General features: G+C 65.0%; 60 protein-coding genes, 1 tRNA gene, 1 other RNA gene and 2 pseudogenes (2 of these 64 running past the window's edge). 33 read left to right on the top strand and 31 right to left on the bottom strand.

Going from position 1 to position 54,414, the window contains the following annotated elements:
• Window positions 1-1,116, bottom strand: partial view of an amidase gene (locus AR323_RS12785; protein WP_057884368.1) — the 5' portion only. It extends 438 nt beyond the left edge of the window; the window shows 1,116 of its 1,554 coding nt (coding positions 1-1,116); its start codon is at window positions 1,114-1,116; its stop codon lies off the left edge, out of view.
• A gap of 143 nt (window positions 1,117-1,259) precedes the next feature.
• Between AR323_RS12785 and AR323_RS12790 the strand changes: the two genes are divergently transcribed.
• The 3 genes and pseudogenes from AR323_RS12790 to AR323_RS12800 all read left to right on the top strand — a co-directional run bounded on the left by AR323_RS12790 (window position 1,260) and on the right by AR323_RS12800 (window position 3,877).
• Window positions 1,260-1,964: an ATP-dependent Clp protease proteolytic subunit gene (locus AR323_RS12790; protein ID WP_057884369.1), complete on the top strand. Its 705-nt coding sequence runs from the start codon at window positions 1,260-1,262 to the stop codon at window positions 1,962-1,964.
• A 182-nt stretch (window positions 1,965-2,146) separates the two neighbouring features.
• Complete coding sequence (gene clpX, locus AR323_RS12795; protein WP_057884370.1) at window positions 2,147-3,412, top strand: ATP-dependent Clp protease ATP-binding subunit ClpX; 1,266 nt, start codon at window positions 2,147-2,149, stop codon at window positions 3,410-3,412.
• 10 nt (window positions 3,413-3,422) lie between these two features.
• Window positions 3,423-3,877: pseudogene (locus tag AR323_RS12800) on the top strand (AAC(3)-I family aminoglycoside N-acetyltransferase).
• Window positions 3,878-3,990: 113 nt separating this feature from the next.
• Here the strand turns inward: AR323_RS12800 and AR323_RS12805 are convergent.
• The 9 genes from AR323_RS12805 to AR323_RS12845 form a co-directional block, all read right to left on the bottom strand.
• Entirely contained in the window at window positions 3,991-4,560 is a 570-nt protein-coding gene (locus AR323_RS12805; RefSeq protein ID WP_057884371.1) for a fasciclin domain-containing protein, read from the bottom strand.
• A gap of 107 nt (window positions 4,561-4,667) precedes the next feature.
• Window positions 4,668-5,381 (bottom strand): anti-sigma factor, encoded by a 714-nt coding sequence (locus AR323_RS12810; RefSeq protein ID WP_057884372.1) that lies wholly within the window; start codon window positions 5,379-5,381, stop codon window positions 4,668-4,670.
• Window positions 5,378-5,941: a sigma-70 family RNA polymerase sigma factor gene (locus tag AR323_RS12815; protein WP_057884373.1), complete on the bottom strand. Its 564-nt coding sequence runs from the start codon at window positions 5,939-5,941 to the stop codon at window positions 5,378-5,380. Before AR323_RS12815 ends, AR323_RS12810 begins: the two co-directional genes overlap by 4 nt.
• A gap of 61 nt (window positions 5,942-6,002) precedes the next feature.
• Window positions 6,003-6,596 (bottom strand): tetratricopeptide repeat protein, encoded by a 594-nt coding sequence (locus AR323_RS12820; RefSeq protein WP_057884374.1) that lies wholly within the window; start codon window positions 6,594-6,596, stop codon window positions 6,003-6,005.
• The gene (locus AR323_RS12825; RefSeq protein WP_057884375.1) at window positions 6,593-7,513 is read right to left on the bottom strand and encodes a cation diffusion facilitator family transporter; all 921 of its coding nucleotides are present in this window, start codon (window positions 7,511-7,513) and stop codon (window positions 6,593-6,595) included. The genes AR323_RS12820 and AR323_RS12825 overlap by 4 nt, the downstream gene beginning before the upstream one ends.
• 4 nt (window positions 7,514-7,517) lie before the next feature.
• The gene (gene mtgA / locus AR323_RS12830) at window positions 7,518-8,186 is read right to left on the bottom strand and encodes a monofunctional biosynthetic peptidoglycan transglycosylase (RefSeq protein WP_057884376.1); all 669 of its coding nucleotides are present in this window, start codon (window positions 8,184-8,186) and stop codon (window positions 7,518-7,520) included.
• 52 nt (window positions 8,187-8,238) lie between these two features.
• On the bottom strand, window positions 8,239-9,756 hold the full coding sequence (locus tag AR323_RS12835; protein WP_057884377.1) for a M28 family peptidase: 1,518 nt from the start codon (window positions 9,754-9,756) through the stop codon (window positions 8,239-8,241).
• Window positions 9,757-9,811: 55 nt separating this feature from the next.
• Complete coding sequence (rpoH, locus tag AR323_RS12840) at window positions 9,812-10,699, bottom strand: RNA polymerase sigma factor RpoH (RefSeq protein WP_057884465.1); 888 nt, start codon at window positions 10,697-10,699, stop codon at window positions 9,812-9,814.
• Between the two features lie 142 nt (window positions 10,700-10,841).
• Window positions 10,842-11,786: an RluA family pseudouridine synthase gene (locus AR323_RS12845; protein WP_057884378.1), complete on the bottom strand. Its 945-nt coding sequence runs from the start codon at window positions 11,784-11,786 to the stop codon at window positions 10,842-10,844.
• 17 nt (window positions 11,787-11,803) lie between these two features.
• On the opposite strand from AR323_RS12845, the gene AR323_RS12850 reads away from it, so the two are divergent.
• The 5 genes from AR323_RS12850 (at window position 11,804) to AR323_RS12865 (ending at window position 16,199) form a co-directional block, all read left to right on the top strand.
• On the top strand, window positions 11,804-12,199 hold the full coding sequence (locus AR323_RS12850) for a Mov34/MPN/PAD-1 family protein (RefSeq protein ID WP_057884379.1): 396 nt from the start codon (window positions 11,804-11,806) through the stop codon (window positions 12,197-12,199).
• Between the two features lie 133 nt (window positions 12,200-12,332).
• Window positions 12,333-12,977: a histidine phosphotransferase family protein gene (locus tag AR323_RS12855; RefSeq protein ID WP_057884380.1), complete on the top strand. Its 645-nt coding sequence runs from the start codon at window positions 12,333-12,335 to the stop codon at window positions 12,975-12,977.
• Between the two features lie 69 nt (window positions 12,978-13,046).
• Window positions 13,047-13,685, top strand: a complete 639-nt coding sequence (locus tag AR323_RS12860) for an N-acetylmuramoyl-L-alanine amidase (RefSeq protein WP_083495443.1) — start codon at window positions 13,047-13,049, stop codon at window positions 13,683-13,685.
• Between the two features lie 7 nt (window positions 13,686-13,692).
• An RNA gene (rnpB, locus tag AR323_RS13305) (RNase P RNA component class A) lies at window positions 13,693-14,081 on the top strand.
• 75 nt (window positions 14,082-14,156) lie between these two features.
• A complete protein-coding gene (locus AR323_RS12865; RefSeq protein WP_057884382.1) occupies window positions 14,157-16,199 on the top strand; it encodes a S46 family peptidase in 2,043 nt (680 codons plus the stop codon).
• 49 nt (window positions 16,200-16,248) lie between these two features.
• Here AR323_RS12865 and AR323_RS12870 read toward each other — a convergent pair whose 3' ends face one another.
• Window positions 16,249-17,559, bottom strand: a complete 1,311-nt coding sequence (locus AR323_RS12870; protein WP_057884383.1) for a UDP-glucose dehydrogenase family protein — start codon at window positions 17,557-17,559, stop codon at window positions 16,249-16,251.
• The gene (locus tag AR323_RS12875; protein ID WP_057884384.1) at window positions 17,556-18,359 is read right to left on the bottom strand and encodes a metallophosphoesterase family protein; all 804 of its coding nucleotides are present in this window, start codon (window positions 18,357-18,359) and stop codon (window positions 17,556-17,558) included. Before AR323_RS12875 ends, AR323_RS12870 begins: the two co-directional genes overlap by 4 nt.
• Before the next feature lie 271 nt (window positions 18,360-18,630).
• Between AR323_RS12875 and AR323_RS12880 the strand changes: the two genes are divergently transcribed.
• Entirely contained in the window at window positions 18,631-19,386 is a 756-nt protein-coding gene (locus AR323_RS12880) for a TorF family putative porin (protein WP_057884466.1), read from the top strand.
• Between the two features lie 168 nt (window positions 19,387-19,554).
• Window positions 19,555-19,992, top strand: coding sequence for a VOC family protein (locus AR323_RS12885; protein ID WP_057884385.1), 438 nt, complete (start codon window positions 19,555-19,557; stop codon window positions 19,990-19,992).
• Between the two features lie 18 nt (window positions 19,993-20,010).
• On the opposite strand, the gene nhaA is transcribed toward AR323_RS12885, so the two are convergent.
• Window positions 20,011-21,240 carry a Na+/H+ antiporter NhaA gene (gene nhaA / locus AR323_RS12890; protein ID WP_057884467.1) on the bottom strand — a complete coding sequence of 410 codons (1,230 nt, stop codon included), beginning with the start codon at window positions 21,238-21,240 and terminating at the stop codon, window positions 20,011-20,013.
• A gap of 191 nt (window positions 21,241-21,431) precedes the next feature.
• Here nhaA and AR323_RS12895 point away from each other — a divergent pair, with 191 nt between their 5' ends.
• The 6 genes from AR323_RS12895 (at window position 21,432) to AR323_RS12920 (ending at window position 24,647) form a co-directional block, all read left to right on the top strand.
• Window positions 21,432-21,752: an AtpZ/AtpI family protein gene (locus tag AR323_RS12895; protein WP_057884386.1), complete on the top strand. Its 321-nt coding sequence runs from the start codon at window positions 21,432-21,434 to the stop codon at window positions 21,750-21,752.
• 54 nt (window positions 21,753-21,806) lie between these two features.
• A complete protein-coding gene (locus AR323_RS12900) occupies window positions 21,807-22,592 on the top strand; it encodes a F0F1 ATP synthase subunit A (RefSeq protein WP_057884387.1) in 786 nt (261 codons plus the stop codon).
• A gap of 39 nt (window positions 22,593-22,631) precedes the next feature.
• Complete coding sequence (locus tag AR323_RS12905; protein ID WP_057884388.1) at window positions 22,632-22,859, top strand: F0F1 ATP synthase subunit C; 228 nt, start codon at window positions 22,632-22,634, stop codon at window positions 22,857-22,859.
• Window positions 22,860-22,923: 64 nt separating this feature from the next.
• The gene (locus AR323_RS12910) at window positions 22,924-23,418 is read left to right on the top strand and encodes a F0F1 ATP synthase subunit B family protein (RefSeq protein WP_057884389.1); all 495 of its coding nucleotides are present in this window, start codon (window positions 22,924-22,926) and stop codon (window positions 23,416-23,418) included.
• A complete protein-coding gene (locus tag AR323_RS12915; protein ID WP_083495436.1) occupies window positions 23,411-23,980 on the top strand; it encodes a F0F1 ATP synthase subunit B family protein in 570 nt (189 codons plus the stop codon). The genes AR323_RS12910 and AR323_RS12915 overlap by 8 nt, the downstream gene beginning before the upstream one ends.
• 58 nt (window positions 23,981-24,038) lie before the next feature.
• Entirely contained in the window at window positions 24,039-24,647 is a 609-nt protein-coding gene (locus AR323_RS12920) for a flavodoxin family protein (protein ID WP_057884390.1), read from the top strand.
• On the opposite strand, the gene AR323_RS12925 is transcribed toward AR323_RS12920, so the two are convergent.
• From AR323_RS12925 to aroA, 7 genes are all read right to left on the bottom strand, one after another.
• Window positions 24,644-25,618 carry an NADPH:quinone oxidoreductase family protein gene (locus tag AR323_RS12925; protein ID WP_057884391.1) on the bottom strand — a complete coding sequence of 325 codons (975 nt, stop codon included), beginning with the start codon at window positions 25,616-25,618 and terminating at the stop codon, window positions 24,644-24,646. The two genes, AR323_RS12920 and AR323_RS12925, sit on opposite strands and share 4 nt — an antisense overlap.
• A gap of 1 nt (window position 25,619) precedes the next feature.
• Window positions 25,620-25,946, bottom strand: coding sequence for a DOPA 4,5-dioxygenase family protein (locus tag AR323_RS12930; RefSeq protein WP_057884392.1), 327 nt, complete (start codon window positions 25,944-25,946; stop codon window positions 25,620-25,622).
• A 2-nt stretch (window positions 25,947-25,948) separates the two neighbouring features.
• A complete protein-coding gene (gloB, locus tag AR323_RS12935) occupies window positions 25,949-26,704 on the bottom strand; it encodes a hydroxyacylglutathione hydrolase (protein WP_057884393.1) in 756 nt (251 codons plus the stop codon).
• 156 nt (window positions 26,705-26,860) lie between these two features.
• The gene (gene rpsA / locus AR323_RS12940; protein WP_057884394.1) at window positions 26,861-28,582 is read right to left on the bottom strand and encodes a 30S ribosomal protein S1; all 1,722 of its coding nucleotides are present in this window, start codon (window positions 28,580-28,582) and stop codon (window positions 26,861-26,863) included.
• A 420-nt stretch (window positions 28,583-29,002) separates the two neighbouring features.
• Window positions 29,003-29,626, bottom strand: a complete 624-nt coding sequence (locus AR323_RS12945; protein WP_057884395.1) for a (d)CMP kinase — start codon at window positions 29,624-29,626, stop codon at window positions 29,003-29,005.
• Entirely contained in the window at window positions 29,623-29,886 is a 264-nt protein-coding gene (locus AR323_RS12950; RefSeq protein WP_083495437.1) for a CBU_0592 family membrane protein, read from the bottom strand. The genes AR323_RS12945 and AR323_RS12950 overlap by 4 nt, the downstream gene beginning before the upstream one ends.
• A complete protein-coding gene (gene aroA, locus AR323_RS12955) occupies window positions 29,886-31,220 on the bottom strand; it encodes a 3-phosphoshikimate 1-carboxyvinyltransferase (protein ID WP_057884396.1) in 1,335 nt (444 codons plus the stop codon). The genes AR323_RS12950 and aroA overlap by 1 nt, the downstream gene beginning before the upstream one ends.
• A gap of 147 nt (window positions 31,221-31,367) precedes the next feature.
• Between aroA and AR323_RS12960 the strand changes: the two genes are divergently transcribed.
• The 5 genes and pseudogenes from AR323_RS12960 (at window position 31,368) to rimM (ending at window position 34,597) form a co-directional block, all read left to right on the top strand.
• The gene (locus AR323_RS12960) at window positions 31,368-31,694 is read left to right on the top strand and encodes a TIGR02300 family protein (RefSeq protein WP_057884397.1); all 327 of its coding nucleotides are present in this window, start codon (window positions 31,368-31,370) and stop codon (window positions 31,692-31,694) included.
• Window positions 31,695-31,802: 108 nt separating this feature from the next.
• Window positions 31,803-31,878 (top strand) — tRNA-Ala (locus tag AR323_RS12965).
• Window positions 31,879-31,991: 113 nt separating this feature from the next.
• Entirely contained in the window at window positions 31,992-33,455 is a 1,464-nt protein-coding gene (gene ffh / locus AR323_RS12970) for a signal recognition particle protein (protein WP_057884398.1), read from the top strand.
• Between the two features lie 33 nt (window positions 33,456-33,488).
• Window positions 33,489-33,956: pseudogene (gene rpsP, locus AR323_RS15300) on the top strand (30S ribosomal protein S16); the annotation flags it as partial.
• A gap of 158 nt (window positions 33,957-34,114) precedes the next feature.
• Window positions 34,115-34,597: a ribosome maturation factor RimM gene (gene rimM, locus AR323_RS12980; protein WP_057884400.1), complete on the top strand. Its 483-nt coding sequence runs from the start codon at window positions 34,115-34,117 to the stop codon at window positions 34,595-34,597.
• On the opposite strand, the gene AR323_RS12985 is transcribed toward rimM, so the two are convergent.
• Complete coding sequence (locus AR323_RS12985; protein ID WP_057884401.1) at window positions 34,587-35,519, bottom strand: NAD(P)/FAD-dependent oxidoreductase; 933 nt, start codon at window positions 35,517-35,519, stop codon at window positions 34,587-34,589. The genes rimM and AR323_RS12985 overlap by 11 nt on opposite strands.
• 38 nt (window positions 35,520-35,557) lie before the next feature.
• On the opposite strand from AR323_RS12985, the gene trmD reads away from it, so the two are divergent.
• The 5 genes from trmD to AR323_RS13010 all read left to right on the top strand — a co-directional run bounded on the left by trmD (window position 35,558) and on the right by AR323_RS13010 (window position 39,109).
• Window positions 35,558-36,298 (top strand): tRNA (guanosine(37)-N1)-methyltransferase TrmD, encoded by a 741-nt coding sequence (gene trmD / locus AR323_RS12990; protein ID WP_057884470.1) that lies wholly within the window; start codon window positions 35,558-35,560, stop codon window positions 36,296-36,298.
• Entirely contained in the window at window positions 36,295-36,660 is a 366-nt protein-coding gene (rplS, locus tag AR323_RS12995; protein ID WP_057884402.1) for a 50S ribosomal protein L19, read from the top strand. The genes trmD and rplS overlap by 4 nt, the downstream gene beginning before the upstream one ends.
• Window positions 36,661-36,831: 171 nt before the next feature.
• Window positions 36,832-37,857 (top strand): aspartate-semialdehyde dehydrogenase, encoded by a 1,026-nt coding sequence (locus AR323_RS13000; protein ID WP_057884403.1) that lies wholly within the window; start codon window positions 36,832-36,834, stop codon window positions 37,855-37,857.
• A 5-nt stretch (window positions 37,858-37,862) separates the two neighbouring features.
• Window positions 37,863-38,450: an aspartate-semialdehyde dehydrogenase gene (locus tag AR323_RS13005; protein WP_161808760.1), complete on the top strand. Its 588-nt coding sequence runs from the start codon at window positions 37,863-37,865 to the stop codon at window positions 38,448-38,450.
• Between the two features lie 14 nt (window positions 38,451-38,464).
• A complete protein-coding gene (locus tag AR323_RS13010; protein WP_057884405.1) occupies window positions 38,465-39,109 on the top strand; it encodes a 2-hydroxychromene-2-carboxylate isomerase in 645 nt (214 codons plus the stop codon).
• Here the strand turns inward: AR323_RS13010 and AR323_RS13015 are convergent.
• From AR323_RS13015 to AR323_RS13025, 3 genes are read right to left on the bottom strand one after another with little or no spacing between them, the layout of a single operon-like run.
• Window positions 39,106-40,674, bottom strand: a complete 1,569-nt coding sequence (locus tag AR323_RS13015) for a DHA2 family efflux MFS transporter permease subunit (RefSeq protein ID WP_057884406.1) — start codon at window positions 40,672-40,674, stop codon at window positions 39,106-39,108. The two genes, AR323_RS13010 and AR323_RS13015, sit on opposite strands and share 4 nt — an antisense overlap.
• Entirely contained in the window at window positions 40,674-41,741 is a 1,068-nt protein-coding gene (locus AR323_RS13020; protein ID WP_057884407.1) for an HlyD family secretion protein, read from the bottom strand. The genes AR323_RS13015 and AR323_RS13020 overlap by 1 nt, the downstream gene beginning before the upstream one ends.
• A complete protein-coding gene (locus AR323_RS13025; RefSeq protein WP_057884408.1) occupies window positions 41,734-42,177 on the bottom strand; it encodes a MarR family winged helix-turn-helix transcriptional regulator in 444 nt (147 codons plus the stop codon). The genes AR323_RS13020 and AR323_RS13025 overlap by 8 nt, the downstream gene beginning before the upstream one ends.
• A 77-nt stretch (window positions 42,178-42,254) precedes the next feature.
• Here AR323_RS13025 and AR323_RS13030 point away from each other — a divergent pair, with 77 nt between their 5' ends.
• From AR323_RS13030 to AR323_RS13040, 3 genes are all read left to right on the top strand, one after another.
• Window positions 42,255-42,701, top strand: coding sequence for a GFA family protein (locus AR323_RS13030; RefSeq protein ID WP_057884471.1), 447 nt, complete (start codon window positions 42,255-42,257; stop codon window positions 42,699-42,701).
• The gene (locus AR323_RS13035; RefSeq protein ID WP_057884409.1) at window positions 42,698-43,453 is read left to right on the top strand and encodes an alpha/beta fold hydrolase; all 756 of its coding nucleotides are present in this window, start codon (window positions 42,698-42,700) and stop codon (window positions 43,451-43,453) included. The genes AR323_RS13030 and AR323_RS13035 overlap by 4 nt, the downstream gene beginning before the upstream one ends.
• 74 nt (window positions 43,454-43,527) lie before the next feature.
• Complete coding sequence (locus AR323_RS13040; RefSeq protein ID WP_057884410.1) at window positions 43,528-45,381, top strand: M2 family metallopeptidase; 1,854 nt, start codon at window positions 43,528-43,530, stop codon at window positions 45,379-45,381.
• A gap of 45 nt (window positions 45,382-45,426) precedes the next feature.
• Here AR323_RS13040 and AR323_RS13045 read toward each other — a convergent pair whose 3' ends face one another.
• Both AR323_RS13045 and AR323_RS13050 read right to left on the bottom strand, forming a co-directional pair.
• Window positions 45,427-45,852 carry a hypothetical protein gene (locus AR323_RS13045; protein WP_057884411.1) on the bottom strand — a complete coding sequence of 142 codons (426 nt, stop codon included), beginning with the start codon at window positions 45,850-45,852 and terminating at the stop codon, window positions 45,427-45,429.
• 27 nt (window positions 45,853-45,879) lie between these two features.
• The gene (locus tag AR323_RS13050) at window positions 45,880-47,319 is read right to left on the bottom strand and encodes an AMP nucleosidase (RefSeq protein WP_057884412.1); all 1,440 of its coding nucleotides are present in this window, start codon (window positions 47,317-47,319) and stop codon (window positions 45,880-45,882) included.
• A gap of 78 nt (window positions 47,320-47,397) precedes the next feature.
• On the opposite strand from AR323_RS13050, the gene AR323_RS13055 reads away from it, so the two are divergent.
• Complete coding sequence (locus AR323_RS13055; protein ID WP_057884413.1) at window positions 47,398-48,018, top strand: DedA family protein; 621 nt, start codon at window positions 47,398-47,400, stop codon at window positions 48,016-48,018.
• On the opposite strand, the gene AR323_RS13060 is transcribed toward AR323_RS13055, so the two are convergent.
• Together AR323_RS13060 and hemW are read right to left on the bottom strand one after the other, a co-directional pair.
• A complete protein-coding gene (locus AR323_RS13060; protein WP_057884414.1) occupies window positions 48,015-48,905 on the bottom strand; it encodes a tyrosine recombinase XerC in 891 nt (296 codons plus the stop codon). The two genes, AR323_RS13055 and AR323_RS13060, sit on opposite strands and share 4 nt — an antisense overlap.
• A complete protein-coding gene (gene hemW / locus AR323_RS13065; RefSeq protein ID WP_057884415.1) occupies window positions 48,902-50,053 on the bottom strand; it encodes a radical SAM family heme chaperone HemW in 1,152 nt (383 codons plus the stop codon). Before hemW ends, AR323_RS13060 begins: the two co-directional genes overlap by 4 nt.
• Before the next feature lie 53 nt (window positions 50,054-50,106).
• On the opposite strand from hemW, the gene AR323_RS13070 reads away from it, so the two are divergent.
• On the top strand, window positions 50,107-50,637 hold the full coding sequence (locus AR323_RS13070) for a CAP domain-containing protein (RefSeq protein ID WP_235510631.1): 531 nt from the start codon (window positions 50,107-50,109) through the stop codon (window positions 50,635-50,637).
• Here the strand turns inward: AR323_RS13070 and rdgB are convergent, their stop codons facing one another.
• Together rdgB and rph are read right to left on the bottom strand one after the other, a co-directional pair.
• A complete protein-coding gene (rdgB, locus tag AR323_RS13075) occupies window positions 50,638-51,279 on the bottom strand; it encodes an RdgB/HAM1 family non-canonical purine NTP pyrophosphatase (protein WP_057884416.1) in 642 nt (213 codons plus the stop codon).
• Window positions 51,276-51,992, bottom strand: coding sequence for a ribonuclease PH (gene rph / locus AR323_RS13080; protein ID WP_057884417.1), 717 nt, complete (start codon window positions 51,990-51,992; stop codon window positions 51,276-51,278). Before rph ends, rdgB begins: the two co-directional genes overlap by 4 nt.
• 80 nt (window positions 51,993-52,072) lie before the next feature.
• Here rph and hrcA point away from each other — a divergent pair, with 80 nt between their 5' ends.
• Together hrcA and AR323_RS13090 are read left to right on the top strand one after the other, a co-directional pair.
• A complete protein-coding gene (gene hrcA, locus AR323_RS13085; protein ID WP_057884418.1) occupies window positions 52,073-53,149 on the top strand; it encodes a heat-inducible transcriptional repressor HrcA in 1,077 nt (358 codons plus the stop codon).
• Window positions 53,150-53,163: 14 nt separating this feature from the next.
• The gene (locus AR323_RS13090; RefSeq protein ID WP_057884419.1) at window positions 53,164-53,739 is read left to right on the top strand and encodes a nucleotide exchange factor GrpE; all 576 of its coding nucleotides are present in this window, start codon (window positions 53,164-53,166) and stop codon (window positions 53,737-53,739) included.
• A 527-nt stretch (window positions 53,740-54,266) separates the two neighbouring features.
• On the opposite strand, the gene AR323_RS13095 is transcribed toward AR323_RS13090, so the two are convergent.
• On the bottom strand, window positions 54,267-54,414 hold the 3' portion of the coding sequence (locus AR323_RS13095) for a PrnB family protein (protein ID WP_057884420.1). 1,016 nt of this gene lie beyond the right edge of the window; only the last 148 of its 1,164 coding nucleotides appear in the window; its start codon lies beyond the right edge, outside the window; its stop codon occupies window positions 54,267-54,269.

Below are 54,414 nucleotides of genomic sequence, written 5' to 3' on the forward strand. Positions count from 1 at the left end.
CGCGCGATTGAAAGCGACCACCTCGGCGAGCAAATCCGGCATTGCGGGATCGCTCAGGGTGGCGAGGTACGCATCGAGATCACGGCGCAGCTCGAACAGAAGCACCGCGAGTGAGCGGCCCCAGAAGCCTTCGGGCCAGTCATGCTCGACATCGACGAGCACCGCGCCTGCATTCTCGAGGTCGCGCAGGGACTGATCGAACAATGCCGTCACGCGCGCGTCCGAGCCGACCTGCTCGCGCAACACGCCGATCCGGATGCCTTGCAAGCTCGCCTTGTCGAGGTCCTTGGCAAAGTCGGTGCGGTACCTGTCTGCATCGGCGGTAGCTGGATCGGCGGGGTCGCTTCCGGCGATCGCGGTCAGGAGCATCGCGGCGTCGGCGACCGTCCTCGCCATTGGTCCGGCGGTATCCTGCGTCGCGCTGATCGGGACCACGTGTGTCCGGCTGACTAGCCCGACGGTCGGCTTGAACCCGACGATCCCGTTGACGCTGGCCGGGCAGGTGATTGATCCATTGGTCTCGGTGCCGATTGCCGCCCAGGCGAACCCCGCCGCGACCGCAGCGCCGCTGCCCGACGACGAGCCGCAGGTGTTGCGATCGGTGGCATGCGGGTTCCGCGTCAGTCCGCCGACCGCGCTCCACCCGCTGGTCGAATCGTTCGAACGGATATTCGCCCACTCGCTGAGGTTGGTCTTGCCGAGCACGACCCCGCCGGATGATCGCAGGCGCGCGATCAGGGGTGCGTCCCGTCCGGGACTGTTCGATGAAAGGGCAAGGCTGCCGGCGGTCGTCGGCAATTCGCGCGTTTCGATGTTGTCCTTGACCAGCACCGTGCGCCCCCCGAGCGGGAGATTGCCGTCAAGCGCAGTGCGGATCTGCGCGGTTATGTCGGGCGCCAGCGCGATCACGGCGTTGATGCCGTCCTCGCCGCGATCGAATTGCACGATGCGGTAGAGGGCGCCGGCTGCCCATCCTTCCGGCACAGTCGTGCCCGGCTCGAAACCCGGCGGGAATGTTATCTTCGGGGGTTGGATGATCGCAACAGGCGGCTTGTCCTGGGCGGCCAGGATGGAAAGCGGCGCGGCGACGAGCGTCAGCGTGATCAGCGATTTCATGCCGATAATCTGGCATCATCCGCGCGCGAAGCAATGCGGCTCTTTAGCGCGGACAAATCGACCGATGAGGGTTAACCCCCTTGAACAAGCGGTCGCTACTCGCGACATAGGCCGCCGATACGAGACGGAAGGATGATTACCCCATGATCGATGTGTTCGGCGGCTACGGCGACACTTATGGCTCGCAGGGCCTGTTCCGGCGCGATGCCGCCACTGGCGCGCTCGTGCCGGTGGTGGTCGAGCAGACCAGCCGCGGCGAGCGCAGCTTCGATATCTTCAGCCGCCTGTTGCGCGAACGCATTGTCTTCGTGACCGACCAGATTGAGGACAACATGGCCTCGCTGATCGTGGCGCAGCTGCTGTTCCTCGAAAGCGAGAACCCGTCGAAGCCGATCAGCATGTATATCAACTCGCCCGGCGGCGTCGTGACTGCCGGCATGGCGATCCACGATACCATGCAGTACATCAAGCCGCGCGTTTCGACGGTCTGCATCGGCCAGGCCGCTTCGATGGGCAGCTTCCTGCTCGCCGCTGGCGAACCCGGCATGCGGATCGCGCTCCCCAATGCGCGGATCATGGTGCACCAGCCGTCGGGCGGTGCGCGCGGCATGGCATCGGACATCGAAATCCAGGCGCGCGAGATTCTGCGCATCCGCCAGAGGATGAACGAGCTTTACGTGAAGTACACCGGCCGCTCGCTCACCGAGATCGAGAAGGCGCTCGACCGCGACACTTTCCTCGAGGCGGAGGAAGCGATGAAGTTCGGCATCGTCGACAAGGTGTTCGAAACCCGTCCCGAGGGCGAGGCGAATACCGAAGCTGAAGGTTCGGGTGGCGCGCCGGAGTAATCGGCGCACACCGCCTTTTCGCGCCATCGGCGCCAGGCGTAGTATTTCGGCAACCGTGCCCTTTCAGCTTGCCGCAAGGCAGTTGTGCTAAGGCGCTATGAGTTGATTATCGCAAATCCGGCCTTAGGGTCGTCGAATCCCCATGGTCCATCTTCACCGGTGGCGGGTTCGGAAGCCAGGATATGACCAAGTTGAGCGGAACTGATAGCAAGAGCACCCTGTACTGCAGCTTCTGCGGCAAGTCGCAGCACGAGGTGCGCAAGCTCATAGCTGGGCCGACTGTGTTCATCTGCGATGAGTGCGTCGAGCTGTGCAACGACATCATCCGCGAAGAGACAAAGGCGGGCATCGCCGGGCGCAAGGAAGGCGACGTTCCGACCCCGCTCGATATCTTCACGACGCTGAACGACTATGTGATCGGGCAGGACCGCGCCAAGCGCGTGCTCTCCGTCGCGGTGCACAACCACTACAAGCGGTTGAAGCATTCCGGAAAGTCTGGCGAGGTCGAACTCGCCAAGTCGAACATCCTGCTCGTCGGTCCGACCGGTTCGGGCAAGACCCTGCTCGCGCAGACGCTGGCGCGGACGTTCGACGTTCCGTTCACGATGGCCGACGCGACCACGCTGACCGAAGCGGGCTATGTAGGCGAGGACGTCGAGAACATCATCCTCAAGCTGCTCCAGGCCAGCGACTACAATGTCGAGAAGGCCCAGCACGGCATCGTCTACATCGACGAGATCGACAAGATCACGCGGAAGGCGGAAAATCCCTCGATCACCCGCGACGTGTCGGGCGAGGGCGTGCAGCAGGCGCTGCTCAAGCTGATGGAGGGCACGACCGCCTCCGTTCCGCCGCAGGGCGGGCGCAAGCATCCTCAGCAGGAATTCCTGCAGGTCGACACGACGAACATCCTGTTCATCTGTGGCGGCGCGTTCGCGGGTCTCGACAAGATCATCGCCGACCGACTGCAGAAGCGTTCGATCGGTTTCGGCGCGCACGTTGCTGATCCCGACAAGCGCCGGGTGGGCGAACTTTTGCAGAAGTGCGAGCCGGAGGACCTCCTCAAGTTCGGGCTGATCCCTGAATTCGTCGGGCGCTTGCCGGTTATCGCCACGCTCAACGACCTCGACGTCGAGGCGCTGGTGCAAATCCTCAGCGAGCCGAAGAACGCCCTGGTCAAGCAGTATCAGAAGCTCTTCGAGCTCGAGGACGTCGACCTTACCTTCACCGACGACGCACTCGTGGCGGTCGCCGAACGGGCCATTCAGCGCAAGACCGGCGCGCGCGGCTTGCGCTCCATCGTCGAAGGCATACTGCTCGACACGATGTTCGACCTGCCCGACATGGAAGGCGTGACCGAGATCGTCGTCGACAAGGACGTGGTCGATGGCCGCAAGGATCCGGTACGCGTGATGGAGGGCAAGAAGGGCAAGGAAGCAGCCGCCTGATCGCGGGTCCATGCCTGGCGATGCCGCCATCGTCCGACTGACATCGAAGGACCTCGCGCCGATGCGCGGGGTCCTTTCGCTTTATGCGGCGGCTTTCGACGACCGCGAAACCTATCTGTCCGCTCAGCCCGACGATGCGTATCTGGAAAGCCTGCTAAGCCGCGACGACTTCATCCAACTGGCGGCTGCCGACGGAGCTGAAGTGGTAGGCGCTCTCAGCGCCTACGTGCTGCCCAAGTTCGAGCAGGCTCGCAGCGAAATCTACATTTACGACCTGGCGGTCGACCAGGCCCACCGCCGCCGCGGCATCGCCGAAGCGATGATTGGTTGTTTGCAGGAGATCGCGCGCGAAATGGGAGCGTGGGTCATCTACGTCCAGGCGATCACGAAGACGATCCGGCGATCGCGCTCTACACCAAGCTCGGCACGCGCGAAGACGTGATGCACTTCGACATCGCGCCTTAGGCTGCGACACCCATGCGATGCGGGTCACAAAAAGCCCCGTCCGGTCGGGTTGGACTTACCGGACGGGGCCCGAGTGGGCGCTACCCTGGCCAGGGTAGCGCCGGGGAAGGTCTTCAGGAGGGAAGGAAGACCCCGTCGGTCACGTGAATAACCCCGTTGGTCGCCTTCACGTCGGTCTGCGTGACCCGCGAAGTCCGACCGGCGGCGTCGGTGATCGCAACCGTGTTCCCATCGAGGCGGGCGGTCAGCGTCTGGCCCGCAACCGTCTTGATCTCATAGGAGCCACCGCCCTGACGGATCGCCTGGACAAGCTGCGCTGCCGGCACGCGGCCCGCGACGACATGATAGGTCAGCACCTTTGTCAGCGTGGGCTTCTGGGCAGGCTGCAGGAGGTTTTCCACCGTACCGCTCGGCAGTGCGGAGAACGCCGAATCGACAGGCGCGAAAACGGTGAATGGGCCGGGGCCGGAGAGAGTGTCGACCAAGTCAGCAGCCTTGACCGCCGCCACGAGCGTGGTGTGGACGCCGGTACCGACCGCGGTATCGACGATGGTCTTCTGCGCCATAGGCGCCGACTTGCTGCCGTGATTGTGCGCTGCCAGCGGTGCGCCCGCGGTGATGGCGAAAGCGCCCATCGCGGCGAGTGCGGCGAAAGACGCGGCTTTCAGCTTGGGGGAATGCATAGGTAGGTAACTCCTTGGCTCGGCAAGCCCCGTCCTGCTTGCGGTTGGAGTTACGCAGCGCCCAACGCTGCGGATGCAGCGCAGGGCATTTTTTTCAGGCTGAATTGTCAGACGCTGTCGAAAGCGCCTTCGGCAACGACCGGTCCGGCAGAGGCTTCGGGCGGCTTCCCGCCGAGCGGCTCCCGGGTAAGAACCATTCCGATGCCGTCGTGGATCAATGCTGCGGTGTCGGCGTCGAGAGGTACGCGCTTTTCCGCCCCTGCCTGAACGACGCCCAGCGAACGCAGCGTGCCTCCATCGTCCGGAACCAGCCACAATTCGTGGTCGTGTACACCGTCCGCAGTCAGGCCGCTTGCCGAAACCAGAAGTTCCTTCCGATCGGGAAGGTAGGTGACGCCGAGACGCAACGGGGTGTCGCCGATCGGGATCGACGCGACGAGCGGCGCTGCGGCGAGTTGCGGCGTCGAGCTTGGAGAAGTCCCCGTTTGCGGCACGAGAACGAGGGCGGCGAGGGCCGCGCAGGCGGCTATCGCCCCGGCGGCAGCGGTGCGCTGCCAGAACTGGACCTTGCGGCGCAGCGTCACGACTTCTCCGCCAGCCCCAGTATCGGCATCGATCGCGGCGACGATACGGGCAAACAGCTGTTCCGGCGGGGCAGTCTCGGCAATTCCGTCCAGCAGCGGCGCCAGCCGTTCTTCCCACCATTCGACTGCCTGCGCGAAAGCGGGATCGCTGGCGACACGACCGCGCGCGTCGAGCAGGTCCTGCCCCTCGAGCAGGCCGATGGCATACTCGGCTGCGAGGCGATCGTCCGCGGTCATTCGCTGGCCTCCAGACAAACCTTGAGCTGCGCCAACCCGCGCCGGATACGGCTTTTCATCGTGCCGAGCGGCACGCCGAGCCTGTCGGCCAGATCGGCGTAGGTAAAGCCACCGAAGAAGGCCTCGCGGATGCTGGACTTCTGGGAATCGTCGAGCGTGTCGAGACACTGGTGGATGCGGGCTGTCCCCTCTGCATCGATCATGACCTGCTCGGCCAGCGGGGAACCGTCCGCGACCTCGGCGGCCGATTCGATGGGTTCGGTCGGGCCGCGCGTGCGCAGGCGCCGCAGCCGGTCGATCGCGCGATTGCGTGCCAGTACGGCCACCCAGGTTATCGGACTCGCTCTCGCGGGATCGAACCGGTCGGCCCGGCGCCAGAGCGTGAGGTAGACGTCCTGCAAGGTATCCTCGGCTTCCTTTCGGTCACCCAAGATACGCAGGCAGATGCCGAAAAGCTTCGCCGAGGTCGCGCGGTAGACGTAATCGAGCGCCGACTTGTCGCCCGCGCCGATGCGGACGATGGCCGAAGCGAGGCGGGCACGGGCGTCGTCGGCGTTCACGCGCCCACCATCCAAAGGTCCGGCTTCGTGTGCAAGTCCGAATCGAGACCGTTCGCGCAATTCACGTCGATAATGCCGTCAATCGATCGCGCAGTTCGGCGATATCGATGCCAAGGGCGGATACGTCGGGTATTCCCTCCAGTTGCGGAAGCGCCCGTGCTGCGTATTTGGCCGCATCGTCGGCGCGTCGTGCGAGGTCGAAGACGAGCGCCTTCGCCGCGTCGAGTTGCGGGTCCGGGCCGAACACGCCTTCGTCGGGAAGCGCTTCCGAGATCGGCAGGGCCACTTCGAGCCTTTCGACCCGGCGGAACCATCCAACCAGGAAAAGGTAATCGACCGGCTGCACCGCGATGAAGTTCGGCTGTTCCAACTGTTGCTCGAGAGCGACTTCATAAGTATCGAGCGCCTGTTCGACCTGTCCCAGCGCCAGGTTCGCCAAGGCAAGAAACGAACGCGCCCGCACCGTTTCGTGAACGTCTCCGATCTCGACCGCGCGAGTCAGCAGGTCGCGAGCGACATCGGGGTGGTTCCGGATCAGGTGATACCCTTGCAGCGAAAGGTGCTGTGCCTTCTGCGTTCGGGACCGTTCGATGCGGCGCTCGAACTCCGCGGCAATTTCGTCCGACCACTCGGTGTTGCGATACCATTCGGTCATTTGTGGTCGTGTCCCAATCCGCAATCCGAGCCATTCTCGATCTGCACGGTCGAATGGCAGATGCCGAAGTCGTGATCGAGCGTGTGCGAAAGGTCCCGCAAGAATGCGTCGCCGGGATGACCGCCTGGAATCACGAGATGGGCGGTAAGCGCCGCCTCGGTCGTGCTCATGGGCCAAATGTGGAGGTCGTGTACCGCCGTCACGCCAGGCAATCCGGCAAGATGGGCGCGAACCGCACCCTCGTCGATGTGCCCAGGCACGGCGTTGAGAGCGAGCTTGAGGCTGTCCTTTAGCAGGCCCCACGTCCCCCAGGCGATGACGAGCACGATGACCAGGCTCGTCAGCGGGTCGATCCAGTGTGCTCCCGTCATCAGGATCGCTGCCCCTGCCACGACGACGCCCAAGCTCACCAGCGCGTCCGCGGCCATGTGCAGGAAAGCGCCCCGAATATTGATGTCGTGTTTGCGTCCGCGGAAGAAGAGCAGGGCGGTGCCGGCATTGATCAGGATGCCGACGCCCGCAACGATCATCATCGTTCGGCCTTCGACGGCAGGCGGCTGGTCGATCCGCTGCAGGGTTTCGAAAGCGATCCCGCCAATCGCCACCAAGAGCAGTCCTGCATTGGCGAGGGCGGCAAGAATCGTCGAACTCTTGAAGCCATATGTGAAACGGCCTGCCGCCGGGCGCCGCGCAAGGACGCTTGCGCCCCACGCAAGAGCGAGGCTGAGCACATCGGAAAGATTGTGCCCCGCGTCGGCGATCAGCGCCATCGATCCCGACAGGAATCCGGCGACAGCCTCCACCCCGACGAATGCAAGGTTTAGGACGACCCCGATCGCGAAAGCGGGGCCGTAGTTGGCAGGGCTGTGGGAATGGCCGTGGCTGTGGCCATGGTCGTGCGAGTGCCCCGCGCCCATCAGGTCAGCCGTAGATGCACGTATCGAGCCCGTCACGCCGCACGACCCCGATGCGCGCGGCGATCGTGTTGCCGTAGCGGCGGGTGAAGCCCGTGGGGTTGTTCACCGAACGCTCTTTGGGAAGCGGCAGGGCAGCGGCCATGCGCGCCGCCTCGGTCCGCGACAGGCGATTGGCCGAATGGTTGAAATAGCGTTGGGCACCGGCTTCAGCGCCGTAGGTGCCGATGCCGGTTTCAGCGACGTTGAGATACACCTCCATGATCCGTCGCTTGCCCCACAGCTTTTCGATCAGGAAGGTGAACCAGGCCTCGAAACCCTTGCGGATGTATCCGCCGCCTTGCCAGAGGAACACGTTCTTGGCGGTCTGCTGGCTGATCGTCGAGCCGCCGCGTATGAGGCCGCCTTCCATGTTGCGCCTGAGCGCCTCCTCGATCGCCTCGCGGTCGAAGCCGTCGTGCGTGCAGAACTTGCCGTCCTCCGCCGCGATCACCGCGGATACCAGGTTGCGATCGATGTTCGACAGCGGCTCCCAGTCCTTGGTTATGCCATTCGGATCGAACAGCATCGTCGCGGTGACCGGCACGGGGACGACCCTATAGACCAGCACCAGCGCAAGGCTGAGCACCAGGAACCCGACGAACAGTTTGGCGAGAAGCTTTGCGAACCGGAGCATTGCGAACGGTTGCTAGGGGTATCGACTCGCGCGGGCAAGCGTGCGCGCAGCCTTACCTTAGGGGCGCCAGCGGGCTGGCCGGGTTCCAGGCGGGCGGTGCGTCCTGGTTCGCGACGCGATCGACGAGCGCGTAGAAGAAGCGATTGAACTCGGCCGCGGCCTTCCAGTCGATGGCCTGGTGCACGTCGTCCTGCGGACGGTGGTAGCCGGTCCGATACCACTGGCGGTAGATCGCCTCGCTCTTGCTTCCGGGTTCGTATCCAAAGACGAAGTTCACGCCGGGGATTCCCGCTTGCAGGAAAGGCCAGTGATCGGTCCGGCGCAGCAGGTTGCGCTCGGGCTCAGGGTCGTCCTGTACGCGGATTCCGCGCTCGCTCGCGACGGCCTCGGCATCGCGGCCGAGCGAGGTATCGGTCCGCGCGTGAACGGTAAGGACGTCGAGGGGAAAGATCGGCCGCAACTGGTCGAGGTTAATCACGCCCGCGATCTTTTCGAGCGGTACGGTGGGACGCTCCACGAAGGCGCGCGATCCGTGCAGCCCTTTCTCCTCGCCGGTCCATATTCCCAGCACGACGGGACGGCGATAGCCCTTACCTTCCCTCGTTTCGGCAAGATGCAGGATCAGCGCCACATAGGCCGCATCGTCGAGCGTGCCGTTGTACAGGGCATCGCCATCGACCGACCGGCCGAACCCGTAGCCGTCAAGGTGCGCGCTCAGCACGGTCGCCTGGTCGGCCAGCGCCGGGTCGCTTCCGGGAAGCAATCCGATGACGTTGGGGGATGAATACTGCGCAGTGCGGGTCGTGAATGTCAGCTTCGCCGAACCGCCATCGAACGAAGGAAGGGGAAGGCCGGCTGCTCCGTCCGACACGAGCTTTGGCGATCGACCCTGATCGACGAGCTTGCCGAGAGCGTCTGCGTTTACCGTCATGTCGATGAAGGTGTCGCTGCCCTCGTCCTGTCCCTCGCGCAGGACGCGGCGGGCATAGGCGAACGGCCAGCGCGGCGGCTCGACGATAAAGCCGGGATCGGCGATTTCAGCGATGCCGGCCGCACCTGCCGCACGCAGCGCCGCCCTGCGCTCCGCGACAGTCGGAAATCCTTCCCGGCGGACACCGTGGCAGATGACCAGTTTGCCCCGCACGTCGCCCAGCGCTTCGGCTCCGCAATGTCCGCGATATGCGAGCGGAAACTCGGCATATTCCGGCAAGTTGGCGTGTGGCGCCACGACAAATTCGCCAAGGAAATCCAGTGCGCCGCTCGGGCCTGTGAAGGTGGCATCGGTGACCTCGCGCTCGCTGAAGGCGATGCGCTGAAAGAACGTCCCGTTATCGCCCAGCGGCTGTAAGCCTGCTGCCGCCATCCGTTCTGCGACGAGGCGGGCGGCCCGTTCGTAGCCCCCGGAGCCGGTGTCGCGCCCTTCCATTGCGTCGGTCGACAGCTCGGTGGTGAGGGACCACCACTTGCGGGAATCTTCGTCGACGGGGCCGGAATTCGAGCCGGGCGGCGCATTGCCGACCAGCAGCATCATGGCGCAGCACGCTGCAGCCAACGAAGGGAACCTGTTCATGGTCCCGGTCTAGCGGAAGAAGCGGGCGAGACGATAGTCCCGCCCGCTGATACTGTTACGCGGGTGAGGGCAACAGCCGCTCTCCGGCGATGCGCTGCATCGCCTTCTGCAGCTTTTCAAATGCGCGCACTTCGATCTGGCGAATGCGTTCGCGGCTGACGTCGTACTGCTGCGACAGTTCCTCGAGCGTCTGCGGGTTGTCCGTCAGGCGCCGTTCGGTGAGGATGTGCTTTTCACGCTCGTTGAGGCTGTCCATCGCCTCGACCAGCATCTCATGACGCATCGTCGCCTCTTCGACCTCGGCAGTGGTTTCGTCCTGGAGCGGACGGTCGTCCATCAGCCAGTCCTGCCATTCGCCGGAGCCTTCCTCGGCGCCGCGCATGGTGACGTTGAGCGACCCGTCGCCGCCCATCATCATGCGGCGGTTCATGTTGATCACTTCCTGCTCGGGCACGCCGAGGTCGGTCGCGATCTTGGTCACGTCGTCGGGGTGAAGGTCCGAATCCTCGTAGGCTTCGAGTTCCTTCTTCATCCGGCGAAGGTTGAAGAAAAGCTTCTTCTGCGCCGCGGTCGTCCCCATTTTCACGAGCGACCACGAGCGGAGGATGAATTCCTGGATCGACGCCTTGATCCACCACATCGCATAAGTCGCGAGGCGAAAACCGCGATCGGGTTCGAACTTCTTGACGCCCTGCATCAGGCCGACGTTGCCCTCGGAAATGAGGTCGCTGACCGGCAGGCCGTAGCCGCGATAGCCCATGGCGATCTTGGCCACGAGCCGCAGGTGGCTTGTGACGAGCTGGGCCGCCGCTTCGGGGTCCTCATGCTCGGCATAGCGCTTCGCGAGCATGTATTCCTGCTCGGGCGTCAGAATCGGGAATTTCTTGATCTCGGCAAGATAGCGGTTGAGGCTCTGCTCACCGCTGAGCGCCGGGACAGACATCTTCTTGGTATTGTTCACTTCTACCCTGACCTTTCCTGCATCACCCCATTTACCGGGACCCCTGCTGGGCATCTCGCGTTCGGGGCACGCTTCGATCCATATAGGATATCTGCACTGCCAAGCGCAGTGCTTTTCGTCGATATCAATGTGCTATCCGGTCGATTAGTTCCGCCATCTCGGTGGGCAGTTCGCTTACGAAGACGATGTGCCTACCAGTGACCGGGTGCACGAACCCCAGGCTTGCCGCATGAAGCGCCTGTCGGCGGAATTCGAGGTCCGCGAGAACGGGGCGCAAGGGAGCGGGCGTTCGTCCGTACACAGGGTCTCCCAATAACGAATTGCCGATTGACGCAAGGTGAACCCTGACCTGATGCGTGCGCCCGGTTTCGAGCCGGCATTCTATCAGCGCGGCGTGAGCGAATGTCTGCAAGGTGCGATAGTGGGTGACCGCGTGCTTGCCGCGCGGCGACTTGTCGTGAAGCACCGCCATCTTCTTGCGATCGGCGTCGGAGCGACCGATTCGGGATGATATGGTCCCCGAAGGCGGCTTCGGTTGGCCGCCCGTCACCGCGAGATAGGTCCGTTCGATCGAGTGATCGGCAAACTGCCTGGCAAGCCCCTCGTGCGCGGCGTCGCTCTTCGCCACGACCAGCAGGCCCGAGGTGTCCTTGTCGATCCGGTGGACGATGCCGGGGCGCAAGGTGCCGTTGATGCCCGACAGCCGCCCCGCGCAATGGTGCAGCAGGGCATTGACGAGCGTCCCGTCGAGGTTGCCCGCTGCCGGATGGACCACTAGTCCGGCCGGCTTGTCTATGACGATGAGATCGTCATCCTCGAACACAACGACCAGCGGTATGTCCTGTGCCTGCGTATCGAGCGGAGCGAGGGGGGGAAGGACGATCGCAAAAGCCTCTCCGCCCGTCACCTTGGCGGATCCGCTGGCTGCGACCTTTCCGGCAACCGAGACCGCGCCGTCCGCGATCAGGGCCTTGATCCGTTCCCGCGAAAGTCCGCTTGCATCGGCCAAGGTCTTGTCGAGCCTGCCCGCACTCGCCAGCGTGCCGTTGATGATTTCCGCATCCCCCATCGCTAGGGAGATGGGCGATGATCATCGAAGTCTCAAGCGCGCACGTGGAGCGACTGCTGGCGGAAGCCCGCAATACGCTGCCGCGTGAGGCCTGCGGCCTGCTCTTGGGGAATGGCGCCCAAATCGAAGAAGTGCGCGTCTGTCGGAATGTCCACCCCCAGCCCGAAACGCACTTCGAGATTGATCCGCAGGCGCTGATCGAAGCACACCGCGCTGCGCGAGTGGGCGGACCCCAGGTCTTGGGCTACTACCATTCCCACCCCGCTGGCCCGCCCGAGCCTTCTTCGACCGACCGCGCGCATGCCACCGGCGACGGCAAAGTGTGGGCGATCGTCGGCGAAGGGAGGGTCGGCTGGTGGCGCGACACGCCTGAAGGGTTCGAAGCGCTTTCCTACGAGCCGCCCGGTCGCTAGGACGGCGCGCATGTCGTTTCACGCGCTCCCGACCGAAACCTGTTTGCGCAAGGTGTGGGACCCGCGGAGCTCCGATCCCAAGACACTGTGACACCGTGACAGGTGTGAGATTTTCAGGAAGCCTTTTCCCTAAATGAACGATACCGCTCAACTCGATCTCGCCGCAATGCTCTGTTCGCGCCTCTGCCACGACCTGCTCTCGCCGGTCGGAGCGCTCACGAACGGCCTTGAACTTCTTGCGGACGAGCGCGATCCCGAAATGCGCCAGCGGTGCTTCGAACTGCTCGAACAGAGCGCGCGGACCAGCGCGGACAAGCTCAAGTTCTTCCGTCTCGCGTTTGGCGCTGCGGGTGGCTTCGGCGAGAGCGTGCCGGTCGACGAAGCGCGATCGGTGATCGAGGCCCTGGTCGGCGATTCCAAGCGCGTCGAGCTCAACTGGGCGCTGTCCGCCGACCGTCTGCCCAAGGGCGCGGTGAAGGTGCTGCTCAACTTCGCGCAGATCGGACTGGATGCGCTGGTTCGCGGCGGTACGCTCGACGTCGGCGCGGAGAGCCGCGGCGGGGCTAGCGAGATCGTGGTCCGTGCCGCAGGGCCCAGGATCGCCTTCGACGAAACGATCGGGCGGGCACTCGAGAACCGGCTCAATCCCGGTGAACTGTCCAGCCGCACGGCTGCCGCGCACATGCTGGCCCTGGTCGCTAAGCAAGCTGGCGGCGGATTGCAGTATGTCCTGTCGGACGAGGCGCTCGTCCTCGGCGCGGTTCTGCCGGAAGGCTGACGGGTGGACGAGCTGGTTCATCGCATCGTCCCGTCGCCCAATTGCGACGAGCGCAGCCTGCCGGTGACGATGGTGGTGCTCCACTATACCGAAATGGCCGATGCCGAAACCGCGCTCGCCCGCCTGACCGATCCAGAGGCCAAGGTCAGCGCGCACTACCTGATCAGCGAAGCGGGCGAGGTGATCCGCCTGGTGGACGAGGCCAAGCGCGCCTGGCACGCGGGCGTCAGCTTCTGGCGCGGCATTCGCGACGTGAATTCGGCCAGTATCGGGATCGAGCTCGATCACCCCGGTCACGCCTTGGGTTACCGCGAATTTTCCGAGGCGCAGTTCTCGGCGCTCGTGCCGCTGCTTGCGCGTATCGTCGAGGAACATGGCATTCCGCGTGCGAATGTCGTCGGCCATTCCGATGTCGCGCCCGCGCGCAAGATCGATCCGGGCGAGCTGTTTCCGTGGGACCGGCTTGCCGAGTACAAGCTGTGCCTGGCGCGTCCTGACAAGCTGGAGGCGGGCGATCCGTTCGACAACGACGCCGCCTTCTACCTCGCACTCGAGCGGTTCGGCTACGACGTCACCGACGGGCATAAGGCGGTCGAAGCGTTCCAGCGGCGCTGGCGGCCCGAAAAGATCGACGGCGAGGTCGATGGACAAGTGCGCGCGATCCTTTTCCGATTGCTCTTGGATCGTGATCAGGGACGGACTAGATAGCGGATTGCCAGGGGGCCGGGCAGCCGCGTGCACCGTAAAGTGTTCGAGGAAAGTCCGGGCTCCACGAAACAAGGGTGGCGGGTAACGCCCGCCGCGGGCGACCGTAGGGAAAGTGCCACAGAGAGTAGACCGCCCTGTTCGCAGGGTAAGGCTGAAAGGGTGCGGTAAGAGCGCACCGGGGCGCTGGTAACAGCGCTCGCACGGCAAACCCCACCCGGAGCAAGGCCAAATAGGGGTCTCGCGCGAAAGCAGGGGCGTTTCGTCCCGAGAGACCCGGGTTGGCTGCTTGAGCCGCGCGGTAACGCACGGCCGAGATGAATGGCTGCCCCCGAACGGCCGGTCCTTCACGGGATACCGCCTTCGGGACAGAACCCGGCTTACAGGCCCCCTGGCAATTTTCTCTCGCCGGTTATCTAGACTTTGCGACGAACAGAGGCATAGGCGGTTTCAAAGGAAACCAAGGAGAGAATCATGGTTCGCGCCACGCTGCTAGCTACTGCCGCCGTAATCGCCTTCGCCGCCGCTCCAGCTGCCGCCGACGAGGGCATGTGGACGCTCGACGCATTTCCGACCGAGCGGATGAAGGCGGATTATGGCTGGGCGCCGGACCAGGCCTGGCTCGACAAGGTTCGCGGCGGCGCCGTGCGCCTGACTGGTGGCTGCTCGGCGAGCTTCGTTTCGCCGCAGGGGCTGATCCTCACCAACCACCACTGCATCGCAACCTGTCTCGCCAACAATTCGAGCGCCGCGAAGGATTATCTGAACGACGGCTTCGTTTCGTCGCGTCGCGAGGACGAACTCAAGTGCCCCGGACAGCAGGCCGAGGTCGTCACCTCGATCACGGACGTTACCACGCGTGTGAAGGGCGCGATGGGTTCGCTGACCGGCGAGGCTCTGACCAAGGCGCGCGACGCCGAAGTCGCGTCGATCGAGAAGGCGGGTTGCACCGATACGGCAACCACACGCTGTCAGGTCGTCACCCTGTTCGGCGGTGGTCAGTACAAGCTGTACCAGTATCGCAAGTATTCCGACGTGCGCATGGCCTGGGCGCCGGAGGATCGTGCTTCGACGTTCGGCGGCGATCCCGACAACTTCAACTTCCCGCGCTACGCTCTCGATGCGGCCTTCCTGCGCGCCTACGAGAACGGCCAGCCGGTCGCGACGCCGCAGCACCTCAAGTGGAACCCGCGCGCGCCCAAGGCCGGCGAAGCCACGTTCGTGGTCGGCAATCCCGGCTCGACCAGCCGCCTGTGGACCGGCAGCCAGCTCGCCTTTGAGCGCGAAGTGCGTCTGCCGGTGACGGTCGCGACCACGTCGGAGCTGCGCGGACGTCTGATCCAGGCGATGCAGGAAAGCCCCGAGAAGGAGCGCGAAGGCCTCGATACCCTCAACGGTATAGAAAACAGCCTCAAGGTGTTCATCGGGCGCACGAAGGCACTCAACGACCCTGCCTTTACCGGCAAGCTGGCTGCGGCCGAGGCCGACCTCAAGGCCAAGAGCGCGCGCAACGCCGCGCTCGGCGATCCGTGGACCGAGGTCGATTCCGCGGTCTCGGCCTATCGTTCGCTCTATTACCCGTCGCGTTTCATGCAGCCTTCGAGCGACCTGCTAGGTTACGCCCAGACGCTGGTGTTTGCGGCGCAAGAGCGTGAAAAGCCGAACGGCGAGCGCCTGCCCGGCTACACCGACAGCAGCCTGCCGCTGACCGAGAAGCGCGTGCTCGACGCCCGCCCGGTCTATCCCTGGCTCGACAAGCTGACGCTGGAATGGAGCCTGTCGAAGGCGCGCGAATATTTGGGTGCCGACGATCCGGACACCAAGTTGCTGCTCGGCAAGGCGAGCCCCGAAGGTCTCGCCGAATCGCTCGTATCCGGCACCAAGATGGCTGACCCGGCGGTTCGCAAGGCACTGTGGGACGGCGGCATGAAGGCGATCAAGGCGTCTGACGATCCGATGATCGTCTATGCGCTTCGCCTGGCCGATCGTCAGCGCGAACTGCGCGCGAAGACCGATGCCGTCTACAGCGGTCCGCTCGCCATCGCTGGCGCAAAGCTGTCCGACGCACGCTTTGCCGCTTACGGCGACACGCTGTATCCCGATGCCACGTTCACGCTGCGCATCAGCTACGGCAAGGTCGCCGGGTGGACCGAGCGCGGCGAGCAGGTTCCGTACCAGACGACGATGGCCGGCATGTTCGAGCGGGCCACCGGCAACGCGCCTTATGATGCGGCTCCCGGCTTCGTTGCGGCAAAGTCGAAGATCGACCCCAATGCTACGTTCGATTTCGTCACGACCAATGACATCATCGGCGGCAATTCGGGTTCGCCGGTGATCGACCGTGCCGGAACCGTGATCGGCGCTGCGTTCGACGGGAACATCCACTCGCTGGGCGGCAACTATGGCTACGATCCGGTGCTGAACCGGACCGTCGTGGTTTCGACCGATGCGGTGCAGGAAGCGCTCGAGAAAATCTACCCTGCGCCCGCACTGGTTCGCGAACTCGCCGGCAAGTGATCGAAGGCGGGCGCGGACCGAGGTTCGCGCCCGCCCTCAATTCGGGGAGCTATGCGCGCCCGATGCTGCTGTAGGCAAAGCCGGCGGCCCGCACGTCGGCCGGGCGGTAGATGTTCCGCAGATCGACGAGAACAGGGGCGTTCATCCGTTCCTTGACCCGCGCGAGATCGAGCGCGCGGAAGGCGTCCCACTCCGTCACGATGGCGGCCGCATCGGCGCCGTCGAGCGCCGTGTAAGGACTGTCGCACATCGTTACGCCGGGCATCAGCGGCGCGGCGATCTCCATGCCTTCGGGATCGTAGGCCGCGACAGAAACTCCGTTGTCGATCAGCGCCTGAGCGATCGCGATCGCCGGGCTGTCTCGCATATCGTCGGTGTTGGGCTTGAAGGTCAGCCCGAGCAGGGCGACTTTCTTGCCGCGAGCGGCGTCGGGACCGCCCAGCGCGTCGATCACCTTGCGGCCCATCGCCCGCTTGCGGCTGTCATTGACCTTGACGACCGCCTCGACGATCCGCGTCGGCGCTCCGGCATCCTCGGCGGTCTTGATCAACGCCAAGGTGTCCTTGGGGAAGCAGCTTCCGCCATACCCCGGACCGGCGTGCAGGAACTTGGCTCCGATGCGGCCATCCATGCCGATCCCGCGCGCGACGTCCTGTACGTCGGCGCCGACTTTCTCGCACAGGTCGGCCATCTCGTTGATGAAGGTGATCTTGGTCGCCAGGAAGGCGTTGGCTGCGTACTTGATCAGCTCACTCGTTCGGCGGCCGGTGAACAGGATCGGCGATTCGTTGAGGAACAGCGGCCGATAGACTTCGCGCATGACTTCGCGCCCGAATTCGTCCTCCGCGCCGATGACGATGCGATCGGGGCGCTTGAAGTCGCCGATAGCCGCGCCTTCCCGCAGGAACTCGGGATTGGAAACAACCGAGACCCGGTGCGAGCAACCGGATTCGGCGATGATCCGTTCGACCTCGTCGCCGGTGCCGACCGGCACGGTCGACTTAGTGACGACGACCGCGTCGTTCGACAGGCTTTCGCCGACTTCCCGCGCCACTGCATAAACATAGGAGAGGTCGGCATGGCCGTCGCCGCGCCGGCTGGGAGTGCCGACCGCGATGAAAATCGCCGATGCACCCGCTATACCTTCTGCCAGATCCGTCGTGAACGACAGTCGCCCTGTCTTGACGTTGCTCGCGACAAGCGCATCGAGACCCGGTTCGTAGATCGGCATGACTCCCGCGTGCAGACGGTCGATCTTCGACTGATCCTTGTCGATGCAGACTACCTCGTGTCCGAAATCGGCGAAGCAGGCGCCTGACACCAGGCCGACGTACCCCGAGCCGACCATTGCAATCTTCATGCCCCGCAGTCCTTTTTCTCGATGGCGATACCGCTTCCGGCGTCTACCGCCTGTATCAGGCGCCGGCTCTCGCCTTCGAGCACGAGCGCCGTCAAGCGCCCAGTGCGATACGCGCCGGTATCGATTCCGAGGCGGTTCGACCGCAGATCGACATCTTCTGTGATCGTGTGACCGTGGATGACGTAATGCTCGTGCGGCGAGTCGTAATCGAGGAAAGGTTCGCGAATCCAGCGAAGATGATGAGGCTTCTGTTGTTCGAGCGGGATTTCCGGAGCGATTCCGGCATGGACGAACAGATAGTCGCCGATCACGACATGGTCCCTCGCGCCGCCCAGGAAAGCGCGATGTGCGTGAGGCACTGCGCGGGCCATGAGGACCTGGAGTTCCCCAAGCGAGGCGGCATCGTAAACGTCGCGCGGAACGCCATAACTCAGAACCGTCTGGCGACCTCCGTGGCGAAGGAAGTGACGAAGTACGCCTTCATCATCGAATGAGTCGATGAACATCTCTTCGTGGTTGCCGATGAGAAGTTCCACCTTGCGGCGAGATCGCCACAGCATCGCGAGTTCCACCACCCCCGCGCTGTCAGGCCCGCGATCCACGAGATCGCCGAGCAGGACGACGGTGGTTCGCGCAGAACCGGATTCGGCATCGTCTCGCTCGACGGCGTCAATAAGCGCTTCGAAAAGATCGCGGCGTCCGTGGACGTCGCCGATGGCATAGACCCGCTCGCCATTGGGCACCGATGCGCGTGGCGATGACGGTTTGGATCTGAACAGTTGGCGCAGAGGTTCGAACATGGGGCTTGGCGGAGCAATCGATGTTGCGGAACTGGAGGCGCCGCATAGGCGAGGGGCGGCTAGACGGCAACGGATGAGCCTGCTGTGAACTGATGGGGCTGGTGCACAAAATCCACACTTAATCGCGCAGAGAGGCAAAGACGATTTTTTTCTTGTGCGCTGCAACATCAAGAGGCAAGAAAGTTGCGCATCAGCCGCAAGGCGATCCGCGATAATGACGGATCCCCGGCATGTGCGCAGGCGGGACGAGGCACAAACCGAGGAGTTTGCCATGCTTACGTCCATCCGCGGCCTTCTGGCCGCAACCGTTATTGCCACTTCCGCGTTCGCCGCGGCCCCCGCGCTCGCCCAGGACGAAGAAGCCGGCCCGGTCACCGTCACCGGTAGCGTCACCGTCGTTTCCGACTACCGTTTCCGCGGCGTATCACTTTCGGGCGGAGATCCGGCCATACAGGGCGGGATTACCGTTGCGCACGAAAGCGGCTTTTACATTGGCACATGGGGCTCGTCGATCGACGACGGCGGCAGCGATTTCTACGGTGATGTCGAACTCGATGTGTTCGGCGGCTGGAGCGGTGATGTCGCCGAAGGCGTCGGCCTCGATGTCGGCCTTCTCTATTATGCGTATCCCAGCAACGCCGCAGGCTTCGATGCCGAGTATTTCGAGCCGTACGTGACGGTCACCGGCACGCTCGGTCCGGTGACTGCCAAGGTTGGCGCTAACTACGCGTGGGACCAGGATTCGCTGGGGGGCAACGACAGCCTTTACCTGCGGACCGACCTTAGCACCGCCCTCCCGCAGACCCCGATCACCTTGTCGGCGCACCTTGGATACACGGACGGTGTGCTGGCGCCGCCCCTCCTCGCCGGGACAGCCGACGACACTGGTCTCGACTGGTCTCTCGGGGCGAGTGCAACCGTGCTCGGCAGCCTTACGCTCGGCGTATCGTACGTCGGGGTGGAAGGTCCTTCGATCGACGGCTTCACCGACGACGCCGTGGTCTTCTCGCTCGGCGGGAGTTTCTGATCGAACGGGGCAGGGGCGCTCTTTGGGAGCGCTCCTGCCGATATGCGGGCGGAATCAGTTCAGGTCCGTCAGGGCTACCAACGCTCCGGATCACTTAGGCGGGACACTGGCGAAAGTCGGGACGTTCACTACATCCAGTGCCCTGCTGAAGACACTGGAGCCCGCCTGATGGTGAAATACCTGCATACGATGATCCGCGTTGCCGATCCCGAGGCGACCGTGTCCTTTTTCAAACTCATCGGACTTGAGGAAGTGCGGCGCTTCGGCAGCGAGGGCGGCCGTTACACCCTGATTTTCCTCGCCGCGCCGGGGCAGGAGGGCGTGGCCGAAGTCGAACTGACCTACAACTGGCCCCCTGAGGACGGCTCGCCGGCGGAGGCCTACTCTGGCGGGCGCAATTTCGGCCACCTCGCTTATCGGGTCGCCGACATCTACGCTACCTGCCAGCGGTTGCAGGAGGCCGGGCATATCATCCATCGCCCTCCGCGGGATGGCCACATGGCTTTCGTCAAATCGCCTGACGGCATCTCCGTCGAGCTGCTGCAGGAGGGTCACCTTCCGCCGCAGGAGCCCTGGGCCAGCATGGAGAATACCGGCAGCTGGTGAGCGTCCGGTATTCTCGACTCAAACGACCTGACTCTCCACCTTCGCTTCCGCCTGTTCGACAGTAAGTCGTTTAGCGGGAGCGAAGCGGAGGAGCAGGTAGCCCATTACCAGCGAAGCCAGCGTGCCCATCAGAACGCCGATCTTCGCCTGCTCGTACAGCAGCGCGTTGTCGGCAAAGGCGAGTGCACCGATGAACAGGCTCATCGTGAAGCCGATGCCGCACAGGATCGCGATACCCCAGACCTGCAGCCAGCTTGTGCCCTCGGGTTTGCTCGCAATCCCTAGCTTGTGCGCCGCGGCGACCGCTCCCAGGATGCCGAGCTGCTTGCCGAGAAATAGCCCGGCGGCGATCGCCAGGGGCAAAGGCGCGAGAATTCCGGCGGGGCCGAGGTCGCGCAGATCCACGCCGGCATTGGCGAGGGCGAAAATGGGGACGACCATGTAGGCGTTCCAAGGCGCAAGGCGGTGTTCGACTTTCTCGAGCAAGTGCTTGCCGTTGCGACGGTACATAGGGACCATCAGCGCCGCGACCACTCCCGCGATAGTCGCGTGGACGCCCGAATTCAGCACGCAGAACCACAGCAATATCGTGGCCGCGAAATAGGCCCAGACCCGGTCGACTTTCACCATGTTCATGATCGCCATGCCGATCGCAACCGCGATCGAAGCGATCAGCCAGATTCCTTTGACTTCCAGCGTGTAGAATGCGGCGATGATGATCACCGCACCGATATCGTCGACAATGGCTACGGTCAGCAGGAACAGGCGCAGCGTGCCGGGCACACGACGCCCGAGCAGACCGATGACGCCCATCGCGAACGCAATGTCGGTTGCCGCCGGGATCGCCCAGCCGCGGTGCATTTGCGGGTCGTCGCCAACTAGGGCGAGGAATAGCGACGCGGGGACAACCATGCCCGCGACAGCGGCGATCACGGGCAGGCGGCGTGCCTGCGGGTTCGACAGGTCGCCTTCGACCAATTCGCGCTTTACCTCCAGCCCGACGACAAAGAAGAAAAGCACCATCAGCGCGTCATTGATCCACAGGTGCGCGTTCCAAAGCTTGGGTATCGGGGTCCACGGCAGCGGCGCGTGGAACAGCGCGTGGTAACCTTCTCCCAGCGCCGAGTTGGCGATTACCATCGCGAGAACGGCGATGCCGATCAGCAGCACCCCTTCGCGAGAGTTCGAAGTGAACAGCGCGCGGACGGGCGATAGGCGCTCGGCGAACGGGATCGAATTATTGGCCATGAAAAATGCCTTCACGATTGCTGCGCAGGTTTCAACCCCCGGGCATTCGCACGAAGGCCGGACCGCCGGTTGACTCGCCAAGGACCCCCGCCTAAGGGGGCGGCGCCCTCGGCGGGCACCTCCCGCGCATGCCGCGCGTTTCCTTCTTCAAGGCGTTTCCGAGAGGAAGCTTCCTAACCGAGGAGAGTGGTATGAGCGACGAGAGGCCCGCACGGGAACCCATCGGCGAGGATGCGCGGATTGACGCGCTCGAAGAGCGGCTGAAGGCCGCGCGCGAGCGGGAAGACGAGCGCACCGGATCGAAGGTGCAGGGGGCCGATGCGAATTATCGCAGCGGCAACCGGGCGCTGGCCGATCTGCTCGGCGGGGTTCTTGGCGGCTTGGTACTCGGCTGGCTGTTCGACTGGCTGGCGGGAACCTTGCCCTGGGGACTGCTTGGTGGTCTCGCCCTCGGGATCGTGGTCGCCTTCAGGAATATCATCCGTTCTGCAAGCAAGCGTCCGGACCGATAACGCCACCCGGCGTATATCCGGCCGCCGCGCACAAGGATCAGGGACTTTCGCACAGTGGCAGCCGAAGCCAAGGTCGACCCGATGCACCAGTTCACGATCGAGCCGCTTGGCGGCACGGCGGGCTGGGAAATTGCGGGCTACAATATCGCCTTCACCAACTCCGCGCTGTGGATGCTCATCACCACGGTCGTGCTGACGCTGTTCGTCGCCGGCGGACTGAAGCGCCAGATGGTGCCCGGTCGTTGGCAGATGGCGGTGGAGACCTTCACCGGCTTCATCGACAACATGCTGGAAGCGAACATCGGCAAGGCGGGGCGCAAGTATGTTCCCTATGTCTTCAGCCTGTTCATGTTCATCCTGTTCGCGAACCTGTTGGGCCTGCTACCCTTGGGCGTCGTGGGTCTGCACCCATTCACGTTCACGAGCCATTTCACGGTGACTGGCGTTCTGGCGGTGCTGTCGTTCGCGATCGTTCTCGTTGTCGGCTTCTGGCGGCATGGCCTGCACTTTTTCAGCCTATTCGTGCCGCAAGGCACGCCGCTGCCGATGATCCCGGTGATCGCCCCGATCGAGTTCATCTCGTTCATGGTGCGTCCCTTCAGCCTCGGCCTGCGACTTTTCGTCGCGATGATGGCCGGTCACGTGTTGCTCGAAGTTCTGTCGAGCTTCGTGATCGACGGCACCAACGCGGGCGTAGGCTTCGGCCTGCTCGTCGGCCTGCCCAGCTTCATCCTGATGATCGGCATCTGCGCGCTCGAACTGCTCGTCGCCGGCATTCAGGCCTACGTTTTCGCCCTTTTGACGTCGCTGTACATCAACGATGCCGAGAACCTTCACTAAGTCACCTTTTCAACACACGGAATTTAAAGGAGTTTTATCATGGACATGGAAGCCGCCAAGCTCATCGGTGCGGGTCTTGCTGCGATCGGTGCCGGTATGGCCGCCATCGGCGTGGGTAACGTCTTCGGTTCGTTCCTCGAGAGCGCGCTGCGCAACCCCGGCGCCGCCGACGGCCAGCAGGGCCGTCTGTTCATCGGCTTCGCTGCGGCCGAACTTCTCGGTCTGCTGGCGTTCGTCGTCGCGATGATCCTGATTTTCGTCGCCTGACACCCGATAGTGATCGCCGACCGGGCCACCGTGCCCGGTCGGTGACGCAGATACAGAGCGCGCGATGCCACAGATAGCCCAGCTTGCCGAAACCTATTCGAGCCAGATCTTCTGGCTGCTGATCTTCTTCGGCTTCACCTTCTTCGTCATCGGCCGGGGCATGGTCCCGCGGGTGATGGCGACGGTGGACGCGCGCGACGCGCAGATCGCTTCCGACCTCGCCGCCGCCCAGGCTGCGCGGGACGAGGCCGATCGGCAGGAAGAAGCCTGGCGGACTCGCGAGAACGAAAATCGCGCAGCCGCTCAGGCCGTCCTGGCCCAGGCCAAGGCCGATGGTGCGGCCAAGACCGAGGCGCGGCTTGCCGAGGTACAACAATCGATCGACGTTCGCCTGGCCGAGGCGGAGGCGCGCATCGGCGCGGCACGCGCGTCGGCCCTGACCGAAATCGAGGATGTCGCGGCCGAAGCCGCGCAGGACATCGTCGCGCGGCTGGCCGGGGTGAAGGTAACCAAGCCCGCCGCCGCCAAGGCGGTCAAGGAGGCACTCGTCCATGGCTAATCCGCTTCCCGAAGTCATCGCGACGACGGCTGCCGATACCGTGACCGAGTCGGGCCACGGTGGTGCGGCGACGCACCTCCAGCCCGAACTGTTCGGGCTCGCTCCGTACCAAATCGTGGCGCTGGCCATGCTGGTGCTCGTGCTGATCATGGTGTGGAAGAAGGTGCCCGGCGCCATCACCCGCGGCATCGACGACAAGATCGCCGCGATCCGCCAGCAACTCGACGAAGCGAAGGCCTTGCGCGCCGAGGCCGAGCAACTCCGGGCGGAGTATGCCGCTAAGGTCGCCGGCGCCGAAAAGGATGCCGAGGCCATGCTCGCGAACGCGCGGCATGAGGCGGACTACATTCTCCAGAAGGCCGAGGCCGACGCGAAGGATACCGTCGCCCGCCGCGAACGTATGGCCGCCGACAAGATCGCCGCTGCCGAACGCACTGCGGTTGCCGACCTGCGCGCCAAGGCTGCGATAGCGGCAACGGTTGCCGCCACGAAGCTTATCGCGGAGAAACACGGCGAAGACGCCGACCGCAAGCTCGCCGACGAGATTATCGCCGGCATCTGAGCTTTCTCGGAACACGGGACGGGGCCACGCGCTCTTCTGTCGATGACAGGAGAACGCCGTGGCCCTTTCCGCAATTGCCCTCAACTGCTCGCTGACAAAGACCCGCTCGCGCAAGAGTTCAACCGATGCGATGATCGGCGTTCTTGCCGAAGCATTCTCCACGCATGACGTGACGGTCACCGAGACGATCCGCATCGCGGATCACAATGTGGCGTGGGGCGTCAGCTCGAACGAAGGGCCCGGCGACGATTGGCCGGTAATCCGCGCCAAGATACTGGCCCACGACATTCTGATATTCGGCACGCCGATCTGGATGGGTCAGGCGTCCAGCGTGGCGAAGCTGGTGCTGGAGCGGATGGACGCGTTCCTCTCCGAAACCGACGAGGCGGGACGGATGCCGAGCTATTCCAAGGTCGCCGTGGCGGCGATCGTCGGGAACGAGGACGGCGCGCACTGGGCCAGTTCGCAGATCTTCCAGAGTCTCAACGATACCGGGTGGACGATCCCGGCGGTGGCGGCATGCTATTGGGTCGGCGAGGCGATGGGTTCGACCGATTTCAAGGACCTGGAGCATCGGCCCCGCAAGGTGAGCCAGACTGCGGGTATGGTGGCGGCGAACGCGGCGCACCTCGCGGGCCTGCTCAAGGGCGCGCCTTATCCCCGTTAGGTCTCGAAGACGACCTTCCCCACCAGTTCACCCGACGCCATGGCGTCGAACCCTTCGCGCCAGCGGTCGAGCGGTAAGACGCGATCGATAACAGGTCGGATCGATCCCTGGGCGGCCAGGCGCGAAACCTCGCTGGCTATCCGGGCACCGCGGTCGGGAAACCGCCGCGCGTATTCGCCAGCGCGGACGCCCACGACCGAGAAGCCTTTGATGAGAGGTATGTTCACCGCGAGGTCCGGGATGCGGCCTGCGACGAACCCGACGACGAGCAGCTTTCCGCCGAACGCCACGCAGCGCGTGCTTTCGTCGAACACGTCGCCGCCCACCGGGTCTAGGACGAGGTCGCACAGCGCGCCGCCAGTCAGAGCGGCCACTTGCTCGCGAAACCGGCCGCGATTGACGATGACGGCATCGGGTGCGGCTGCCTCCCGGATCGCGTCGACTTTCGACGGATCGTGCGTCGCGGCGATCACTCGCGCGCCAAGCGCCCGCGCCAGGTCGCAGGCGGCGAGTCCGACTCCGCCGCTTGCCCCGTGAACCAATACCCATTGGCCGGACCTCAGCCCGCCCAGTTCGACAAGCGCGGTGTAAGCGGTGACGTATGTCGTCCCGAGGGCGCCGGCCGTGACGGAGTCCAGCCCATCGGGAATGGGCCGCAGCGATCGGGCGGGGACACTCGCGAAATCTGCGAATGCCCCGGTCTTCGCGCCGCCCATCACCCTGTCGCCGACCGCGAACGGCGCGTCCGCGTCCGCCTCGACCACCTCGCCGGCCAGTTCCATTCCGCTGGTGAACGGCGGGTCCGGGCGGAACTGGTATTCGCCCCGGGTCATCAGGAGGTCGGGATAGTTGAGCGATGCGGCGCGGACCCGCACCAGCACTTCGCCCGGTGCGCGAGTGGGCAGGGGCAGGTCGACAAGCGAAACGCCCGACAGGTCTTCCGACAGGCGATCGACCCGAAGCGCCTTCACGTCAGTTAAAGATCGACATATCGAGCGGCTCGGACGCGCCGAACCAGACGACGTAGCGGGTGTGGTCGGCCAGATCGTCGCCGCTGAGGCCATGGGCGAAAATCGTCAGCTCGCCGCGCGCCTCCGGAGCCCACACGGCGAAGCGGGCGAACTGCTCGGGTCGCAGCGACAGTTGACAGGATCCGCGCGGGTGCGGCCCGACGGGAGCGGAGTGAAAATGACCCACCGGACAGCCGAATTCGGCGCGGGCGGCCTCGGCGAATGCCTTCGCCCGGTCCAGTTCCGGCGGATCGAAATAGATGTGCGCGTGGAAGCCGCGGATGGCCACGATCAGAAACTGTCCTTGGCTGCGCGCAGCTTGGCGAATGTCTCGGCCGCCGTCGTGCCGCCCCAGCGATTGCGCAGGTCCTCGCGGTCCGCGCGCAGGAACGGGTTGGTCAGCAGCTCACGTTCGAGCTTGGTGGGGACCGTAGGCTCGCGCCGGGCACGGCGATCGCCGATTTCCTGCACATAGAGCTGCAGCTCAAGGTTGTCGGGATCGGCGTGTAGCGCGAACTTCGCGTTCGACTGGGTATATTCGTGCGCGCAATAGAGCATCGTCTGGCTAGGCAAGGCGCGAATCCGCTCGAGGCTAGCCCAGAACTGCTGCGGATCGCCTTCGAACATCCGCCCGCATCCCAGCGCGAACACGCTGTCGCCGACGAAGGCGACTTCGTCTTCGGCCAGGTGATAGGCGATGTGGCCGCTGGTATGGCCGCCGACGTCGATGATCGCGGCCTCGTGCTCGCCGACCGTTACCGTATCCCCGTGCTTCACCACGCGGTCGATGGGCGAGATGCGCTCGACTTCTGCCGGCGCGACGATGGTGCAGCCGGTCGCCGCCTTGATCGCCGCGTTGCCGCCGGCATGGTCCGGGTGCCAGTGCGTGTTCCAGATCTGGGTGATCTGCCAGCCTTTCGCGGCGGCCTCGCGCATGTAGGCCTCGCCATCGGGCGTATCGATGCAGACCGTCTCCTCACTCACCGGATCGTGGACGAGGAAGCCGTAGTTGTCGGACAGGCAGGCGAACTGATGGATCTCTAGCATCGGGCGAAGATAGTGCCTTGCCCGGACGTAGGAAAGGCCCGCCTTCCCGTGGGGGAGGGCGGGCCTTCGTAGTTCCCTGGGGAAGCCGTCACGGGAGTAGATCCCCTGACCTCGACTACCCCGCTGTAACCCGCAAGCTCCTTGCGGATGCGCGGATCAGTCCTGCTTCGCCTTCAGCGCTTCGCCCAGGATGTCGCCCAGCGATGCGCCCGAATCGGACGAACCATACTGCTCGACGGCCTGCTTCTCTTCGGCGATCTGGCGCGCCTTGACCGAGAAGTTGGGCTTCTTCGAACGATCGAAGCCGATGACCATGGCGTCGAGCTTCGCGCCGACCTGGAAGCGGTCGGGACGCTGCTCGTCGCGGTCGCGGCCAAGGTCGCTGCGCTTGATGAAGCCCGTCGCGCCGTCGTCGCCGACCTGCACTTCGAGGCCGCCGTCGCGCACTTCGAGCACGGTGACCGTGACGACGTCGTTCTTCTTGATGCCGCCAGCCGAAGCGGCGCTGGTGCCGCCGGCCGCCGGGGCACCCTTTTCGAGCTGCTTCATGCCGAGGCTGATGCGCTCCTTCTCGACGTCGACGTCGAGAACGACGGCTTCGACCTCTTCACCCTTGCGGTGCAGCGCCAGCGCGTCTTCGCCCGAGATGCCCCAGGCGATGTCCGACATGTGGACCATGCCGTCGACGTCGCCGGGCAGGCCGATGAACAGGCCGAACTCGGTGGCGTTCTTGACTTCGCCGGTGACCTTCGCACCGACCGGGTGTGCTTCGGCGAACTCTTCCCACGGATTGCGCTGGGCCTGCTTGAGGCCGAGGCTGATGCGGCGCTTGTCGCTGTCGACCTCCAGCACCATCACTTCGACTTCCTGCGAAGTCGAAACGATCTTGCCGGGGTGGACGTTCTTCTTGGTCCAGCTCATTTCCGAAACGTGGACCAGGCCCTCGATGCCGGGCTCGATCTCGACGAAGGCGCCGTATTCGGTGATGTTGGTCACCGTGCCGGACATCTTCATGCCGATCGGGTACTTGGCGGCGACGCCATCCCACGGATCGCTTTCCAGCTGCTTCATGCCAAGGCTGATGCGCTGGGTTTCGGGGTTGATGCGGATGATCTGCACGGTGACGGTGTCGCCGATGTTGATCACCTCGTTCGGGTGGTTGACCCGCTTGTAGCTCATGTCGGTGACGTGGAGCAGGCCGTCGATGCCGCCCAGGTCCACGAACGCACCGTAATCGGTGATGTTCTTCACGACGCCTTCGATCACCTGGCCCTCGGCCAGCTTGTCGATCAGCTCGCTGCGCTGTTCGGCGCGGGTTTCTTCGAGGACCGCGCGGCGCGAAACGACGATGTTACCGCGGCGGCGGTCCATCTTCAGGATCTGGAACGGCTGCGGCATGTCCATCAGCGGGCCGACGTCGCGCACGGGGCGGATATCGACCTGGCTTCCGGGAAGGAAGGCCACGGCGCCGTCGAGGTCGACGGTGAAGCCGCCCTTGACGCGGCCGAAAATCCGGCCGTCGACGCGCTTGCCTTCGCCGAATTCGCTTTCGAGCTTGTCCCACGCGGCTTCGCGGCGGGCGCGGTCGCGGCTGAGCATCGCTTCGCCGTCGGCGTTCTCGACGCGGTCGACGAACACTTCGACCTCAGAGCCTACCGACAGGCCGTGCGAGCCGTCTTCTTCGCCGCGCTCGAATTCCTTGAGGTTGATGCGGCCTTCGCTCTTCAGGCCGACGTCGATGATCGCCATGCCGTTTTCGATGGCGGTCACGGTGCCCTTGACGACGCGGCCTTCGAAGCCGTCTTCGCCGGCGCCGCCGAGCTGTTCGTTGAGCAGCGCCTCGAAATCGGCGCGTGTGGGGTTGGCAGTCGATGCCATAGAGTCAGGTTTCCTGTTCACGTTTTGCTACCGGCCTCGGGTTTTACCCGGGTCTTTACCCGTCTCCCGCACGATTGCGGGGCTAACGGGGCAAGAGGGCCGTCGTCTCCGCAAGGCCGGATGCCAAGCGAAGGTCCTGTCGAGCGGGTGCTGACTGGGACGGCGCGCCCATACGCCCGAGGGGGCGCGAAAGCAAGCTTTGGCTGGAGCGGGGCGTGTCACGGTTTGCCGCGGTTTTTCGAAACCCGGGCAGTGGGCACCTGCCCTCGGCAAGACGCGCCTTTTCGCATCTTCGGGTGTGACTTTCCGTTGCGGCAAGCGGAAGGCGAGCCTGCGGAGAGGGAGAACGTCCGTGGCGGGTTCCATATCGCGCGATAATGGACCGGCTATCCGTTTGTAGGAAAATGGTATTCTCTGGAATTAGCCCCGCCGCGCGGCCTCCACCGCCTCGATCGCCGCGGCGAGCGCCTGTTCGCGGGTCATCGCGGAATTGTCGATCACGAACGCGCCTTCCGCGACGCGCAGCGGGGCTTCGGCGCGATTGGCATCTCGTTCGTCGCGGGCGCGAATGTCCTGCGCGATATCGTCGAGCGAGACCTCGATTCCACTCTCGCGCATTTCCTTCCACCGCCGCTCTGCACGCGCTTCGACGCTGGCGGTGACGAACAACTTCACGTCCGCGTCGGGCGCGATGACGGTGGCGATGTCACGGCCGTCGAGCACCGCTCCGCCGGGCTGCTCGGCGAACTTGCGCTGCCGCTCGTAAAGCGCCTGCCGGACCGAGGGATGGATCGACACCCGGCTGGCGAGGCCGCCTGTCTCCTCGCTGCGCAACGACGGATCAGCGAGCAGGGCGTCGGGGAAAGCCGTCCCCGCGAGCGCGTCTCCCGCCTCGTCCGGATCGCCCCCGTCGATGAACACCTGGCGGCCCACGGCGCGATAGAGCAGGCCGGTATCGAGATAGGGCAGGCCATAGTGTGCCGCGAGACCGCGCGCGATCGTGCCCTTGCCCGAGGCGGTGGGACCGTCGACGGCGATGATCATTGCGGCTTCGCTCGCGCCCGCAGCGCCTTCGCGATACCGAACAGGGCAATGCCCATCCACACGATCTCGAGCACCATCGTCGGCAGGTTGTAATTTACCGTCAGCGAGATCGCGAGCAGCGCGGCGCCGAAGAAGTTCGCCACGTTGAACACGAGCAGGTTCATGCTTTTCGAAAGGTTGCTGTAGGCAAAGGCCGCGACGATCAGGAAGCTTCCGGCAAAGCCGATGAGATCGGCTTCGAATGACGATATTCCGGGCATCAGCTTTGCGTGGCTCCTTCAAGCAGGTCTTCGAACGTCGGGAAACTGGTGGCGATTGGGCGGGTATCGTCGATTTCGACGCCGTCCTTCGATACGAGGCCGGCGACCGCCATCGCCATTGCGATGCGGTGGTCGAGATGGGTCTGCACCCGCGCGTTCGACGTACCGCGCAGCGGATCGCCGCCGGTCCCGTCGATGATCAGTCCGTCTTCGGCTTCCTCGACGTTCGCACCGGCCGCGGTGAGCGCGGCGGCCATGGCGGACAGGCGGTCCGATTCCTTGACCCGCAGCTCGTCGAGACCGCGCGTGACCGTGCGCCCGTGGGCCATCGCGGCGGCGATGAACAGGACGGGAAACTCGTCGATCATGCTCGGGGCGAGGGCGGGGTCGACCTCGATCCCGGTCAGCGGAGCGTGGCGGACGTGCAGGTCGGCCACCGGCTCGCCGCCGAACTCGCGGCGGTCCACTTCGTCGATGATCGCGCCCATCTGGCGCAGCACCTCGACCAGGCCGGCGCGCGTGGGATTGAGGCCGACGTTCTCGATCATGAGGTCGCTGCCGGGAACGATGCTGGCGGCCACCATGAAGAACGCGGCCGACGAGGGATCGCCCGGCACCTCGATCGTCTGGGGCTTGAGGTCGGCCTCGCCGCGAATATGGATGATCCGCTCGCCGCCCATCACCTCGACCTCGATATCGGCGCCGAAGCCGCGCAGCATCCGTTCGGAGTGGTCGCGGGTCGGGACCGGTTCGATGACGGTGGTGATGCCGGCGGTATTCAATCCCGCCAGCAGCACAGCGCTCTTCACCTGCGCGGACGCGACCGGCAGACGGTATTCGATCGGTACGGGTACGCTGGCTCCGGTCATCATCAGCGGCAGGCGACCCCCGGGCGAGGGGGTGAAGCTTGCGCCGATGCGGCTCAGCGGTTCGATGACCCGCCCCATCGGGCGTTTCGACAGGCTGGCGTCCCCGGTGAACGCCGCAGTGATCGCGTGGCTGGCGATCAGGCCCATCAGCAGCCGCGTGGACGTGCCCGAATTGCCCATGTCGAGCGCCGCCTGCGGCTGGAGCAATCCGCCGACGCCGACGCCGTGGATCGACCAGCGATCGCTGTGCTTCTCGATAGTCGCGCCCATCGCGCGCATGGCAGCGGCGGTGGCCATCACGTCCTCGCCCTCGAGCAGGCCGGTCACCCGCGTCTCGCCCACCGCCAGCGCGCCGAGCATGATCGAGCGGTGGCTGATCGACTTGTCGCCGGGCACGCGGATGCGGCCACGCAAGGGTGCGGCGGCGCTGAAGCGGCGCGGGGAGGGAAGGTCGCTATGGTTCATGGTCGGCCTGAGGCGCGCGGCTTTTGACAGCGGGGGTGGGTTCTGGCAAGGCGCGCCCGCTCTTGATTCCGGTGCGCCGGACATCCATCAAGTTTCATGACATTTCGCCCTGTCCCCTTCCGGGCAGGCAGCACCTGAGGATTTACAATGGTCAAGCCAGAGTGGGGCACGAAGCGCCAGTGCCCCAAGTGCGGTGAACGCTTCTACGACCTGGGCAAGGACGAACCGGTCGAATGCATCGAATGCGGCGAGAAGTGGTCGCCCGAACCGGTGCTCAAGTCGAAGCAGCCGATCCCGTTCGAGGAAGAGAAGAAGAAGGACGTCGAACCCGACAGCGATTTGGCGGACGACGACGATCTGGAAGACCTCAACGTCGACGAGGACGACGATTCGCCCGACAACGATGTCGATCTCGGCGGTGACGACGATCTCGGCGTGACTACCGGCGGCGACGACGACGACGTCGACGAATAACCGGGACGAATAAGTGTCTTGCCAACGGCAGGCTCGCCCCATAAAGGGCGCGGCCTGCCGATTTGGCGGTTTCGCCGGTCCCTCGGGTTCGGCACATATCGATGGTACGGGGCCTTAGCTCAGCTGGGAGAGCGCCTGCATGGCATGCAGGAGGTCAGCGGTTCGATCCCGCTAGGCTCCACCATCGGAACAGATAAAGTCGGGTTTCTCTCTATGAGGCTCGCACGCTGGCCGACGAGGTTTCGTCCGCCGGCGTTTTTCGCATTTGGCGGGAAACCGCCCAGTTTGAGGTAGCGCATGTTCGACACCCTGTCCGATCGCCTCGGTACCGTCTTCGACCGCCTGCGCGGTCGCGGCGCGCTGAGCGAGCAGGACGTGCGCGATGCCATGCGCGAAGTCCGCGTCGCGCTGCTGGAAGCCGACGTCGCGCTGCCGGTCGCCCGGCGCTTCATCGATTCGGTCACCGAAAAGGCCATCGGCCAGGACGTCCTGCGCTCGGTCACGCCGGGCCAGCAGGTCGTCAAGATCGTCCACGACGAGCTGGTCGAGATGCTCGGCGGCGGTGACGGCGCGGTCGCCGAAGGGCTCAACCTCGCCGCCAAGCCGCCCGTCGTCGTCATGATGGTGGGCCTCCAGGGCTCCGGCAAGACGACCACGACCGCCAAGCTCGCTAAGTGGATCCGCGAGAAGCACGGCAAGAAGGCGCTGATGGCCTCGCTCGACGTCGCGCGGCCCGCGGCGCAGGAACAGCTCGCGGTGCTCGGCACGCAGGTCGACGTCGCGACGCTGCCGATCGTCAAGGGCCAGCAGCCGGTCGACATCGCCCGCCGCGCGCTCGAATCGGCGCGGCTGCAGAACATCGACGTTCTCCTGCTCGACACTGCCGGCCGGCTTCACGTCGACCAGGCGTTGATGGACGAGATGAAGGCGGTCGCCTCGGTCTCGGTCCCCACCGAAGTGCTGTTGGTGGTCGATTCGCTCACCGGCCAGGACGCGGTGAACGTCGCTCAGTCGTTCTCGGGCGAGGTGCCGCTGACCGGTGTCGTGCTGACCCGGATGGACGGCGATGCGCGCGGCGGTGCGGCGCTGTCGATGCGGCATGTCACGGGCAAGCCGATCAAGTTCGCCGGTACGGGCGAAAAGCTCGACGCGCTCGAAGCGTTTCACCCTGGCCGCGTTGCGGACCGCATCCTGGGCATGGGCGACGTCGTCAGCCTGGTCGAGAAGGCCGCCGCGCACATCAAGGAAGAAGACGCCGAGGCGCTCGCCAAGCGCATGGCCAAGGGGCAGTTCGACCTCAACGATTTGCGTACCCAGCTCAAGCAGATGCAGAACATGGGCGGCCTCGGAATGCTCGCCGGCATGATGCCGGGCATGAAGAAGGCCAAGCAGGCGATGGCCCAGTCGGGCATGGACGACAAGGTCCTCGTTCATATGGACGCGATCATCGGATCGATGACGCCCAAGGAGCGCGAGCGGCCCGAACTGATGAACGCCAAGCGCAAGAAGCGCGTGGCTGCCGGTGCCGGGCTGGAAGTGCAGGACGTCAACAAGCTGCTCAAGATGCACCAAGAAATGGCCCGCGCGATGAAGCAGATTCGCAAGATGGGCGGTTTCAAGGGTTTGGCCGCCGCCTTCGGGAAGGGCGGCCTGGGCGGAGCATTGGGTGGAATGGGTGGAGGCGGCGCGCCTCCCTCGCTCCCCGGCTTGGGCAGCGGGGCGCTGCCCGGCAATTTGCAGGATTTGATGAAAAAGAAGTGATTTCAGGTTTTAAGTTCAGAAAGGTGAAGTAAAATGGCAGTTGCAATTCGTCTGTCGCGCGGTGGCGCGAAGAAGCGTCCGTACTACCGCATCGTGGTTGCGGACAGCCGCGCCTCGCGCGACGGCAAATACCTCGAACAAATCGGCACCTACAACCCGCTGCTCGCCAAAGACGACGAGAACCGCGTGAAGATCGACGCCGATCGTGCAAAGCACTGGCTGTCGGTCGGCGCGCAGCCGTCGGACCGTGTCGCCCGTTTCCTCGACGCCGCCGGCGTCAAGGAGCGCGCAGCGCGCAGCAACCCCAAGAAGGGTGAACCGGGCGAAGCCGCCAAGGAGCGCGCCGAGGAGCGTGCCGCCAAGGCTGCCGCCGCCGAGGAAGCTGCCGCCGAGGCCGCTGCCGCTCCGGCGCCCGAGCCCGAAGTCGAGGCCGAAGCTGCTCCCGCAGAGGCCGAAAGCGATGCCACCGGTTCGGTAAAGTCGGAAGAGACCGCTGAAGCTGTGGCAGAAGCAGTCGCCGACGAAACCCCGGCTGACGCGACCGCCGAAGATGCCGCCGCGATGGCGGAAGAAGCTTCCGAAGGCGGCACCGTCGTCGACGAAGCCGCCGATGCCGAGGCCGCTGCGGCCACCGACGAGAAGGCCGAGGGCTAAGCCCGATGGACAAGCCCGTCACTCTGGCCGCCGTGACCGGCGCACACGGAGTGACGGGCGAAGTCCGCCTGAAACTGTTCGGCGAAGGCGTGGAATCGCTCTCCCGATACAAGAGCTTCAACGACGGCGCGCTGACGCCGAAGAAGCTGCGCGACGACGGCAAGGGCGGCGCGATCGCTCGCTTTGCCGAGATCGCTGACCGGACGGCTGCCGAGCGGCTGCGCGGGACGGCGCTGGCGGTGCCGCGCTCGGCCATGCCTCCATTGGGCGAAGGCGAGTATTACCATGCCGATCTGATTGGCCTTGCGGCGATATCGCCTGAAGGCAAACCGATCGGAACGGTCGTTTCCGTCGCGAATTTCGGCGCCGGGGACGTTCTCGAGATCGAGCTCGAGAGCGGCAAGCGCGCGATGGTCCCCATGAACTCGGACGCGGTTCCCGACTGGGATCAGGACCGCGCGGTGGTGGACCCGGCGTTCATCGTCTGATCGGCCGATCTTCGGCGAGCTTGTTGCGGATGGTCGTTGCGGCGACGCCGGCCATGCCCATAGCGTGGCTGATCTGATCGAGGCCCAGCACCACGTCGCCTGCGCCGAATAGGCCAGACACACTTGTTTCCATGTGATCGTCCACGATCACGCTGCCGTCTTCGCTCAGGCGCGCACCGGCAAGTTTCGCCAGCTCGGACCGGATATGCGAGCCGAGCGCAGGGTAGATGCTGTCGACCGTTACCCGCTGGTCGCCAGCGTCGAACGCGATCGCATCGCCTTCTATCGTGTATCCGCCGCAAGGGCCGGAAACGACCTTGATCCCCGCGTCGGCCAACTGGCGGGCGCATTCGTCGTCCAGGTCATGCTCGCCTTTTGGGCAGGCAAGCGTGATGTGCTTCGTGAACCCGCGCAGGAACAGCGCCTCGGCGGTGCCGTGCTTGCCCGATCCGATGATAGCGACCCGCTTGTCGGTGACTTCGTATCCGTCGCAAACCGGACAGTATCGCAGCAGTCCGCGTGCAAGAGCCTCGTCATGGAAATCGTCCGGAAGCGCGTCCGGCCGCCGGTTGACGACGCCCGTGGCCAACAACACGGTCCGCGCACGGTAGGTGCCGCTGTCGGTACCGACGGTGAAGCAATCGCCGGTCCTGGCGAGGTGCTGAACCCTCTTCTCCTCACGCAGCGCGCCATACTTGCGCGCCTGCTCGCGCATCCGGGCAAGCAGTTCCTTGCCGTTGATCCCGTCGGGAAACCCGGCGTGGTTGTGGCTTGTGGGAATCCACGCCGCCCGGCTTTCGCCGCTGTCGAACATGCGGATCGAAAGATGGTAGCGCGCCAGATAGATCGCGGCGGTCAGCCCCGCAGGGCCGGCACCGATGATGATGCAGTCGTCGGGCGCGCCGGCTTCTTCGTCGCTCATCCTTGCCTTGCCCTCCAGCCTTGCGCATGGGCGGCCATATGACATTCGCCGCCACCGTCATAACGCTCTATCCCGAGATGTTTCCCGGGCCGCTCGGCGTTTCGCTGGCGGGACGGGCCCTGGAGCGAGGCGACTGGTCGCTCGAGTCGGTGCAGCTGCGCAATTTTGCGACCGACAAACACCGCACGGTCGACGATACGCCGGCAGGGGGCGGGGCCGGCATGGTCCTCAAGGCCGACGTGCTCGCCGCGGCGCTCGACAGCGTGGCCGACCATCGTCCGGTGCTGGCGATGACGCCGCGCGGTAAGCCGCTCGACCAGGCGCGCGTTCGCGCACTTGCGGCGGGTCCCGGCGCGGTGATCCTGTGCGGCCGGTTCGAGGGGTTCGACGAGCGCATTTTCGAAGCGCGGCCGCAGATCGAGCAGGTGAGCCTGGGCGACATCGTGCTGTCGGGGGGAGAGCCTGCGGCGCTGGCTCTGCTCGACGCTTGCATTCGCCTTCTCCCCGGCGTAATGGGCGCCCCGCTCAGCGGAGCCGAGGAATCCTTCGAAGAGGGGCTTCTCGAATACCCGCAGTTCACCCGACCTTACGAATGGGAAGGGCGCACGATCCCCGAAGTGCTGCGATCGGGGGATCATGCGAGGATCGCGGCATGGCGCAAGTCCATGGCCGAGACCGACACACGGCTACGCAGGCCGGACCTTTGGGAGCGTCATAGTGGCGCTCGGGTTCCGCCTGCCTCTGGTGCGCAGCGCGAAACGAAGGACAAGGACCAGTGAACCTGCTCCAGACGCTCGAGGCCGAGGCCGTCGAGGCCCTTACCCAGGGCAAAGAAATTCCGAACTTCCGCGCGGGCGACACGCTCCGCGTGGGCGTGCGCGTTGTCGAAGGCACCCGCACCCGTACCCAGAACTTCGAAGGCGTGTGCATCGCGCGTTCGAACCGGGGCATCAACAGCAATTTCACCGTTCGCAAGATGAGCTTCGGCGAAGGCGTGGAGCGCGTATTCCCGCTCTATTCGCCGAACATCGAAAGCATCGCCGTGGTTCGCCGCGGCGTCGTGCGCCGGGCGAAGCTCTATTACCTGCGTGGCCGCACCGGCAAGCGTGCGCGCATCGCGGAGCGCCGCGAGAACGCCTGAGCGCGCGCGGCCCCCACGGGCAAGAAAAGGCGCTCCGGCTGGTCCGGGGCGCCTTTTTCTTATGGAGCCGGGCTTGCCGATCCCGCGCATACGTCGGCGCGGCGTTGCGCTTTGCGCGGACAGGCGTAAGGGGACGGTCCGAAATTTTGCATCTGCGAAGGAGAACGCGCGGTGGGTTACCGGGTAGCGGTGGTCGGTGCGACCGGCAATGTAGGCCGCGAAATGCTGGCCGTGCTCGCCGAGCGCGAGTTCCCGTGCGACGAGGTCGCTGCGGTCGCAAGCTCGCGCTCGACGGGCAGCGAAGTCGAATTCGGTGACACCGGCAAGATGCTCAAGTGCCAGAACATCGAGCATTTCGACTGGACCGGATGGGACATCGCCTTGTTCGCCGCCGGTAGTGGACCCGCGCAGGAATACGCGCCCAAGGCCGCTGCGGCCGGCTGCGTGGTGATCGACAATTCGTCGTTCTACCGCATGGACCCGGACGTGCCGCTGATCGTGCCCGAGGTGAACCCGGATGCGATCGAAGGGTACGCCCGCAAGAACATCATCGCCAATCCCAACTGCTCGACCGCGCAGATGGTCGTCGCGTTGAAGCCGCTGCACGATGCGGCGGGGATCACGCGCGTGGTCGTTTCGACCTATCAGTCGGTGTCGGGCGCCGGAAAGCAGGGCATGGACGAACTGTTCCAGCAGAGCCGCGCGATCTTCGTCGGCGACCAGGTGGAAAGCCAGAAGTTCACCAAGCAGATCGCCTTCAACGTGATTCCGCACATCGACGCATTCCTGGACGACGGATCGACCAAGGAAGAGTGGAAGATGGTGGTCGAGACGAAGAAAATTCTCGACCCCAAGATCAAGGTCTCAGCGACCTGCGTGCGCGTGCCGGTGTTCGTCGGCCATTCGGAATCGATCAACATCGAGTTCGAGCATGAGCTGAGTGCCGAAGCGGCGCAGGACATCCTCCGCGAGGCTCCGGGCGTGATGCTGATCGACAAGCGCGAGGACGGCGGATACGTGACCCCGATCGAGTGCGTCGGTGACGGGGCAACTTACGTGTCGCGCGTTCGCGAGGACCCGACGGTCGAGAGCGGCCTCAACATCTGGTGCGTCAGCGACAACCTGCGCAAGGGTGCGGCGCTAAACGCCGTCCAGATCGCCGAACTGCTCGGGCGGCGCTGCCTCAAGAAGGGGTGAGCTCGGTGCGGATCGTCGGCGCGGCTGCTGTGATGCTTACGCTCGCGGCCTGCCAGCAACAGGAAGCCGCACCTGCACCCGCGCCGACCGCTTCTCCGACCGATGTCGTCACTGCCGAACCTGCGAAGCGCCAACCCGGCAAGGCGATCCTCGATGCCGGCGGAGTGGCGCTGGGGCGAACGGCGGCGACCGCGACCCGCTTCGCATTTGGCGCAGCGCGCGGCGAGATCGAAGCGGCGGCAAGCGCGCTCATGGTCGATCCCAGGCGCACCACGCTGGAGGAATGCGGCGCAGGTCCGATGGCGTTCATCGAATACGGCGGGCTGAAGCTCAATTTCCAGGACGACAGATTGGTAGGCTGGTTCGCGGACGCCGACCCTGCGGTCGTCACCAGCGACGGTATCCGCCCTGGCATCCTCCTGCGCGACCTGGAAGTAACCCGCAGCGCGCAGTTCGTCGAAGGCTCGACGCTGGATGGCGAATTCGAATACGTCGCTGCCGATGGCCAGCGGATCGGCGGCTTTGCCAGCGGCACGGGGCGGGACGCGCGGATCGAAAGCCTCTATGCCGGGGTGAACTGCTTCTTCCGCTGACCGGAGACCTGCCGATGCTGACCGCCGACCTCTATTTCAGCTTCCGCAGTCCCTACAGCTACCTTTCGATCGGGCGGTATCGGGATCTTGCCTCGACTCACGCGGTCGATATCGCGCTGCGCCCGGTCTATCCGCTCGCGATCCGCCAGCCCGATTTCTTCGAGCGCAACCATCCCAACTGGCTACGTTACACCTTCACCGACATGTTTCGCGTGGCGCAGATGGAGGGGATTCCTTTCGGCCCGCCGCGGCCCGATCCGATCGTGCAGAACCCCTCCACGCGAGAAATTGCCGCGGAGCAGCCCTACATCCGCCGGATCACCCGGCTGGGCCAGGCGGCGGCTCGGCGCGGCAAGGGGCTTGCATTCGCTGCCGAAGCAGCCCGCCTGATCTGGGGCGGGGCGCAAGGCTGGCACGAGGGCGAACATCTTGCCGGCGCGGCGACGAAGGCAGGGCTCGACCTTACCGAACTCGATGCCGAAGCGAGCGACGAGGCCGAAGCGCTCGACGCCGAGATTGCCGCGAACCAGCAGGCGCTTGAGGATGCCGGCCATTGGGGAGTCCCCACACTGGTGTTCGAAGGCGAGCCGTTCTTCGGGCAGGATCGCATCGCGATGGCGAAATGGCGGATGGAGCAGAAAGGCCTGCAGCCTCGCTAATGCGGCGAGGGTGAAGGCGGGGGCGCGGCCTTACGCATCAGCAACGTGAGCGGAAGCGCCGCGATGGCCAGCCACATCATCAGGTAGAAGTCGTTGACGTAGGCCAGCATCGCCGCCTGCCGGTTGACCTCGGCGTCGATCATCGTGGTGACGACGTCGCCCGCCGATTGGTAACGGTCGATTTCTCCCAGGTCGAGCGACAGGATCGTCGCCCCGGTCACATGGGCACCGATCTCCTCGTGCCCGCGCTGTATGTTGTAGCCCAGCAGGACCGTCGCGATCGATATGCCGACCGACCCCCCGAGCGATCGCGCGAGGTTCAGCAGGCTCGACGCCTCGGTGCGGAGGCGGGGCGCCAATGTCGAATAGGCCGTGACGTTCAGCGGGATGAAAACGAGGCCCATCCCGAGGCCCTGGATCAACCCAGTCGTGACGAAGTGCCACTGGTCCGCCTGCAACGACCAGTGCGCCATCTGCCATTGCGAGAAGGCCGTGATCGCGAATCCGGTCGCCACGATCACCCGCGCGTCGATCCCGCGGCGGAGCAGCAGGCCGGACACTTGCATCGATATCAGTATGCCGATCCCGCGCGGCATCAAGACCAGGCCGGTATCGATCACGCCGTATCCGAACAGGTTCTGCAGCATCGGTGGCATCAGCGCCATATTGGCGAACATCACGACGCCGATCGCCACCATGAAGCCTAGCGCGATCGCGAAGTTGCGGTCGGCGAAAAGCGCGGAATCGAAAATCGGCTGGCGGACGCTGGCAAGGTGGATCACCGCCAGCCACAGTCCGTTTATCGCCACGAACGCATAGAGCCAGATCTCCGGCGAATCGAACCAGTCGAGCAGCGTTCCCCGGTCGAGCATGAGCTGGAACGAGGCGAGGGTCAGTCCGATGAGTACGAAGCCCGTCAGATCGAACCGGCGCGGCGTGGCGGGACGCTCCGGCAGTTCGGCCATCAGGATGGCGAGCGAGATGGCGCCGATCGGCAGGTTCACGTAAAAAACCCAGCGCCAGTTCGCGCTTTCGGTCAGCCAGCCGCCCAGGATTGGGCCGAGGATCGGGCCGAGCATGATCCCCATGCCCCAGATCGCCATGACCTGCGGGTGACGGCTCGGCCGCGCGGTATCGAGCATGAAGCTTTGACTGAGCGGAGGGATGAAAGCGCCCGCCACACCTTGTGCAGCGCGGAACAGCACCATCTCTTCCAGGTTCTGCGCCATCCCGCACAGCATCGAGGTGAGGATGAACGCGGCAACCGACCAGATGAACAGGCGGCGTCCGCCGACACGGTCGGCTAGCCAGCCGGTGATCGGCATCGCGACCGCGCTGGCGATGATGTAGCTCGTCAGCACCCACGTGACGCTTTCGGCGGTCGCGCCGAGCGAGTTCTGCATGTGCGGAATGGCGACGTTGGCGATCGTCGTGTCGAGGATCTGGATCAGCGACGCTGCCATGATCCCGACCATCAGCAGCGGCTGGTTGGCGACCTTGAGCTGCGGCTCGTCGCCGATGGGAATGGCGCCGGCAGCCGGTCGGCTCCCTGCGGCAGTGGCCATTACTCGCGCCCGTCGGTGAAGACGGTCACCTCGGTCGAAAGGCCGGCGATCATCGTGCGCGGCGGCTTACCATCGATCGCGATGCGCACGGGCACGCGCTGGGTGACCTTAACCCAGTTGCCGGTGGCGTTCTGCGCCGGGAGGACCGAGAACTCCGATCCGGTTCCGGCGCCGATGGAGGCGACCCGGCCCTTGACCACCAGGTCGGGGTAGGCATCGAAGTGCAGTTCGGCCGGTTGCCCTACCGCCATGTCGGCAAGGTCTGTTTCCTTGAAGTTCGCCTCCACATAAGTAGTGCCCGTCGCCACCAGCGTCAGGACCGGCAATCCCTGCACGACGTTCTGCCCCGCCTGCATCCGGTCCGCCTGTGCGACGCGCCCGGCGATGGGCGCACGCACCTCGGTCCGCGACAGATTGAGTTCGGCGATCGCGCGTTGTGCCCGCCCGGCGGCCACCTGCGGATTTTCTCCGGGGACCTGCGGACCGGTCGCGAGGCGCGCGCGGGCCTCGGCGGCGCGGGCTTCGGCAGCGCGCATCCGCTCGCGCGATTCCGCGACCGCGTGCTGCGCCGCTTCGAGGCTGGCTTTGGTGGTGAACCCGCGCTCCCACAGTGCCTGCTGGCGCTGGAGCGTCGCCTGGTTGAACGCGATATCTTCACGCGCTGCGGCGATATCGCTGCCCGAAAGGTCGGCCGAGCTCGCCAGCGCGGTGACGTTCGCCTGCGCCATCGCGATTTCCGCGTCGGCTTGGCCGATCTGCAGGCGATAGGGTTCGGGATCGATTCGGAAGAGCAGGTCGCCTGCCGCAACGTCCTGTCCGTCCTTGACGAAAACTTCGACGATCTTGCCGCCCACTTCGGCGCCGATCGAGACCTTGTCCTGCTGGACATAGGCATTGTCGGTCGAAACCTTGCCCTGCAGGCTCCACCAGTAAATCCCGGCGCCGATCAGCAAGGCAAGGGGCAGCGAGATCATCAGGAGCAGGCGGCGGTTGCGCCGGGGCGAAGCGGGGGTCTCGTGCGGCGAAGCGGCCTCCTTTGTCGCAATCCCGGGATCGGCCTCAGCCATTGGCGGCGATCGCCTTGGCCGGGGTCGAGAGATTTTCGGAAATGCGCGTCAGCATCGCCGCGAGCAACGCCTGTTCGGCATCGTCGAGCCCGTCGAGCATGGTTTCGATAAGCCCGGCCAGCGCTGCGCGGATGCGCTCGATCTCCGCCTTGCTCCGCTTTGTGGGGTGGAGCAGGCGCGCGCGCCGGTCACCGGGGTCGGGCCGCCGCTCGATCAAGCCACCTTCCTCCATTCGGTCGACCATGCGGCACAGCGTGATGGGCTCGATCTCGAGCCGCTCGGCGTAATACGACTGGTTCTGACCGGGTGTGCGATCGAGCTGAAGGAGGAGGCGCGCCTGCTGCGATGTGACGCCGGTTTCGCGCACTCGCATGTTGAACGACCGGCGCAGCGCCCGCGAACTGTCAGCCAAGAGATACGGCATGTTCTTGTCCATGCGCCTGGCTATAATAAGCCTGCTTATGACCTGCAATCGGGATTGCGCGTCGGTCCGGCTGCGATATGGCTGGCAGCATGAGCATTTCGATGACCGGCGGCTGCCAGTGTGGCCGCGTTCGTTATACGGCGCAGGCCGATCCCGCCGAGGCATACCTGTGTCATTGCCGTATGTGCCAGCGCGCAACGGGCGGCGTGGCGGCGGCGTTCGTCGGCGTGGAGCAGGCCGACGTCGAATGGCAGGGCGCCCCGGACTGGTTCGCCAGCTCGCCGATCGCCGAGCGACCGTTCTGCTCGCACTGCGGCACGCCGCTCGGCTTTCGCTTCAAGGAAGGCTCGACCCGGATGGACCTGACCATCGGCAGCTTCGACGATCCGTCGCCCTTCCGCCCCAAGCATCACTTCGGAGCCGAAAGCATCCTCGAGGCCTGGATCGACACCGGCACCCTCCCGCGCTTCCGTACCGACGAGTACGACGTTCTGGTCCAGAAATGGAAGGATGCGGGCATGGAGCCGCCGGCATGAGCGAGGCGACGACGCAGATGCTGGAGGGCTTCGACGGGGCCGAGCTTGCCGTCCACCGGCTGGGCGCGGGACGCCCGGTCCTGATGCTTCACGGACTGTTCTCGGAGGCGACCACCAACTGGATCCGCTTCGGCCACGCGCAAAGGCTCGCCGACGCCGGGTTCGAGGCGATCATGCCCGATTTCCGCGCCCACGGGAAAAGCGCGAGGCCGCACGACAAGGCCGCTTACCCGACCGATGTGCTGGTGCGCGACACCTTTGCTCTGGTCGAGGGGCTTGGGCTGACCGATTACGATCTGGTCGGTTTCTCGCTCGGTTCGCGCACCGCGGCGCGCGGCGTTATCGCCGGGCTCGATCCGCGACGGCTCGTTCTGGCAGGCATGGGGTTGGAGGGGCTGGCCGGCTGGACCCGTCGCTCGGCGTTCTTCCTCGATGCGATCGCGCGTTTCGACGAGGTGAAACACGGTGACGCGGCGTTCATGGCGGTCGCATTCATGAAGACTCAGAAGGTCGATCTGGTCGCGGCCAAGCTGCTGCTGGAATCGGTCGGCGATACCGACGCCGCCGATCTGGCGAAGATCGCCATTCCCACGATGGTACTCTGCGGCGCGCAGGACCGCGACAACGGCGATCCCGTGGCCCTTGCCAAAGCGCTGCCCGATGCGACCCATGTCGAGGTGCCCGGAACGCATATGAGCTCGGTCACCGAAGCGGCGCTGGGCGAGGAGATCGTGCGCTTCCTGTCGGCTTGATTCAGCCGCGGCACATGTGCAAGGCGGTATCAACCGTAACAATCCAGTCGCATCTTCCCGAGAGGTTTCCCGTCATGAAGTACGCTTCGATCGCGCTTTCCGCGCTCGCGGTGGCGCTCGCCACGCCTGCAGTCGCCCAGACCGCCACCACTCCGGCCGCTACGCCTGAGACCGCGACCGCATATCCGCTCACCCCCGAAGGCGCCGCGCAGTTCGTCGCCGCCGCCGAGGCAGACTTGCGCACCGCTGCGGTCGACGAGGCGCGTATCGCTTGGGTAAACGCCACCTACATCACCGAAGATACCGATGCGCTCGCGGCCAAGAGCAATGCCGCATCGACATCCCGCCAGGTGAACTACGCGCTGCAGGCCGCGAAGTTCGCGGCGCTGCCGGGCCTCGACCCGGTCGTGAAGCGCAAGCTCGACATGATGCGCGGCACGATCACGCTACCCGCGCCGACGACGGAAGGGGCCGCGACCGAACTGAGCACGATCGCGACCGCGCTTTCCAGCCAGTACGGCAAGGGCAAGGGGACGCTGAACGGCAAGGAAATCTCGGGCTCCGACATCGAGGCCGAGATGGGCAACCCCGAACGCACCCCGGCTGAACTCTCCGAAATGTGGGCGAGCTGGCACGACAATGTCGGCGCGCCGATGAAGGATGATTACACGCGCATGGCCGCCATCTCGAACGAGGGCGCCAAGGAACTCGGCTATGCCGACGTCGGTGCGATGTGGCGTTCGGGCTATGACATGGATCCGGCCGCGTTCACCGCGATGACCGAGCGTCTGTGGGCCGAGACGAAGCCGCTCTACGAATCGCTGCACACTTACGTCCGCTGGAAGCTCAACGAGAAGCACGGCGATGCGGTGCAGCCCAAGACGGGACCGATCCGTGCCGACCTGCTCGGCAACATGTGGGCGCAGACCTGGGGCAACATCTACCCGCTCGTCGCGCCGGCAGGCTCGGGCGACGTCGGCTACGACATCGGCGACCTGATCGTCGCGAAGAACATGAGCGAGATGGACATGGTCAAGACGGGCGAGGGTTTCTTCTCCTCGCTCGGCTTCGATGAGCTGCCCGAAACCTTCTGGACCCGCAGCCAGTTCGTGAAGCCCGCCGATCGCGAAGTCGTGTGCCATGCGAGCGCGTGGAACATCGACACGATCGACGACGTGCGCATCAAGATGTGCACCAAGCGCAACGCGGAAGACTTCGTGACGGTCCATCACGAACTCGGTCACAACTACTACCAGCGGGCCTACAACCAGCAGCCCTACACGTTCCTCAACGGTGCGAACGACGGCTTCCATGAGGCGATCGGGGACATGATCGCGCTGTCGATCACGCCCGAATACCTCGTGCAGATCGGAATGCTCGACAAGGCCAAGGTGCCCACCGCCGACAAGGACACTGGCCTGCTCCTGCGCCAGGCGATGGACAAGGTCGCGTTCCTGCCGTTCGGCCTGCTGGTCGACAAGTGGCGCTGGGGCGTGTTCGACGGAACGATCACACCGGCCACCTACAACCAGGCATGGGTGGACCTGAAGACGCAGTATCAGGGCGTGACACCGCCCGTAACCCGCCCGGCCGACGCGTTCGATCCGGGCGCCAAGTACCATATCCCGGGCAACACGCCGTACACTCGGTACTTCCTGGCCGGCATCCTGCAATTCCAGTTCTACAAGGCCGCGTGCGACATATCCGGGTGGAAGGGGCCGCTTCACCGCTGCAGCTTCTACGGCAACAAGGACGTCGGCATGAAGCTGAACGCCATGCTGGAAATGGGCGCCTCGAAGCCTTGGCCCGACGCGCTCGAAGTGCTCACCGGCACGCGCGAGATCAGCGCGAAGCCGATGCTCGAATACTTCGCACCGCTGAAGAAGTGGCTCGACGAGCAGAACAAGGGCAAGCCGAAGGGCTGGTGATCTGATCGGTCGTTGCGCGAGCATATCCCGCCCGCGCAACGGCCGTCAGAAACCTCCCAGGATTGCCAGTTGCGCTTCTCCCAGGCGCCTTCCCAAGGCGAGCGCGGGAAAGGTGAGGCTGAGCGCGACTATTCCCAGGACGAGCGACGAACCGACGGACGCGACCATTGTGGTCACGCGGCCACTGTCGATGCCGAACATGGTCATGCGCCAGACCATCATCAAAGAAACCAGGAATGCGATCGGCGCCCCGACCGCAACTGTCGCGGCCGTGACGAAAAAGCCGAGGCCCGGGCCCCATGCGCTCATCGTGCCCACTGCGGTGAGCCAGATCAGTCCGATGCCGTAAAAGGCCGCGTAAGGCAGCATTTCGTCGCGCAGCCGAATTGGCCAGGTCGTCGTGTCGTCGAAGTCCATGTCGATGCTCCTGCTAGGAAGCACGATCATGGCGCGCCCTGTGCCGACCGGCATGACGGTCGTCTGAGCATTCGCTGAAATCTAACGGAAAGGCGGCTCGTTGAAGGCGCGCAGCTTGCGGCTGTGAAGCCGTTCGCCTTCTTCCTTGAGGCGGCGACAGGCGGCGACGCCGATTTGCAGGTGCGCGGCAATCGCCTCTTCGTAGAACTTGTTCGCCTGGCCCGGCAGCTTGATCTCTCCGTGCAGAGGCTTGTCGCTGACGCACAGCAACGTGCCGTAGGGTACGCGAAAGCGGTATCCCTGGCCCGCGATCGTCGCGCTTTCCATATCGACGCCGACGGCACGCGACAGCGACATCCGGCGCGCGGAGGTGCTGTACTGGAGCTCCCAGTTGCGATCGTCGGTCGTCACGACCGTGCCCGTCCGCATCCGCTGCTTGAGGTCGGCCCCTTGTGCCCCCGAAACTTCCTCCGCCGCGCCGTAGAGCGCTTGCTGCACCTCGGCGATGGCAGGAAGCGGTATTTCCGGCGGCAGGACGGTGTCGAGCACGTGATCGTCGCGCAGGTAGGCGTGGGCGAGAACGTAGTCGCCGATCTTCTGGCTGGGGCGCAGGCCGCCGCAGTGGCCGATCATCAGCCATGCCTCGGGCCGCAGGACTGCCAGGTGATCGGTGATCGTCTTGGCGTTCGACGGGCCGACGCCGATGTTGACGAGGGTGATGCCGCCGCGGCCCTCGCCGATTAGGTGATAGGCGGGCATCTGGTGCCGCCGCCACGCCGTATCGCTCAATTGCATCCGTGCGTTCGCCATTCGCTCGGTCACGAACAGGCCGCCCGCGCCAGCCAGCGCGGTATAGCCGTTCGACCCGAGTTGCTCGGCCGCCCAGTCAACGAATTCATCGACATAGCGGTGATAGTTCGTGAACAGGATGAAGCGCTGGAAATGCTCGGTGCTGGTGCCCGTATAGTGCGCCAGCCGCGCCAGGCTGAAATCGGTGCGCAGTCCGTCGAACAGCGATAGCGGAATCGTATCGTCGGGTCCGCCAAGCTCGATCCCGTCGGCCAGTTCGTCGCCGATCAGCGCCAGCTCGGTCGCCGGGAAGTGGCGGGCGAGCACCTGCGGCTCGATCCCGGCGAGGATCGACCCCGCCTCGCCATCGAGCACATAGGGAAATGGGATTTCCTGCCGCGAGGCGCGGACCGTCACTTCGACCGGATAGTCGGCGGCGATCAGTTCGAGCTGCTCGGCAAGGTAATCGGCGAACAGGCGCGGGCGGGTGACCGTGGTGGCATAAGTGCCCGGCGCGTTCAGGCGGCCATAGGCCAGGCCGCGGGTGCTCGACGGCGGCTCGCCGTGATAGCGGATCACGAGTTCGGGATAGGCATAGCTCCCGTCGAGCCGCTTGGCTGCGTCGGGCAGGGTTCCCTCGCGGGCAAACGCCAGAATGTCCGCGCGCAGGGTTTCCACCGCGCGGTCGTGAATTTCCGCCAGTTGGGCGATGACAGTCTCAACCGATTCCATCGACGGCGGATAGCGCGGCGTTTGCGACAAGGCAAAGGCACTTGCGAACCCTTTGCGGCCTTCCGACGTTAGGGACCTATGCACGATTTCATCATCGAAGCGATCGCGCGGGGCGGCTACCTTGGCATCTTCGTGCTGATGGCTCTGGAGAACATCTTCCCGCCGGTTCCCAGCGAAGTCATCATGGGCGTGGGCGGCCTCCTGATCGCGCGCGGCGAAATGACGTTCTGGCCGCTACTGATCGCAGGCACGCTGGGCACGGTTGCAGGCAACTATGCCTGGTACTGGATCGGCGACAAGTGGGGCTACGAGCGAACCCGTCCGTTCATCGACCGCTGGGGACGGTGGCTGACCATCGACTGGGAGCACATGGAAGCGGCGACGCGCTTCTTCCAGCGTCACGGACAGTGGGTGGTGTTCTTCCTGCGTTTCTCGCCATTCCTGCGGACCATGATCTCGCTGCCGGCAGGCCTGGCGCACATGCCGGTGGGTCGCTTCCTGCTATTCACCGCAGCCGGATCGGCCATCTGGAACGTGCTGCTCATCCTCGGCGGCAAGGCGCTGGCCGCGTGGCTTGCCGATTACGAGGGCATGATGGGCTGGATCATCGCTGGTCTCGTCGTGATGGCGGTGGGCGCCTACATCTGGCGAGTCGCGACCTGGAAACCGCGTCACATGCGGACGCCCTCGACAGACTAATCCGAGCGGGGGTGGGCCTTGCGATAAGTATCGAGCATCGTCGCCGCATCAACGCGGGTATAGATCTGGGTGGAACCCAGGCTCGCGTGGCCGAGCAGTTCCTGGAGGCTCCTGAGATCGGCCCCCGCACTCAGCAGATGCGTCGCGAAGCTGTGTCGCAAGGCGTGCGGCGTCGCCGTGGCGGGCAAGCCAAGGATCACGCGCGCACGCGCCATCGCCTTCTGCACCATCCCCTGACCAAGCGACCTGCCCTTGGCGCCGCGAAAGATCGACTCGGCGCCGTCGATCGGCCAGGGACACTTCGCCACGTAGTCCGCCACCGCCGCGCGCACGAGGGGCAGCAGCGGCACCACGCGCTGCTTGCCGCCTTTGCCGGTCACCATCAGGGTCTCCCCTAGCGGCAAGTCCCGGCCAGTCAGCGACAGCGCCTCGGCGATGCGCAGGCCCGCGCCGTACATCAGCAACAGCACCGCCCGATCGCGGGCTCCGATCCAGTCCTCCGCCGCGCTACCCGCTACAAGGTCGGCCAGGTTCACCGCTTCGTCCGGTGTGACAGGGCGGGGTAGGCCTTTCTTGAGCCTCGGACCCCGCAATCGCGGCGCGATGGCGTCGTCGCCGACCTGCGCGCGGGCGAAAGCGACGAAGCCCTTGAGGGCGGAAAGCTCGCGCGCTGCCGAAGCGTTGGCGATCCCCTCGGCGCGGCGCAGCGCAAGCTGGCGGCGGAGCGCGAGACCGTCGAGCGCAGCGACCTCGCTCCACTCCTCCAGCCCGCCAGCATCCAGAAAGCGACCAGCGGCGGCTACGTAGGCGCGCACGGTATGAGGCGACCTGCGACGCCCGTCGCGCAGATGATCGCCCCACACGGCCAGGAGGTCGGACCGGCTCACGCCTCGACCAACGCCGCCGGGACGAGTTCCCCAAGTAGGGCATCGAGTAGCGGCATTCCGGCAGGCGATACAATCAGGCGGTTGCCGCTCGCCGCGACCAATCCAAGAGAATTGTAAAGCGCCAGCCGCTCTGCAACGACAAGGTCGGGAATGGGAACGCCGAACCGCGCGGATATGTCCGCAAGGTCGACACCCTCGGTAAGGCGAAGGCCCATGAGCAGCGCTTCGGAGGCTTGCTCGCGATGATCCAACACCCGCTCCTCGGCGATACCGTGGCTCTGCTCCGTCACGGCGGCGAGCCAGTTCTCCGGCTTCTTGTGCCGCACGGTCGCCGCGCCGCCGCGCCGTCCGTGCGCTCCCGGACCGATGCCCGCATAGTCCCGATATCGCCAGTAAGTCAGGTTGTGGCGGCTTTCCTGCCCGGGCCTAGCGTGGTTCGACACCTCGTAGGCCGGCAGACCAGCCGCGCCGGTCATCGCGGCGGTCATCGCGAAAAGGTCGGCAGCCGGATCGTCGTCTAGCGGCGTGAACGCCCCCAATCGCACATCGGTGGCAAAGCGCGTCCCCGGTTCGATGGTGAGCTGGTACAGCGAGAGGTGATCGGTCCCCAGCGCAAGCGCACTGGTCAACTCGGCACGCCAGTCGTCTTCGGTCTGGCCGGGTCGAGCATAGATGAAATCGGCGTTGACCCGCTTGAAGACCCTTTGAGCGGTGTCGAGCGCCTTTAACCCTTCTTCGACTCCGTGCAGTCGCCCGAGAAAATGCAGCGCTTCGTCGTCGAGCGACTGTAGTCCCAGCGAAACGCGGTTCACCCCGGCTGCGGCGAGACCGGCAAACGCTGCGGCCTCGACTGAGGACGGATTGGCCTCGAGCGTGATCTCGATTCCGGGTGCGAAGCCCCACAGACGCTCCGCCTCGGCCAGCAGCGCCGCGACGAGGGCGGGGGACATCAAGCTAGGTGTCCCACCCCCGAAGAAGATCGATTCGAGCGGCTCTCCGCCTGCCAGCGCCGCCTCGTGGCGCATGTCGGCGATGAGCGCCGCCTGCCAGGCGTCCACCTCCACGCCGTCCCGGACATGGCTGTTGAAGTCGCAATAGGGGCACTTCTTCAGGCAGAACGGCCAGTGGGTGTAGAGCGCGCGGGTCATTTACCTTGATCGATACAGAATCGGTTAAGCGGGTTGGCTATACCCCAAAGCCCATGAGGATGGGTTCTTTCGTCGCGCCTGCCATCGGCGCGCTCGCAATGCTCGGGGCGACGTTCGCGGTCCTGCCCGTGGAGGCGCAGGCGCGCAACGACTTCGCGCATCGCCTTCTCGAAGCACATAACACCGAACGCGGCCGCGCGGGTCTGCCGCGCCTGTCGTGGTCCAGTCGCTTGGCGCAGGACGCCCACGAATGGGCCGAGCACCTGTCAAGCAAGGGTTCGCTGGAGCACGCCGACACCGAGCGGCGCCGAAACATGGGCGAGAACCTCTGGATGGGTTCGGCCGGTTACTTCAGCGCCGAGGAGATGATCGGAGGTTTCCTCTCCGAAAGGACCAAGTTCCGCCCCGGCACGTTTCCGCAGGTCAGCCGGACAGGCAACTGGGCCGATGTCGCCCATTACACCCAGATCATCTGGCCGCGTACGACCGAAGTCGGCTGCGCGGTCGCCAAGGGCGCGATCAATGACTTTCTCGTCTGCCGCTACAACCCGCCTGGAAACACGTTCGGCGAAAAAGTCGGCTGATCAGCCGAATTGCTCGGCTACCAGCTTGGCAAAAGCATCGGCGCGGTGGCTGATGCGGTGTTTTTCCTGCGGCTCGAGTTCGGCGAACGTCATGTCGCGTCCGCCGATGATATCCGGAGCAGGAACGAACACCGGATCGTATCCGAAGCCCAGCGTGCCGCGGGGGGGCCAGGTGAGGGAGCCGTCGACCCGGCCTTCATAGACCGCCGTCTCCCCATCCGGCCACGCGATCGCGAGCACGCAAGAGAACCATGCGGCTCGCGCGGCGTCCGGTCCCTTGGCCTGGAGCATCCCCTCGACCTTACCCATCGCCATGTACCAGTCGCGGCCGGGATCGCCCTCGAACCACTGCCGCTCGGCCCAGTCGGCGGTATAGACCCCCGGCCTGCCGTCGAGCGCAGCGACCGACAGGCCGCTGTCGTCCGCGAGCGCGGCGAGACCCGAGGCCTCGGCGGCGGCGCGTGCCTTGAGCAGGGCGTTTTGCACGAACGTGGTGCCGGTTTCCTTCGGCTCGGGCAGGCCGAGCGATCCCGCACTGATGCACTTCACGCCATACGGTTCCAGCAGCGCGCCGATCTCTTTCAGCTTGCCCGCATTGTGCGTGGCGATCACCAGCGTGCCCGAACCGATCCGGCGCGTCATGTGCGGGTCGCCTCCTCCTGAGCGCGGAAGACCTGGCCACAACCGATCTGGGCAAGGCGGAGCAGGCGCAGCAGGCCTTCTTCGTCATAGGTCGCGCCTTCGGCGGTCGCCTGGACCTCGGCAATCCGGCCGCCTTCGATCAGTACGAAGTTGGCATCGGCATCGGCGCCCGAATCTTCGATATAGTCGAGATCGAGGACCGGGGTGCCGCCCACGATGCCGCAGCTGATCGCGGCCACTTTCGCCCCGATCGGATCGGCGGTCACCGCACCCGATGCCATCAGCTTGTCGACCGCCAGCCGCAATGCCACCCATGCTCCGCTGATCGCCGCCGTCCGCGTGCCGCCGTCGGCCTGGATCACGTCGCAGTCGAGCACGATCTGCCGCTCGCCGAGCTTCTTGAGGTCGACCACCGCGCGCAAGCTGCGTCCGATCAGTCGCTGGATTTCCTGCGTGCGCCCGCTCTGCTTGCCCTTCGCCGCCTCCCGCTGGCCGCGGGTGTGTGTAGCGCGCGGCAGCATCGAATACTCGGCGGTTACCCAGCCCTCGCCTTTGCCGCGCAACCACGGCGGAATCCGCTCTTCGACGCTCGCGGTAACGAGCACGCGGGTATCGCCAAAGCCCACGAGGCAGGAGCCCTCGGCGTGCTTGGTGAACCCGGTCTCGATCGAAATGGCGCGCATCTCGTCGGGCGCGCGGCCGGAAGGTCGCATGGTGTTTCCTTTGTGAGTCGAATTGCCCGTTAGGCTCTTGCCCCTTGCCGCCGCAAGGGCGGGCTCTAGATTGCGGCGAGATGTCTGCTCCGCCTGTCACCGAATTGAACACCCGCGCCCGGGATATCTTCCGGCTGGTGGTGGAGGGCTACCTTACGAATGGACAACCGGTCGGATCGAAGACTTTGGCCGGGCCGAAGAGCGAAGGCGGCGGCGGATTGAACCTGTCGCCGGCCTCGATCCGGTCGGTCCTCGCGGAACTCGAAGGTCTCGGTCTGCTTGCCGCGCCGCACACCAGCGCCGGGCGCATGCCCACCGAAACGGGGCTGCGCCTGTTCGTGGACGGTATGATGCAGGTGGCCGAGCCGTCGGCGGAAGAGCGTCGGGCGATCGAGGACCGGCTGTCGGCGCGCGGACCGATCGAAGCGGCGCTCGAGGCGACGAGTGCGCTGCTGTCCGACATTTCGGGCGCGGCCGGGATGGTCATGGTCCCGCGCCGCGAACCGCGGCTGGCGCAGCTCACGCTGGTCCCGCTCGCGCCTACGCGCGCGCTGGCGGTGCTGGTTGGCGAGGACGGCGGGGTCGAGAACCGCGTGATCGATCTCGACGAACCCGCCAGCGCCTCCGCGCTCGAGCAGGCGGGCAACTATATCACCGCGCGGCTTGCCGGGCGTAGTTTGGCGGAGGCGGCGGCGGCGATGCGGGCCGAGCTGTCCGACGGTCGATCGCAGCTCGATGCCGTGAGCCGCGACCTCGTGGAACGCGGCCTGGCGGTGTGGAGCGAGGACGCTGCGCGACGCCCGGTCCTCATCGTGCGCGGCGCGGCCAATCTGCTCGACGAAACCGCGTTGGGCGATATCGAGCGGGTGCGCCAGCTTCTCGACGACCTTGAAAAAAAGCAGGCGGTGGCCGAACTCCTCGAATCGGCGCGCACGGCGGAGGCGACCCGCATTTTCATCGGCAGCGAGAACCGGCTGTTCGCCTTGTCCGGCTCGTCTGTCATCGCTTCGCCCTACCGCGATCGCGAGGGCAGGGTGGTCGGCGTGGTGGGGGTGATCGGCCCGACTCGGTTGAATTATGCGCGCGTGGTCCCCATGGTGGATTTCACGGCTCAAACCCTCAGTAAGATGAGGGCCTTGGGCAAAATCATCGGATAGCGACGACACAAACAATGATCGAAGATGAAAAGCAGGCGGCCGACGAGGCCGTGGCGAAGGAACTCGACGGCGTGCCCGCCGACATGATCGACGACCAACCCGAAGGCGAGGAGGACAACCTGTCCGAGGCGCTCTCGGCGCTCAAGAACGATCTCGACAAGGCGATGCAGGACGTACTGTACGCCCGCGCCGAGACGCAGAACGTGCGTCGCCGGATGGAAAAGGACGTCGCCGATGCGCGCGCCTATGCCGCGACCGGCTTCGCCCGCGACATCCTGTCGGTTTATGACAACCTGGTCCGCGCGATCGAGGTGATCCCGGCGGACCTGCACGACGACCCGCGCATGAAGGCGATGGTCACCGGGATCGAGGCGACCCAGCGCGAGGTGGAAAAGGTATTCGCCGCGCACGGCATCACCCGCATCGCCGCGCAGGGCCTGCCGCTCGACCCGAACCAGCACCAGGCAATGCTCGAAATCCCCACGGACGAGCACGAGCCCGGCACGGTGGTTCAGGAAATGCAGAGCGGTTGGATGATCAAGGATCGCCTGCTGCGCCCGGCGATGGTTGGGGTGGCGAAGAAAGGCTAGTTTATCTGCCTTGGGCCGCTTTGCGAAAGCCAGAGCGCAAGAAATCCGGCGAGGCGTTTTGCTTGACTCCGGGCGGAAGAAATAACCGCCAACTCTATTGGAAGAACCGCGTCTCGCTCGACCACTGCTAACGGTAATGTCGACAAGAGGACAGTTGCATTTTCTTCGGTTGACCAGCCTACAGCTCTTGAGTGCACGAGATTATTTCGAAGTCGGACCAATGGCTTACATTCTTGCGTTAAATCGCGAATTCTCTTGAGTTGTTTCGCGGAGGCGCGTTTCTGGAGGTCCGGATGATCGGCAAGAGCCTGGATACGCTGACCAAAGGGTGTCCCCGCATCTGTTCTCCCGAGTAATGCCAACCAGAGCCCGACTTGCAACTCCAGAGCGAAAAAAGCGTCAAGGAAATCTAGTTTGACCCTTTCGTATGATTCGAATGGGCGTGGCTGGACGCTGAGATGATGTATTGGAAGTTCCACAACCCTGATTTATCGGCAGGGAAGTGAAACTCCCGTAAACGACATTTATCAGACCAACTGCGCCGCGTTCTCGTCGCGGTGCTTCTTCAGGTACTTCATGAACGGAGTGCCGCCCGTGCCCACATCCGGGTCGTTGCCCGCGATGCTACCTGCCTGCTTGTTGATGTAGCTCGCCGCGTACTCGAGGTGGCGGGTG

This window comes from Tsuneonella troitsensis, from assembly GCF_001441535.1.
Classification (GTDB): domain Bacteria; phylum Pseudomonadota; class Alphaproteobacteria; order Sphingomonadales; family Sphingomonadaceae; genus Tsuneonella; species Tsuneonella troitsensis.

Bases quoted from the DNA above. Each gene is read 5' to 3' on its own strand.
- AR323_RS12790 (WP_057884369.1), top strand. From the start codon at position 1,260: ATGATCGATGTGTTCGGCGGCTACGGCGACACTTATGGCTCGCAGGGC.
- clpX (WP_057884370.1), top strand. From the start codon at position 2,147: ATGACCAAGTTGAGCGGAACTGATAGCAAGAGCACCCTGTACTGCAGC.
- AR323_RS12805 (WP_057884371.1), bottom strand. From the start codon at position 4,560: ATGCATTCCCCCAAGCTGAAAGCCGCGTCTTTCGCCGCACTCGCCGCG.
- AR323_RS12810 (WP_057884372.1), bottom strand. From the start codon at position 5,381: ATGACCGCGGACGATCGCCTCGCAGCCGAGTATGCCATCGGCCTGCTC.
- AR323_RS12820 (WP_057884374.1), bottom strand. From the start codon at position 6,596: ATGACCGAATGGTATCGCAACACCGAGTGGTCGGACGAAATTGCCGCG.
- AR323_RS12825 (WP_057884375.1), bottom strand. From the start codon at position 7,513: ATGGGCGCGGGGCACTCGCACGACCATGGCCACAGCCACGGCCATTCC.
- mtgA (WP_057884376.1), bottom strand. From the start codon at position 8,186: ATGCTCCGGTTCGCAAAGCTTCTCGCCAAACTGTTCGTCGGGTTCCTG.
- AR323_RS12835 (WP_057884377.1), bottom strand. From the start codon at position 9,756: ATGAACAGGTTCCCTTCGTTGGCTGCAGCGTGCTGCGCCATGATGCTG.
- rpoH (WP_057884465.1), bottom strand. From the start codon at position 10,699: ATGTCTGTCCCGGCGCTCAGCGGTGAGCAGAGCCTCAACCGCTATCTT.
- AR323_RS12845 (WP_057884378.1), bottom strand. From the start codon at position 11,786: ATGGGGGATGCGGAAATCATCAACGGCACGCTGGCGAGTGCGGGCAGG.
- AR323_RS12850 (WP_057884379.1), top strand. From the start codon at position 11,804: ATGATCATCGAAGTCTCAAGCGCGCACGTGGAGCGACTGCTGGCGGAA.
- AR323_RS12855 (WP_057884380.1), top strand. From the start codon at position 12,333: ATGAACGATACCGCTCAACTCGATCTCGCCGCAATGCTCTGTTCGCGC.
- AR323_RS12860 (WP_083495443.1), top strand. From the start codon at position 13,047: ATGGTGGTGCTCCACTATACCGAAATGGCCGATGCCGAAACCGCGCTC.
- AR323_RS12865 (WP_057884382.1), top strand. From the start codon at position 14,157: ATGGTTCGCGCCACGCTGCTAGCTACTGCCGCCGTAATCGCCTTCGCC.
- AR323_RS12870 (WP_057884383.1), bottom strand. From the start codon at position 17,559: ATGAAGATTGCAATGGTCGGCTCGGGGTACGTCGGCCTGGTGTCAGGC.
- AR323_RS12875 (WP_057884384.1), bottom strand. From the start codon at position 18,359: ATGTTCGAACCTCTGCGCCAACTGTTCAGATCCAAACCGTCATCGCCA.
- AR323_RS12880 (WP_057884466.1), top strand. From the start codon at position 18,631: ATGCTTACGTCCATCCGCGGCCTTCTGGCCGCAACCGTTATTGCCACT.
- AR323_RS12885 (WP_057884385.1), top strand. From the start codon at position 19,555: ATGGTGAAATACCTGCATACGATGATCCGCGTTGCCGATCCCGAGGCG.
- nhaA (WP_057884467.1), bottom strand. From the start codon at position 21,240: ATGGCCAATAATTCGATCCCGTTCGCCGAGCGCCTATCGCCCGTCCGC.
- AR323_RS12895 (WP_057884386.1), top strand. From the start codon at position 21,432: ATGAGCGACGAGAGGCCCGCACGGGAACCCATCGGCGAGGATGCGCGG.
- AR323_RS12905 (WP_057884388.1), top strand. From the start codon at position 22,632: ATGGACATGGAAGCCGCCAAGCTCATCGGTGCGGGTCTTGCTGCGATC.
- AR323_RS12910 (WP_057884389.1), top strand. From the start codon at position 22,924: ATGCCACAGATAGCCCAGCTTGCCGAAACCTATTCGAGCCAGATCTTC.
- AR323_RS12915 (WP_083495436.1), top strand. From the start codon at position 23,411: ATGGCTAATCCGCTTCCCGAAGTCATCGCGACGACGGCTGCCGATACC.
- gloB (WP_057884393.1), bottom strand. From the start codon at position 26,704: ATGCTAGAGATCCATCAGTTCGCCTGCCTGTCCGACAACTACGGCTTC.
- rpsA (WP_057884394.1), bottom strand. From the start codon at position 28,582: ATGGCATCGACTGCCAACCCCACACGCGCCGATTTCGAGGCGCTGCTC.
- AR323_RS12945 (WP_057884395.1), bottom strand. From the start codon at position 29,626: ATGATCATCGCCGTCGACGGTCCCACCGCCTCGGGCAAGGGCACGATC.
- AR323_RS12950 (WP_083495437.1), bottom strand. From the start codon at position 29,886: ATGCCCGGAATATCGTCATTCGAAGCCGATCTCATCGGCTTTGCCGGA.
- aroA (WP_057884396.1), bottom strand. From the start codon at position 31,220: ATGAACCATAGCGACCTTCCCTCCCCGCGCCGCTTCAGCGCCGCCGCA.
- AR323_RS12960 (WP_057884397.1), top strand. From the start codon at position 31,368: ATGGTCAAGCCAGAGTGGGGCACGAAGCGCCAGTGCCCCAAGTGCGGT.
- ffh (WP_057884398.1), top strand. From the start codon at position 31,992: ATGTTCGACACCCTGTCCGATCGCCTCGGTACCGTCTTCGACCGCCTG.
- rimM (WP_057884400.1), top strand. From the start codon at position 34,115: ATGGACAAGCCCGTCACTCTGGCCGCCGTGACCGGCGCACACGGAGTG.
- AR323_RS12985 (WP_057884401.1), bottom strand. From the start codon at position 35,519: ATGAGCGACGAAGAAGCCGGCGCGCCCGACGACTGCATCATCATCGGT.
- trmD (WP_057884470.1), top strand. From the start codon at position 35,558: ATGACATTCGCCGCCACCGTCATAACGCTCTATCCCGAGATGTTTCCC.
- AR323_RS13010 (WP_057884405.1), top strand. From the start codon at position 38,465: ATGCTGACCGCCGACCTCTATTTCAGCTTCCGCAGTCCCTACAGCTAC.
- AR323_RS13015 (WP_057884406.1), bottom strand. From the start codon at position 40,674: ATGGCCACTGCCGCAGGGAGCCGACCGGCTGCCGGCGCCATTCCCATC.
- AR323_RS13020 (WP_057884407.1), bottom strand. From the start codon at position 41,741: ATGGCTGAGGCCGATCCCGGGATTGCGACAAAGGAGGCCGCTTCGCCG.
- AR323_RS13025 (WP_057884408.1), bottom strand. From the start codon at position 42,177: ATGGACAAGAACATGCCGTATCTCTTGGCTGACAGTTCGCGGGCGCTG.
- AR323_RS13030 (WP_057884471.1), top strand. From the start codon at position 42,255: ATGAGCATTTCGATGACCGGCGGCTGCCAGTGTGGCCGCGTTCGTTAT.
- AR323_RS13035 (WP_057884409.1), top strand. From the start codon at position 42,698: ATGAGCGAGGCGACGACGCAGATGCTGGAGGGCTTCGACGGGGCCGAG.
- AR323_RS13040 (WP_057884410.1), top strand. From the start codon at position 43,528: ATGAAGTACGCTTCGATCGCGCTTTCCGCGCTCGCGGTGGCGCTCGCC.
- AR323_RS13045 (WP_057884411.1), bottom strand. From the start codon at position 45,852: ATGCCGGTCGGCACAGGGCGCGCCATGATCGTGCTTCCTAGCAGGAGC.
- AR323_RS13050 (WP_057884412.1), bottom strand. From the start codon at position 47,319: ATGGAATCGGTTGAGACTGTCATCGCCCAACTGGCGGAAATTCACGAC.
- AR323_RS13055 (WP_057884413.1), top strand. From the start codon at position 47,398: ATGCACGATTTCATCATCGAAGCGATCGCGCGGGGCGGCTACCTTGGC.
- hemW (WP_057884415.1), bottom strand. From the start codon at position 50,053: ATGACCCGCGCGCTCTACACCCACTGGCCGTTCTGCCTGAAGAAGTGC.
- AR323_RS13070 (WP_235510631.1), top strand. From the start codon at position 50,107: ATGAGGATGGGTTCTTTCGTCGCGCCTGCCATCGGCGCGCTCGCAATG.
- rdgB (WP_057884416.1), bottom strand. From the start codon at position 51,279: ATGACGCGCCGGATCGGTTCGGGCACGCTGGTGATCGCCACGCACAAT.
- rph (WP_057884417.1), bottom strand. From the start codon at position 51,992: ATGCGACCTTCCGGCCGCGCGCCCGACGAGATGCGCGCCATTTCGATC.
- hrcA (WP_057884418.1), top strand. From the start codon at position 52,073: ATGTCTGCTCCGCCTGTCACCGAATTGAACACCCGCGCCCGGGATATC.
- AR323_RS13090 (WP_057884419.1), top strand. From the start codon at position 53,164: ATGATCGAAGATGAAAAGCAGGCGGCCGACGAGGCCGTGGCGAAGGAA.